49 protein-coding genes and 3 tRNA genes (2 of these 52 cut by a window edge) are annotated in these 56856 nt (G+C 73.5%); 29 read left to right on the top strand and 23 right to left on the bottom strand.

The features are described 5' to 3' along the window. The 4 genes from ABD234_RS05090 to valS form a co-directional block, all read left to right on the top strand. Nucleotides 1–527, top strand: the 3' portion of a protein-coding gene (locus ABD234_RS05090) for an ABC transporter permease (protein ID WP_344354414.1). The gene continues 268 nt to the left of window position 1, outside the view; only the last 527 of its 795 coding nucleotides appear in the window; its start codon lies off the left edge, out of view; its stop codon occupies nucleotides 525–527. Further along, nucleotides 520–1374, top strand: a complete 855-nt coding sequence (locus ABD234_RS05085) for an ABC transporter permease (protein ID WP_344354412.1) — start codon at nucleotides 520–522, stop codon at nucleotides 1372–1374. The genes ABD234_RS05090 and ABD234_RS05085 overlap by 8 nt, the downstream gene beginning before the upstream one ends. Before the next feature lie 70 nt (nucleotides 1375–1444). Further along, the gene (locus ABD234_RS05080; protein WP_344354410.1) at nucleotides 1445–2392 is read left to right on the top strand and encodes an ABC transporter ATP-binding protein; all 948 of its coding nucleotides are present in this window, start codon (nucleotides 1445–1447) and stop codon (nucleotides 2390–2392) included. A gap of 76 nt (nucleotides 2393–2468) precedes the next feature. Then, nucleotides 2469–5129 (top strand): valine--tRNA ligase, encoded by a 2661-nt coding sequence (gene valS / locus ABD234_RS05075; RefSeq protein ID WP_344354408.1) that lies wholly within the window; start codon nucleotides 2469–2471, stop codon nucleotides 5127–5129. A 113-nt stretch (nucleotides 5130–5242) separates the two neighbouring features. Here valS and ABD234_RS05070 read toward each other — a convergent pair whose 3' ends face one another. Further along, nucleotides 5243–6490 carry a hypothetical protein gene (locus tag ABD234_RS05070; protein ID WP_344354406.1) on the bottom strand — a complete coding sequence of 416 codons (1248 nt, stop codon included), beginning with the start codon at nucleotides 6488–6490 and terminating at the stop codon, nucleotides 5243–5245. 109 nt (nucleotides 6491–6599) lie between these two features. On the opposite strand from ABD234_RS05070, the gene ABD234_RS05065 reads away from it, so the two are divergent. Then, nucleotides 6600–7079 (top strand): hypothetical protein, encoded by a 480-nt coding sequence (locus tag ABD234_RS05065; protein ID WP_344354405.1) that lies wholly within the window; start codon nucleotides 6600–6602, stop codon nucleotides 7077–7079. A 67-nt stretch (nucleotides 7080–7146) separates the two neighbouring features. On the opposite strand, the gene selB is transcribed toward ABD234_RS05065, so the two are convergent. The 3 genes from selB to ABD234_RS05050 form a co-directional block, all read right to left on the bottom strand. Further along, nucleotides 7147–8967 carry a selenocysteine-specific translation elongation factor gene (gene selB, locus ABD234_RS05060; protein WP_344354403.1) on the bottom strand — a complete coding sequence of 607 codons (1821 nt, stop codon included), beginning with the start codon at nucleotides 8965–8967 and terminating at the stop codon, nucleotides 7147–7149. Next, on the bottom strand, nucleotides 8964–10295 hold the full coding sequence (gene selA, locus ABD234_RS05055) for an L-seryl-tRNA(Sec) selenium transferase (protein ID WP_344354401.1): 1332 nt from the start codon (nucleotides 10293–10295) through the stop codon (nucleotides 8964–8966). The genes selB and selA overlap by 4 nt, the downstream gene beginning before the upstream one ends. A gap of 53 nt (nucleotides 10296–10348) precedes the next feature. Beyond that, nucleotides 10349–10443, bottom strand: a tRNA-Sec gene (locus tag ABD234_RS05050). 134 nt (nucleotides 10444–10577) lie between these two features. On the opposite strand from ABD234_RS05050, the gene selD reads away from it, so the two are divergent. Further along, nucleotides 10578–11570 (top strand): selenide, water dikinase SelD, encoded by a 993-nt coding sequence (gene selD, locus ABD234_RS05045; RefSeq protein WP_038372385.1) that lies wholly within the window; start codon nucleotides 10578–10580, stop codon nucleotides 11568–11570. Nucleotides 11571–12042: 472 nt separating this feature from the next. Here selD and nrfD read toward each other — a convergent pair whose 3' ends face one another. The 7 genes from nrfD to ABD234_RS05010 all read right to left on the bottom strand — a co-directional run bounded on the left by nrfD (nucleotide 12043) and on the right by ABD234_RS05010 (nucleotide 20841). Further along, nucleotides 12043–13164, bottom strand: a complete 1122-nt coding sequence (nrfD, locus tag ABD234_RS05040; protein ID WP_344354399.1) for an NrfD/PsrC family molybdoenzyme membrane anchor subunit — start codon at nucleotides 13162–13164, stop codon at nucleotides 12043–12045. After that, nucleotides 13161–14210 carry a 4Fe-4S dicluster domain-containing protein gene (locus ABD234_RS05035; protein ID WP_344354397.1) on the bottom strand — a complete coding sequence of 350 codons (1050 nt, stop codon included), beginning with the start codon at nucleotides 14208–14210 and terminating at the stop codon, nucleotides 13161–13163. The genes nrfD and ABD234_RS05035 overlap by 4 nt, the downstream gene beginning before the upstream one ends. After that, nucleotides 14210–17545 (bottom strand): formate dehydrogenase, encoded by a 3336-nt coding sequence (gene fdh / locus ABD234_RS05030; RefSeq protein WP_344354395.1) that lies wholly within the window; start codon nucleotides 17543–17545, stop codon nucleotides 14210–14212. Before fdh ends, ABD234_RS05035 begins: the two co-directional genes overlap by 1 nt. Before the next feature lie 40 nt (nucleotides 17546–17585). Further along, entirely contained in the window at nucleotides 17586–17891 is a 306-nt protein-coding gene (locus ABD234_RS05025; protein WP_344354393.1) for a chorismate mutase, read from the bottom strand. Nucleotides 17892–17901: 10 nt separating this feature from the next. Beyond that, entirely contained in the window at nucleotides 17902–19254 is a 1353-nt protein-coding gene (gene clpX, locus ABD234_RS05020) for an ATP-dependent Clp protease ATP-binding subunit ClpX (protein ID WP_038372377.1), read from the bottom strand. A gap of 218 nt (nucleotides 19255–19472) precedes the next feature. Beyond that, entirely contained in the window at nucleotides 19473–20153 is a 681-nt protein-coding gene (locus ABD234_RS05015) for an ATP-dependent Clp protease proteolytic subunit (RefSeq protein WP_038372376.1), read from the bottom strand. 28 nt (nucleotides 20154–20181) lie between these two features. Then, a complete protein-coding gene (locus ABD234_RS05010; RefSeq protein ID WP_051486820.1) occupies nucleotides 20182–20841 on the bottom strand; it encodes an ATP-dependent Clp protease proteolytic subunit in 660 nt (219 codons plus the stop codon). A gap of 381 nt (nucleotides 20842–21222) precedes the next feature. On the opposite strand from ABD234_RS05010, the gene ABD234_RS05005 reads away from it, so the two are divergent. Next, nucleotides 21223–22032 (top strand): C40 family peptidase, encoded by an 810-nt coding sequence (locus ABD234_RS05005; RefSeq protein ID WP_344354390.1) that lies wholly within the window; start codon nucleotides 21223–21225, stop codon nucleotides 22030–22032. 325 nt (nucleotides 22033–22357) lie between these two features. Here the strand turns inward: ABD234_RS05005 and tig are convergent, their stop codons facing one another. Together tig and ABD234_RS04995 are read right to left on the bottom strand one after the other, a co-directional pair. Next, on the bottom strand, nucleotides 22358–23869 hold the full coding sequence (gene tig, locus ABD234_RS05000) for a trigger factor (protein WP_344354388.1): 1512 nt from the start codon (nucleotides 23867–23869) through the stop codon (nucleotides 22358–22360). Between the two features lie 82 nt (nucleotides 23870–23951). Beyond that, nucleotides 23952–24025, bottom strand: a tRNA-Pro gene (locus ABD234_RS04995). A 191-nt stretch (nucleotides 24026–24216) separates the two neighbouring features. Between ABD234_RS04995 and ABD234_RS04990 the strand changes: the two genes are divergently transcribed. The 6 genes from ABD234_RS04990 to ABD234_RS04965 all read left to right on the top strand — a co-directional run bounded on the left by ABD234_RS04990 (nucleotide 24217) and on the right by ABD234_RS04965 (nucleotide 30052). Next, nucleotides 24217–24287, top strand: a tRNA-Gly gene (locus ABD234_RS04990). Nucleotides 24288–24349: 62 nt separating this feature from the next. Next, nucleotides 24350–25672: a glycoside hydrolase family 125 protein gene (locus ABD234_RS04985; RefSeq protein ID WP_232226312.1), complete on the top strand. Its 1323-nt coding sequence runs from the start codon at nucleotides 24350–24352 to the stop codon at nucleotides 25670–25672. Between the two features lie 99 nt (nucleotides 25673–25771). Continuing rightward, entirely contained in the window at nucleotides 25772–27331 is a 1560-nt protein-coding gene (locus ABD234_RS04980; RefSeq protein ID WP_232226311.1) for an AlkA N-terminal domain-containing protein, read from the top strand. Beyond that, nucleotides 27328–27864, top strand: coding sequence for a methylated-DNA--[protein]-cysteine S-methyltransferase (locus ABD234_RS04975; RefSeq protein WP_038372370.1), 537 nt, complete (start codon nucleotides 27328–27330; stop codon nucleotides 27862–27864). The genes ABD234_RS04980 and ABD234_RS04975 overlap by 4 nt, the downstream gene beginning before the upstream one ends. Nucleotides 27865–27989: 125 nt before the next feature. Next, nucleotides 27990–29192 (top strand): aminotransferase-like domain-containing protein, encoded by a 1203-nt coding sequence (locus ABD234_RS04970; RefSeq protein WP_038372369.1) that lies wholly within the window; start codon nucleotides 27990–27992, stop codon nucleotides 29190–29192. Nucleotides 29193–29248: 56 nt separating this feature from the next. After that, nucleotides 29249–30052: an inositol monophosphatase family protein gene (locus ABD234_RS04965; protein ID WP_051486819.1), complete on the top strand. Its 804-nt coding sequence runs from the start codon at nucleotides 29249–29251 to the stop codon at nucleotides 30050–30052. 13 nt (nucleotides 30053–30065) lie between these two features. Here ABD234_RS04965 and ABD234_RS04960 read toward each other — a convergent pair whose 3' ends face one another. Continuing rightward, the gene (locus tag ABD234_RS04960; RefSeq protein WP_038372368.1) at nucleotides 30066–30710 is read right to left on the bottom strand and encodes an HAD-IA family hydrolase; all 645 of its coding nucleotides are present in this window, start codon (nucleotides 30708–30710) and stop codon (nucleotides 30066–30068) included. Between the two features lie 104 nt (nucleotides 30711–30814). On the opposite strand from ABD234_RS04960, the gene ABD234_RS04955 reads away from it, so the two are divergent. Beyond that, entirely contained in the window at nucleotides 30815–31906 is a 1092-nt protein-coding gene (locus ABD234_RS04955) for an NUDIX hydrolase (RefSeq protein ID WP_051486818.1), read from the top strand. A gap of 11 nt (nucleotides 31907–31917) precedes the next feature. Here the strand turns inward: ABD234_RS04955 and ABD234_RS04950 are convergent, their stop codons facing one another. From ABD234_RS04950 to ABD234_RS04930, 5 genes are all read right to left on the bottom strand, one after another. Further along, nucleotides 31918–32640: a class I SAM-dependent methyltransferase gene (locus ABD234_RS04950; protein ID WP_051486817.1), complete on the bottom strand. Its 723-nt coding sequence runs from the start codon at nucleotides 32638–32640 to the stop codon at nucleotides 31918–31920. Beyond that, nucleotides 32637–34253 carry a hypothetical protein gene (locus ABD234_RS04945; RefSeq protein WP_051486816.1) on the bottom strand — a complete coding sequence of 539 codons (1617 nt, stop codon included), beginning with the start codon at nucleotides 34251–34253 and terminating at the stop codon, nucleotides 32637–32639. Before ABD234_RS04945 ends, ABD234_RS04950 begins: the two co-directional genes overlap by 4 nt. Further along, nucleotides 34250–34903, bottom strand: coding sequence for an ABC transporter ATP-binding protein (locus ABD234_RS04940; RefSeq protein WP_038372367.1), 654 nt, complete (start codon nucleotides 34901–34903; stop codon nucleotides 34250–34252). Before ABD234_RS04940 ends, ABD234_RS04945 begins: the two co-directional genes overlap by 4 nt. Before the next feature lie 75 nt (nucleotides 34904–34978). After that, a complete protein-coding gene (locus ABD234_RS04935; protein WP_038372366.1) occupies nucleotides 34979–35431 on the bottom strand; it encodes a VOC family protein in 453 nt (150 codons plus the stop codon). A 105-nt stretch (nucleotides 35432–35536) separates the two neighbouring features. Further along, nucleotides 35537–36886, bottom strand: a complete 1350-nt coding sequence (locus ABD234_RS04930) for an MFS transporter (protein ID WP_232226310.1) — start codon at nucleotides 36884–36886, stop codon at nucleotides 35537–35539. A gap of 65 nt (nucleotides 36887–36951) precedes the next feature. Here ABD234_RS04930 and ABD234_RS04925 point away from each other — a divergent pair, with 65 nt between their 5' ends. Together ABD234_RS04925 and ABD234_RS04920 are read left to right on the top strand one after the other, a co-directional pair. Continuing rightward, complete coding sequence (locus ABD234_RS04925; protein ID WP_084148444.1) at nucleotides 36952–37623, top strand: NAD(P)-dependent oxidoreductase; 672 nt, start codon at nucleotides 36952–36954, stop codon at nucleotides 37621–37623. Nucleotides 37624–37677: 54 nt separating this feature from the next. Continuing rightward, a complete protein-coding gene (locus ABD234_RS04920) occupies nucleotides 37678–41103 on the top strand; it encodes an SNF2-related protein (protein ID WP_344354379.1) in 3426 nt (1141 codons plus the stop codon). 22 nt (nucleotides 41104–41125) lie between these two features. Here the strand turns inward: ABD234_RS04920 and ABD234_RS04915 are convergent, their stop codons facing one another. Continuing rightward, nucleotides 41126–41794 (bottom strand): SRPBCC domain-containing protein, encoded by a 669-nt coding sequence (locus ABD234_RS04915; RefSeq protein ID WP_038372364.1) that lies wholly within the window; start codon nucleotides 41792–41794, stop codon nucleotides 41126–41128. A gap of 205 nt (nucleotides 41795–41999) precedes the next feature. On the opposite strand from ABD234_RS04915, the gene ABD234_RS04910 reads away from it, so the two are divergent. Genes ABD234_RS04910 through ABD234_RS04875 form a run of 8 tightly spaced genes read left to right on the top strand, consistent with a single transcriptional unit; the run spans nucleotide 42000 to nucleotide 49869 of the window. After that, on the top strand, nucleotides 42000–42827 hold the full coding sequence (locus ABD234_RS04910) for an HAD-IA family hydrolase (RefSeq protein WP_344354817.1): 828 nt from the start codon (nucleotides 42000–42002) through the stop codon (nucleotides 42825–42827). Then, nucleotides 42824–45376: a glycoside hydrolase family 65 protein gene (locus ABD234_RS04905; protein WP_038372363.1), complete on the top strand. Its 2553-nt coding sequence runs from the start codon at nucleotides 42824–42826 to the stop codon at nucleotides 45374–45376. Before ABD234_RS04910 ends, ABD234_RS04905 begins: the two co-directional genes overlap by 4 nt. Nucleotides 45377–45418: 42 nt before the next feature. Then, on the top strand, nucleotides 45419–46570 hold the full coding sequence (locus ABD234_RS04900; RefSeq protein ID WP_344354377.1) for a YihY/virulence factor BrkB family protein: 1152 nt from the start codon (nucleotides 45419–45421) through the stop codon (nucleotides 46568–46570). Next, the gene (gene def, locus ABD234_RS04895) at nucleotides 46567–47133 is read left to right on the top strand and encodes a peptide deformylase (protein WP_344354375.1); all 567 of its coding nucleotides are present in this window, start codon (nucleotides 46567–46569) and stop codon (nucleotides 47131–47133) included. Before ABD234_RS04900 ends, def begins: the two co-directional genes overlap by 4 nt. Nucleotides 47134–47182: 49 nt before the next feature. Further along, nucleotides 47183–47608, top strand: coding sequence for a QcrA and Rieske domain-containing protein (locus ABD234_RS04890; RefSeq protein WP_344354373.1), 426 nt, complete (start codon nucleotides 47183–47185; stop codon nucleotides 47606–47608). Next, the gene (gene trmB, locus ABD234_RS04885) at nucleotides 47601–48428 is read left to right on the top strand and encodes a tRNA (guanosine(46)-N7)-methyltransferase TrmB (RefSeq protein WP_344354372.1); all 828 of its coding nucleotides are present in this window, start codon (nucleotides 47601–47603) and stop codon (nucleotides 48426–48428) included. The genes ABD234_RS04890 and trmB overlap by 8 nt, the downstream gene beginning before the upstream one ends. Then, on the top strand, nucleotides 48425–49462 hold the full coding sequence (locus ABD234_RS04880) for an LCP family protein (protein ID WP_344354371.1): 1038 nt from the start codon (nucleotides 48425–48427) through the stop codon (nucleotides 49460–49462). Before trmB ends, ABD234_RS04880 begins: the two co-directional genes overlap by 4 nt. Nucleotides 49463–49503: 41 nt before the next feature. Then, nucleotides 49504–49869 carry a DUF4235 domain-containing protein gene (locus tag ABD234_RS04875; RefSeq protein WP_038372360.1) on the top strand — a complete coding sequence of 122 codons (366 nt, stop codon included), beginning with the start codon at nucleotides 49504–49506 and terminating at the stop codon, nucleotides 49867–49869. Between the two features lie 200 nt (nucleotides 49870–50069). Here the strand turns inward: ABD234_RS04875 and phoU are convergent, their stop codons facing one another. Beyond that, nucleotides 50070–50744: a phosphate signaling complex protein PhoU gene (gene phoU / locus ABD234_RS04870; RefSeq protein ID WP_038372359.1), complete on the bottom strand. Its 675-nt coding sequence runs from the start codon at nucleotides 50742–50744 to the stop codon at nucleotides 50070–50072. 156 nt (nucleotides 50745–50900) lie between these two features. Here phoU and ABD234_RS04865 point away from each other — a divergent pair, with 156 nt between their 5' ends. Both ABD234_RS04865 and ABD234_RS04860 read left to right on the top strand, forming a co-directional pair. Continuing rightward, nucleotides 50901–52112 (top strand): sensor histidine kinase, encoded by a 1212-nt coding sequence (locus ABD234_RS04865; protein ID WP_038372358.1) that lies wholly within the window; start codon nucleotides 50901–50903, stop codon nucleotides 52110–52112. A 4-nt stretch (nucleotides 52113–52116) separates the two neighbouring features. Next, nucleotides 52117–52809, top strand: a complete 693-nt coding sequence (locus ABD234_RS04860) for a response regulator transcription factor (RefSeq protein ID WP_038372357.1) — start codon at nucleotides 52117–52119, stop codon at nucleotides 52807–52809. Between the two features lie 143 nt (nucleotides 52810–52952). On the opposite strand, the gene ABD234_RS04855 is transcribed toward ABD234_RS04860, so the two are convergent. Then, a complete protein-coding gene (locus tag ABD234_RS04855) occupies nucleotides 52953–53456 on the bottom strand; it encodes a hypothetical protein (RefSeq protein WP_232226309.1) in 504 nt (167 codons plus the stop codon). 290 nt (nucleotides 53457–53746) lie between these two features. On the opposite strand from ABD234_RS04855, the gene ABD234_RS04850 reads away from it, so the two are divergent. The 3 genes from ABD234_RS04850 (at nucleotide 53747) to ilvA (ending at nucleotide 56077) form a co-directional block, all read left to right on the top strand. Then, a complete protein-coding gene (locus ABD234_RS04850; RefSeq protein WP_038372356.1) occupies nucleotides 53747–54229 on the top strand; it encodes a CarD family transcriptional regulator in 483 nt (160 codons plus the stop codon). Nucleotides 54230–54464: 235 nt separating this feature from the next. Beyond that, nucleotides 54465–54761, top strand: a complete 297-nt coding sequence (locus ABD234_RS04845) for a PTS sugar transporter subunit IIB (RefSeq protein WP_038372355.1) — start codon at nucleotides 54465–54467, stop codon at nucleotides 54759–54761. A 47-nt stretch (nucleotides 54762–54808) separates the two neighbouring features. Then, entirely contained in the window at nucleotides 54809–56077 is a 1269-nt protein-coding gene (gene ilvA / locus ABD234_RS04840) for a threonine ammonia-lyase IlvA (RefSeq protein ID WP_038372353.1), read from the top strand. A gap of 42 nt (nucleotides 56078–56119) precedes the next feature. Here ilvA and galE read toward each other — a convergent pair whose 3' ends face one another. Next, a protein-coding gene (galE, locus tag ABD234_RS04835; protein WP_344354370.1) for a UDP-glucose 4-epimerase GalE crosses the window boundary here: on the bottom strand, nucleotides 56120–56856 show its 3' portion. 244 nt of this gene lie beyond the right edge of the window; 737 of the gene's 981 nt are visible here — the last part of the coding sequence; its start codon lies beyond the right edge, outside the window — the gene reads right to left on this strand; the stop codon is at nucleotides 56120–56122.

The following is a 56856-nucleotide window of genomic DNA, read 5'->3' as shown; positions in this document are numbered from 1 at the left end:
TCGCCGTGGACCTGCTGCGCCCCGCTCCCCTGCTGGCGGTGCACCTGGCCCAGAAGGTGGGGCGCGCCGGCTTCCTGCTGCTCGGGCGGGGGCTGCCGCCGCTGCTGGTGGGCGCGCTCGTGACCGGGCTGGCCCTGCCGGAGTCGCCGTGGTCCTACCCGCTGGGGATCCTCTCGGTGGCGCTGGCGATCCTGGTGTCCTTCCTGGCCGATGCGATCGTGAACCTCTCCGCCTTCTGGCTGGTCGAGATGCGCGGCTTCCAGACCCTCTACATGGTCGTGATGAACCTGCTGTCGGGCTTCCTCATCCCCATCACCTGGTTCCCGTCCTGGCTCGAGTCCCTGGCCCGCATCACCCCGTTCCCCTCGATGGTGCAGACGCCGATCGACGCGCTCTCAGGGCGCATCACCCCGGCCGCGGCCCTGGTCGGGATCGGCCTGCAGGTCCTGTGGGTCGGGATCCTCGCCCTCGTCGCGCAGGCCATGGTCCGGGCCGGCACCCGTTCGCTGGAGGTGCAGGGTGGCTGATCCGCGTCCGGCTCCCCCCGTCCCCGCGGCCGCCGACGACCTCCGGCCGAGCACCCTGGCGATGGTCCGCACCCTCTACGGCTCGCGGATCCGCGCCCAGCTCTCCTACCGCGCGAGCTTCACGGCCGATGCCGGCAGCCAGGCGCTCCTGTCGATCATCGAGTTCCTCGAGCTGTGGGTGATCCTCGGGCACGTGGACACCTTCGGCGGGCTCACCCTGGTGCAGGTGATGGTGGTCTTCGGGCTGGCCTCCGCCGCGTTCGCCATCGCGGACCTGGCCTTCGGGGAGATCGACGGCCTCTCGACCTACATCCGCTCCGGGAAGCTGGAGACGCTGCTGGTGCGCCCGGTGCCGCTGCTGCTGCAGATCTCCAGCCTGGACCTGTCCCTGCGCCGCCTGGGCCGCTTCGTGGTCGGCATCGCCATGTACATCACGGCGCTGGTCCTGGCGGGGTTCGACCCGACCCCCGCGACGATGGTGCTCGCGATCCTCGCGCCGGTGATCGGCGGCGGGATCTTCTCCGCCCTGTTCGTGATGGCCGGGGCGCTGCAGTTCTGGCTGATCGACGGCCGGGAGTTCGCCAACGCCTTCACCTACGGCGGCAACTACGTCGCCCAGAACCCCGCCGCCGTGTTCGCGCTGCCGATGCGGGCGCTGTTCACCTTCGTCATCCCCGCCTCCCTGGTCGCCTACGCCCCGACCCTGGTCCTGCTGGACCTGCCGGGTCCGATGCTCGTGCCGACGTGGGCCGGCTGGCTGGGGCTGCCGGTCGCGCTGCTGGCCTGGATGCTCGCGCTGCTGCTGTGGCGCGCGGGCGTGCGCCGCTACACGGGGGCCGGCGGATGAGCGCCCTCCCCGGTCCCCCGCGCCGCCCCCGACCCCCGCACCCGCTCCCCCTCCCGAGAGGACATCGGCCATGACCTGGGCGATCGACCTGCAGAACATCACCCGCGAGTTCACGGTGCGCCGGCCGCGCCGGGTGGTGCGCGCCGTGGACGACCTGACCCTGCAGGTCGCCGACGGCGAGGCGGTCGGCTTCGTGGGCGCCAACGGCGCGGGGAAGTCGACCACCATCAAGATGCTCACCGGGATCCTCATGCCGACCCGCGGCACGGTGCGGGTGCTGGGCCGGCGCCCCGTGCCCGAGCGCCGCCACCTGGCCCGGGAGATCGGGGTCGTGTTCGGCCAGCGCTCCCAGCTGTGGTGGGACCTGCCGCTGCGGGACTCCTTCGCGATCCTCGGGTCGATGCACCGCCTGGCCCCCTCGGCGCAGGCGGCACGGCTCGCGCGCCTGGTCGAGGGCCTGGACCTCGCACCCTTCCTGGACCAGCCGGTGCGGCAGCTGTCGCTGGGCCAGCGGATGCGCGGCGAGGTCGCCGCGGCGCTGCTGCACTCCCCGCGCCTGGTCGTGCTGGACGAGCCGACCATCGGCCTGGACATGATCTCCAAGGAGGGGCTGCGCCGCTTCCTCCTCGAGGACCGTGCCGAGCGCGGCACCACGCTGCTGCTGACAACCCACGACATGGCCGATGTCGAGCGGCTGTGCGAGCGGATCGTCGTGGTCAGCGACGGCCGCACCGCCTATGACGGCACCCTCGCGGGGCTGCGGGACAGCCTGCGCACCCCCCGCGAGCTCGTGGTCGACCTCGCTGCGCCCCTCGGCGTGCTCGAGCTGCCCGAGGGCGCACAGACGGTCGCGGTCGAGGCCGGCGGGATCCGCCACCGGATCCGCTTCCACGCCGCCGAGCATTCTGCCGCCGCGCTGCTGGCCCGGATCACCGCCCAGGCCGAGGTCGCGGACCTGTCCATGGCAGAACCGGCCATCGAGGACCTCGTCCGCGAGATCTTCGCCCGCCGCCCGTGAGGCGGGGGCGCGGGTATGCCCACCATCACGGGGACGGATTGGGCACCGTCGTGCCGCGCCTGGAACAATGGCGGCCATGACCGATACCTCTGCGCGCCCCGATGCAGGCTCCACCATCCCCGACCGCCCCACCCTCGAGGGCCTCGAGGCCCGGTGGGATCGCGTATGGAGCGATGCCCAGGTATACGCCTTCGACGCGGACACCACCCGCGAGGAGGTCTTCAGCGTGGACACCCCGCCGCCGACGGCCTCGGGGTCCCTGCACATCGGCCATGTGTTCGGATACTCGCAGGCCGACATGATCGTGCGCTACCAGCGCATGCGCGGAAAGAACGTGTTCTACCCGCTGGGCTGGGACGACAACGGCCTGCCCACCGAGCGCCGGGTGCAGAACTACTTCGGCGTGCGCTGCGATCCCTCGCTGCCCTACGACCCGGACTTCACGCCCCCGCAGGAGGGCGGCGACAACAAGTCCGCCAAGGCCGCGAACCAGCTGCCGATCTCGCGCCGCAACTTCATCGAGCTGTGCGAGCGCCTCACCGAGATCGACGAGAAGTCCTTCGAGGAGGTCTTCCGCACCCTGGGCCTGTCCGTCGACTGGAACCACAGCTACCAGACCATCAACGCGCGCTCGCGCGCGACCAGCCAGCGCGCGTTCCTGGAGAACCTCGCCGCCGGCCAGGCCTACCAGGCCGAGGCCCCCACCATGTGGGACGTCACCTATCGCACGGCGGTCGCGCAGGCCGAGCAGGAGGACCGCGAGCGGGACGGCGCGTACCACCGTCTGGGCTTCACCCGCGCCGACGGCTCCGGCGAGAAGGTCTACATCGAGACCACCCGCCCCGAGCTGCTGCCCGCCTGCGTGGCCCTCGTCGCCCACCCCGACGACCCGCGCTACCAGGGCCTGTTCGGCACCACCGTGATCTCGCCCCTGTTCGGCGTCGAGGTCCCCGTGCACCCGCACCCCCTGGCCCAGGCCGACAAGGGCGCGGGCATCGCCATGATCTGCACCTTCGGCGACGCCAACGACGTCACCTGGTGGCGCGAGCTGGAGCTGCCCACCCGCAGCGTGATCGGCCGCGACGGCCGCTTCGTGGCCGACGCCCCCTGGATCACCTCCCCCGAGGGCCAGGAGCGCTACGCGAAGCTCGCGGGCCTGACCGTGTTCAGCGCGCAGAAGACGGTCGTGGAGATGGCCGCCGAGACCGGTGACCTCGTCGGCGAGCCGAAGCGGATCACCCACCCGGTGAAGTTCTACGAGAACGGCGACAAGCCGCTGGAGTTCGTCACCTCCCGCCAGTGGTACCTCACCAACGGCGGCCGCGACCAGTCCGAGGACGGCCTGCGACGCGAGCTCATCGAGCGCGGCCGCCAGGTCACCTGGCACCCCGCCTACATGGAGTCGCGCTACCGCAACTGGGTCGAGGGCCTCACCGGCGACTGGCTGATTTCCCGCCAGCGCTTCTTCGGCGTGCCCTTCCCCGTCTGGTACGCCGTCGGCGAGGACGGCGAGGTCGCCTACGACCAGGTCCTCACCCCCGAGATCGCCGACCTGCCCATCGACCCGACCATCGACGTCCCCGCCGGCTACACCGAGGAGCAGCGCGGCCGGGCCGGCGGCTTCGTCGCCGACCCCGACATCCTGGACACCTGGGCCACCAGCTCCCTGACCCCGCAGCTGGCGGGCGGCTGGAACGAGGACCCGGAGCTGTTCTCCAAGGTCTACCCGATGGACCTGCGCCCCCAGGGCCACGACATCATCCGCACCTGGCTGTTCGCGACGATCGTCCGCTCCCACCTGCAGCAGGACTCGCTGCCGTGGAAGCATGCCTCGATCAACGGCTGGATCCTGGACCCGGACCGCAAGAAGATGTCCAAGTCCAAGGGCAACGTGGTCACCCCCATCGGCCTGCTGCACCAGCACGGCTCCGACGGCGTGCGCTACTGGGCCGGCCGCGCCCGCCAGGGCGTGGACACCGCCTTCGACGAGGGGCAGATGAAGATCGGCCGCCGCCTGGCGATCAAGATCCTCAACGCCTCCAAGTTCGCGCTCGGATTCGGCCAGGCCCCCGCCGATCCCGCGGGCCGTCTCGCCGCGGACCCGGCGGCCGTCACCGAGGCCCTGGACCGGGCCCTGCTGGCATCCCTGGCCCGGGTCGTCGACGCGGCGACCGCCGCGATGGACGAGATGGACTACGCCCGCGCCCTCGAGGTGACCGAGCCGTTCTTCTGGACCTTCTGCGACGACTACATCGAGCTGATCAAGGACCGTGCCCACGGCAGCGCCGGCGAGGCCGGGGCCGCGTCGGCACGGGCGGCGCTCGCCATCGCCCTGGACGTGCTGCTGCGCCTGTTCGCCCCCGTGATCGTCTTCGCGACCGAGGAGGTCTGGTCGTGGTGGCGCGAGGGCAGCGTGCACACCCAGCCCTGGCCCGAGGCCGCGCCGCTGCGCGAGGCCGCCGCCGGGGAGGACGCCTCCGTGCTGGAGACGCTCTCCGACCTGGTCATCGTGGTGCGACGGATCAAGTCCGACGCCAAGGTCTCGCAGAAGACCCCGATCCTCTCCCTGACCCTGACGGTCCCGGCCGCGCGCGCCGCGCAGGCCGAGGCCGGCCGCGCCGACCTGATGGCGCTGGGCCGCATCGAGGCTCTCGAGATCATCGGCGGCGAGGTCGAGGACGCGGCCGCGAGCGCGGTCGAGCTGGGCGAGCCGCCCGTCAAGCAGCCGCGCGGCTGAGGCCGCGAGCTGCGGGCCGACAGGACCCCGGGCGCGCACTCTCGCGCGCCCGGGGTTTTGTCTGCCTCGCGGCGGCTCCGGGGCCGGCGGGCTCGCGGACCCGGTCCTCCACGTCAGTCGAAGGGGTTGACGGCGCTGAAGGCGTCGCCGGCCACGTCCTTCGCCCCCTCGAAGGCGCCGGACGCATCGGAGATCGCATCGTCGATGTCGTAGTCCCCCGGGGTGAAGGTGTTGACGATGTTGTTGGGGCTCACCGCGAAGGACACGTCGGCGTTGATCCCGAGCTCGGCGGCGATGTCGCCGCCGAGGCTGAAGCCCACCTGGTCCGTGGAGAGGACGGCGCCCGCCCCGCCGCCGATGCCCACTCCGGCGTCCCCGCCGAACGAGGCGGAGCTGGTGAACCAGCCGCCCGGTGACGTGGAGGAGAAGTTGACGTTCCCCTTGGCTCCGGCGAAGGCCCCCGCATCGAAGCCGGCGCTCCACCCGTTGATGGTGCCGTCCTCGTTGCGCGTGGCGTGGGAGTACACGTTCGCGTGGGCCTCGGCCCCGGCGTAGCCGCTCAGGCCCACCATGTTGCTCGACCCGAACGGCCCTGTCGCGGTGGCGCTGATGTCCCCGTAGACGCCGGCGCCCGCCGAGGTGCCCGCGCTGAAGCCGTCCCCGTACGTGACGCCCGCCTCGGCATACGCCTCCGCTCCGACGCGCCCCTGGGAGGACAGCGCGCCCCCGAAGGGCAGGTTCAGCTGCTCGGTGTAGCCGATCTCCGCACCGGCGCGGGCTCCGGCCGTATGCGTGGTGTTCCCGTAGGCGTCGACGGTCGTGGTGACGCCGGCGCTCGCGCGGGTGTTCGCGTAGCCGTCGATGTAGCCGCGCTCGTTCTCGATCTCGCGCCCGTCCCAGTGCGAGCCTCCCGCCTCATGGGAGCCGACGGCCCGCGGGTCCTTCGCCGCGTTCCCCGTGCCGTAGCCGGAGTCGCCGTAGAAGAAAGGCATCCCCGGCGTCCCGGGGCTGCCGCCCGCCCCCAACGGCCCCGGCATCGGGAACGGCAGCGGGAAGGGGAACGGCATCGGCAGGCCGAAAGGGCCGTCCCCGTCGCCCGCGGAGGTCGCGTCCTGGTCGTCGGCCTGGGCGATGAGCTCGTCCGCCCAGGCGCGCAGGTCCTCGGCCCGCGCGGAGAGGCGGGGCGACACCTCGGACTGCCAGCGGTCGCGGAAGGCGTCCGCGTCCGGGCCGATCCACTCCACGGACGCGACCATCGCCGAGGTGGCGCCGATCAGGTCGCGCAGCTGCCCGGACCCGCGCTGGCAGGCCTCCGCCTGCGCGCGCAGCTGATCCGTGTCCGCACCGTAGAAGCCCGCCATGGTGCCACCGTCCTGTCCCGTCCTCGACCTGCCCGACCTGTCCTGCATCCGACGGTAGGGCGCTCGGGCCGATGCGGCCATGGGGACAAGTCCCCATAGGATGGCGGGCATGGACACGACCTTCCGATCTGCCGGGTCCCGTATCAACCAGATCGTGGGGCCGATGGTCATGCTCATCGGCGTCGCCGCGGCCGTCGCCGCCGTGGTGCTGACGTTCGCCCTCGGGCACGCGGGATTCCTCGGCCTGCTCGTCCCGGCCGTGCTCGCCCTCGGCGGCGGGGCCCTCGTGTTCCGCGGGGCGCTCCGCTCCCGTCTGCGCATCGATGCGCAGGGCTTCCGCTGGGCGGGCTTCTTCGGACCCGAGCGGTCCGTGCCGTGGGAGAGGCTGCTGCGGATCGCCCCGCCCTCCCCCGGCGACCCCCGGCTGGTCGCGCTCGCCCAGCTGCACGACGGGACGACCGTGCCCGTGCGCGCCGTCTGGGAGCCGGCGACGCTGGCGTCCTCCCTGAGCAGCGGCGGTCCCGATCACACCGCCGTGCAGAACGCCCTGATCGCCGCGCATCGGCAGTGGCTCGCGGGGCGCCGCTGAACCGCGTCCTCCAGGACAGGCGCCGCTGACCCGCGTCCTCCGAGGCAGGCGCCGCGGAGAGACCTGCTCAGCGCACCACCTCGCGCAGGCTCCCGTCCACCCGCCGCGTCCAGCCGCGGGCATCGAGGTGCTCGAGCAGTGGCACAGCGACCCGCCGGGTGGTGCCGAGGGCCTGACGCGCCGCACTGAGGGTGAAGGGCTGGTCCAGGGCGGCGAGCTCGCGCATGGCGAGCGCCGGGGCGGAGGGCAGCAGGACCACCCCGCCGTCCAGGCGCAGCAGCCTCCCCTGGCGCACGGCCGCGGCGATCTGCGGGTCGTGCAGGCCCGCGGCGGAGAGCTCCTCCGCCTCAGGTGCCCGGAAGGGCTCGCGCCCCAGCCGCAGCTCGAGAGCGGCGACGGCCGGCTCCGCCGGTCCCAGTCCCTCCTCGCCGCGGCGGATCCTGCCGCCCTCTGTGCGCAGCTGCGGGTCGCGGCGCCGGGCCTCGTCGAGGACGGCCGGCAGCAGGGCGGCGTCCGGCAGCCCCAGCAGGTCCTCGGCGGCCTTCGGGCTCATCCCCTCCCACAGCGGGTCCTGCCGGTGGCCCGCCATCACGGACTCGAGCACCCGGGCCGCCCAGGCGTCGAGGGCGGCCGCGTCCACGAGCCACCCGCGGTGGCCTCGCAGCGGCTCCGGCAGCGCCGCGGGAACCGTGAGACCGAGCCGGCGCAGGTGCGCCTCCTGCACCGCGCGGCGCCGGAGGACCTCCGCGAGCAGGTCCCCCTCCGCCGGGGCGGCCGCGAGGGCCCGGGCCCGGCGCGCGCCGTCCCCGCGGCGGGACAGCGCGGGCGGATCGGCGTCGAGGACCTGAGCCCCGGCGAGGACGGCGCGGCCGCCGGCGCGCAGCACGATCCGGTCGGCCACGCGCAGCGGCAGCGGCCGGTCCAGCTGCAGGCGCGCATGGTCGGCGTCGAAGATCCGCAGCCGGCCGGGGACGGCGGCGGTGCCGACATGCGCGGTCACCTCCCGCGGCGCCTCGTCGAAGGACGCTCCGGAGCATCGGCGCACGTCGACGTGACGTGGGAGGTGCCAGCTGCCAGGTGCGGCGAGGGCGTCCCCCCGGCGCACCGCGTCGGCGGGGATGCCGCGCAGGTTCACCGCGACGCGGCTGACCGGGCCCATCCGCTCCTGCGACGCGCCGTGGCCCTGGACGCCGCGGACCTGCACCTCGCGGGGGCCGTCGGCCGTGTGCAGGGTGAGGCGGTCCCCGCGGCCGATGCTCCCGGCGCCCAGCGTCCCGGTCGCCACCGTCCCGGCCCCGGAGATGCTGAAGGCACGGTCGATCCACAGCCGCAGCGGGACCGGCTCCTGGCCGGTGCCAGGGTCGGTGTCGGAGGCCTCGGCCTCGGCCAGCACGCGGTCCAGCACCTGGGCGAGCTCCTCCAGGCCGGTGCCGTCCACGGCGCTGGTGACCACCGCCGGGGCCTCGCCGAGCCCCGTGCCCGCGAGCTCGCGCCGCGCCTGCGCGATCACCGCCTCGGTGCCGCCCAGGGCGAGGTCGGCGCGGGTGATCACGAGCAGCCCGCGGTCGATGCCGAGCGCCGCGATCGCGTCCCGATGGTCGGAGGACTGCGGCTGCCAGCCGGCATCGGCCGCGACGACGAAGCAGACCACCGGCGCCGGCCCGAGACCGGCGAGCATGTTCCCGAGGAACCGCTCATGGCCGGGGACGTCGACGAAGGAGACCGCGCGGCCGCTGGGCAGGGTCGTCCAGGCGAAGCCGAGGTCGATGGTCAGGCCGCGGCGACGCTCCTCCTCCCAGCGGTCCGGTTCGATGCCGGTCAGGGCCCGCACCAGCGCGGACTTGCCGTGGTCGACGTGCCCCGCGGTCGCGACGACATGCGATCTCACCGGCGGACCGCCGTCAGGGCGTCGAGGAGCAGCGGATCGGACTCCTCGGGCACGCAGCGCAGGTCCAGCAGGCAGGCGCCGTCGCGGACGGTGCCCACGATGGCGGGGTCCCCCTCGCGCAGGGGCGCGGCCCACGCCTCCGGCAGGCGCAGCGCCCATCCGGGCAGGGGCACCTCGGCACCCCCTCCCCCGCCGACGCGCCCGTCGTGCGGGACGACGCCCGCCTCGATGCCCTCGGCGCGCAGCGCCTGCGCGAGGGCCTCGGTGCGCCCGCGCAGCTGCTCGGGATCGAGCCGCAGGGCGGCGAGGACCGGCGGGACGGGGCCGGTGAGGGTGGCCTCGAGCGCGGCGAGGGCGAGCTTGTCGGCCCGCACCGCGCGGGCCATGGGGTGGCGGGCCAGTCGGGCGATGATCGGTGCCCGCCCCAGGATGATCCCGGCCTGGGGGCCGCCGAGGAGCTTGTCGCCGCTGGTGATGACGACGTCGGCGCCGGCCTCGAGGGCACCGGTCGCATCGGGCTCCTCCGGCAGCGAGGGTTCGGGGACCAGCAGCCCGCTGCCGAGGTCCGCGACCAGCGGCAGGGCGTGCTCGTGGGCGAGATCGGCGAGCTCGGCGATGCCGACGGCGGAGGTGAACCCGCGGATGCGGTAGTTGCTGGGGTGGACGCTGAGCAGCGCCCCCGTCGCGGGGCCGATGGCGGCGGCGTAGTCCTCGCGGTGGGTGCGATTGGTGGCGCCGACCTCGCGGATGCTCGCCCCGGCGGAGGCGATGAGCTCGGCCAGGCGGAACCCGGCGCCGATCTCGATCATCTCCCCGCGCGAGAGGATCACCTCGCGGCCGCCGGCCAGCGCCGTCGCCGCCAGCAGCAGGGCGGCGGCGCCGTTGTTGACCACGAGCGCGTCCAGGTCCTCTCCGGAGGGGAGCCGGGCCGGGCAGGCGGCGAGCAGCGCGGCGCGGGCCCCGGCGCCGCGCCGCGAGCGCGCGCCCGTGGCCAGATCGAACTCGACATCGGCGTAGCCGGAGGCCCGCTCGAGCGCGGTCCGGGCCGCCGCGGACAGCGGCGCCCGTCCGAGGTTGGTGTGGACGATCACCCCGGTGGCGTTCAGGACGGGGCGCAGGGACCCCGGCCGGCGGCTCGCGAGGGCCTCCACCAGCTGGGGCTCGACCTGCTCGGGGGCGATCTCGCCGCGGCGGGCGCGGTCCTGGACGGCGCGGGCGAGGTCCCTCACCACGCGCGTTCCCACGGCCGCGGCGGCCGCGCGCACGGACGGCAGCTCGAGCAGGCGGTCGGTGCGCGGGATCCGGCGGCGGGGGTCCTGCACGCTCACGTCCTCCTCGTCGGGTGCGGCGGCCTCATCGGGTGAGGCGGCCCCATCGGGTGTGGCGGAGGCGGACGGGAATCGAACCCGCCAAGCCGAGATGCTCGGCTTCACCGGTTTTGAAGACCGGGGGGCCCACCAGGACCCGGACGCCTCCATGCACCGCTGAGGCTACCGCGCCCCGCGCTGACCTGGCGACCCGGGCCAGGGCGCTGGCCTAGACTCGCGGCCATGGCCCCGGAATCCACGTCGCCCTCCTCCCCCTCGGCTCCCGTCCCGCCCTCGGACCCGATGCCCGGCGGCGCGCCGCCGGTGCGGCTGACGGGCATGGCCCACGGCGGCGGCTGCGCCTGCAAGATCCCGCCGGGCGAGCTCGAGGAGGCGGTCGCGGCGCTGTCCGGCCAGCGCTTCGACTCCGTGGTCGTCGGCCTGGAGGACGGGGACGACGCCGCGGCGGTGCGGGTGCGCGAGGACCTCGCCGTGCTGTCCACCGCCGACTTCTTCACCCCCGTGGTCGACGACCCCTTCGACTGGGGCCGCATCGCCGCGGCCAACGCTCTGTCCGACGTGTACGCGATGGGCGGGACCCCGGTGGTCGCGATCAACCTGGTCGGGTGGCCGCGCGACGTGCTCCCGTACGCGCTGCTGCAGGAGGTGCTGCGCGGCGGCCTCGCCGTCGCCCAGGAGGCCGGCGTCCCCGTCATCGGCGGGCACTCGGTGGACGATCCCGAGCCGAAGTACGGCATGGCCGTCACCGGCACCGCCCATCCGGACCGTCTGCTGCGCAACGACGCCGCGCGGCCGGGCCTGCCGCTGACCCTCACCAAGCCGATCGGCGTGGGCCTGCTGAACAACCGGCACAAGGCCACCGGCGAGGTCTTCCCCGCCGCGATCGCGACGATGACGGCGCTGAACCGCGATGCCGCGCAGGCGGCCCTCGCCGCCGGCGCCCGTGCCGCCACGGACGTCACCGGGTTCGGCCTGCTGGGGCACCTGCACAAGATGGCCCGCGCCTCCGGCGTCGGGGCGGTGATCGACCGCGCGGCCGTGCCTCTGGTCGACGGGGCGGCCGATGCCCTCGCGGCGGGCTACGTCTCCGGCGGCACCCGCCGGAACCTCGACTGGGTGCGGCCGCACCTGACGCCGGGGCCGGGCATCGACGACGACGATCTGCTGGTCCTGGCCGACGCCCAGACCTCCGGCGGCCTGCTCGTGGTCGGGGAGGTCCCCGGCTATCCGGTGATCGGCGAGATCGTCGCGGGCTCCGGGATCAGCATCCGCTGACTGCGCCGCCCGGCCCGGTCCTGGCCTCAGCCGAGGTTCGCGGCCGGGAAGCCTCTCAGGACGATGCGCGGTCGCCGTGCGGCGGAGCAGCGGATCGGGTGCGCTGGGACGCGTACAGCTGGTGCACCCCGACACCGATCAGGATGGGCAATCCCACCAGCAGACCGAGTGCCAGCTCCCCGAGCGCGGCTCGACCATCGATCATCGACCCCGTGACTGCGGCGATCGCCCCGAGGAGTGCGCAAGCCGCCGCGCCGGCTCTGCGGCCGTAGACGCCCATCGCCAGAGCGGACACTGCGACAAGGGCGATCCCCGTCCCGAAGAAAGCCACTGCTGTGCACCCCCGTCGTGGTCGCAGGCCGTCGATCATGCATCGGCGCCCGGGATCGATCCTCCAGGCCCGACCGTCGCCTCATCATAGACATCGCCTGCGCGTCCTCGGTCGGACCCGCCCGGCACCGACGCCCGGCGGTCAGCTCTCGGGGCCGGTGGTGATGGAGTCGTCGGTGATGCCCTCCGCGCGGCGCTTCTCGAGGCGCTCGCGCTGCGGGATCATGACGCGGCGCGGATCCTTGACCGATTCGATGCCGGCCTCGAGCACGCCGAAGCGGGTCAGGGCCGAGGCCGTCGCGAGGGCGGCGCCGCCGGCCGCGGCGATCCACCGGTTGCGGCCGCCCAGGAGGGTCGCGACGCCGCCGGCGACCGCCAGGCGCTCGGCCCAGCGCAGCTTCCGGCCCGCGGCGCCCGTCTCCAGCGGCTCCGCCTCCAGCGGGTGCATCGACTCCTTGGTCCTGTGCATGGCGACGACGTCTCCGGCGACCCCGAGGACCGCGAGCACGCGCGCCGGGCCCGCCTGCGCGACAGGGGTCGTGATCATCGCGATCCCGCTCGCGGCGAGGGCCGCGGAGGAGACGAACACGAAGGGCAGGCCTCGGCGGGCGCCCTGCCAGGTGGGCACGGCGGTGTCGCCCAGCAGCACGGCCGTGTACGCGGCCAGCGGCGCTCCGAGCACGGTGGAGACCGCTGCCGCGGGGCCCTCGGCGCGGCGCAGCACCGGGCGCAGGGGGCCCAGCGGCAGCCGCTCCCCCAGCAGACGATCGATCTCCGCGGCGGCCGCGACCCCGGCCCCGGAGGCGAACCCGGACAGGATCCAGGTGCCCAGGCTCATCGGCGAGGTCGGCTTGATCACCCGCAGCATGTGCAGGAAGCGCTCGGGACGCCCGAGGTCCTCGATGAGCGCGGGAGTGCCCACGGCGACGGCCGCCAGCGCCGTCAGGCGGGCGTTGCGGCGCAGCGCCGGGCGATCGGTGAGCGCCGCCCCGGCGCCCAGCAGGGCCGATGCCCCGGCGACGCCGCCGACGAACAGGTACAGCCCGATGGGCGCGCCCCACGGCGGGGCCTTGACGACGGGCCGGCCGTAGTAGGAGGAGAACTCGACGTCCTCGACCATCGGCATCTCGCGGCCGCCGTCGCCGGTGCCGAGGGCGCCGAGGCCGCGGCGGCGCGCCGGAGACCGGACGCCGTCGCGCCGGCGGCGGCGCCGGCCCCGCGGGGGCTCGGGCGGCCGGTAGCCGTCGAAGGCGGAGTGGGTCATCGGCGTCCTCCGAGGAAGGCGAGGGCGGTGGCGGCGATCATCCCGGCGGCGGCGATGCCCGCGGTGCGGAACATGGCCGGCAGCTGGGCGGTGGGGACCTGCGGGTCCGGCGGGAGGCCGTAGACCTCCGGCTCGTCCAGCAGCAGGAACACCGACCCGGTGCCGCCCACGCCGTCGTTCCCGTTGGCGCCGTACAGGCGGGCCTCGGTCATGCCGCGATCGTGCAGCTGGCGCACCCGCGATGCGGCCTCGTCGACCATGTCCGCGCGGTCTCCGAACCGGATGGACGTGGTGGGGCAGGTCTGCGCGCAGGCCGGGGTCTGCCCGTCCACGAGACGGTCGTAGCAGAGCGTGCACTTGTTGGCGGTGCCGTGGTGGGGGACGTCCTGCTCGACGCGGCCGCGGTCTCCCTTCGCGGAGATGGTGCCGTCGTCGCGCCGCTCGATCACGCCGAAGGGGCAGCCGCCCACGCAGGTCCCGCACCCGTTGCAGATGTCCGACTGCACCACCACGGTCCCGAACTCGGTGCGCATCAGCGCGCCGGTGGGGCAGACGTCCAGGCAGCCGGCGCGGGTGCAGTGCTTGCACACGTCCGAGGACATGAGCCAGCGGAACTCCGGGGTGTCCGGCGGGGTGCGGTCCGCCGCGCCCGGCTCGCCGTCGGCCCCGGGGCGGGAGCCGCAGCCGGACCCGCAGCCCCCTGCGCCGGCGGGGGCATCGGCCCCGGACCTCGGTCCGATGCCGGGCATGCCCAGGCCCACCAGACGGCGACCGGATTCGCGGGCCTGCTCGATGCGCTCCTGGTCCTGCTCGATGAAGGCCACGTGCCGCCAGGTGTTCGCGCCGAGGGAGCCGGTGTTGTCGTACGACGAGCCGAGGATCTCGAGGTCGCCGTCCTGGGGATTGCGGTTCCACTCCTTGCAGGCGACCTCGCAGGCCTTGCAGCCGATGCAGATCGACGTGTCGGTGAAGAAGCCCTTGCGCTCGTGGCTGTGGCCCCAGCCGGCGCCGGCTCCGGGGTCCTCGTGCTCGGAGGGCAGTCCCATCAGCGGTCCTCCTCCTCGGTGGGGTCTTCGGTGGGCGGCGCCGTGTCCTCCCCCGGCACGTGCACCCGTCGCTGCGCGGGCGGCGGGATGGTCACCTTCTCATCTCCGGTGTCCGCATCGATCCCGGCGCGCCGCTGGTGCTCGGCGACGAGCTCGGCGAGCGCCGGGCCGCGCGGACGGCGACCGGGGCGGATCGCGCACGCGGTGACCTTGGAGTTCTGGATCTGCGTGTTCGCGTCGAGGTTCAGGCCGATCAGGTCGTTGACGCTGTCCCCCTCGACCACGGCCTCGCTGCCGCGGGCCCAGTGGTAGGGCAGGCCGATCTGGTGGACCGTCCGCCCGGCGATCGGCAGCGGCCGCATGCGCCGGGTGACCAGCACCCTCGCCTCGATCGCCGAGCGCGGCGAGACGATGGTCGCCCAGCCGTAGGGCTCCAGGCCCACGATCTCGGCGAGCTCCGGCGAGACCTCGCAGAACAGCTCGGGCTGCAGCTCGGAGAGGTAGGGCAGGAAGCGGCTCATGCCTCCGGCGGTATGGTGCTCGGTCACGCGGTAGGTGGTGAACACGTACGGGTACACCTCCGCGGCCCCGCCCAGGCCGTCCACCCCCGGGGCGTTCATCGCGAGGTCGCTGCGGAAGGAGACGCGGGTGGGGTTGGCCTGCTGGTCGTAGAGCGGGTTCGGGATCGAGGACTCGACGGGCTCGTAGTGCGTGGGCAGCGGGCCGTCGACCAGGCCGGAGGGCGCGAACAGCCAGCCGCGGCCGTCGGACTGCATGATGAACGCGTCGCTGCCCGAGAGGCCCGCGGCGCCGCCCGCCTCGGGATCGCCCTCGTCGTGCGGCTCCTTCGTCACCGGGAAGTCGGGCACGTCGCGGCCGGTCCAGCGCCCCTGCTCCGCATCCCACCAGACGTACTTCTTGCGCTCGGACCAGGGCCTGCCGTCGGCATCGGCCGATGCCCGGTTGTAGAGGATCCGCCGGTTGGCGGGCCATGCCCACGCCCATTCGGCCGCGGTCTCGTCCTGCTCCTGCCCCGGCCGGCGCCGGGCGGCCTGGTTGACGCCGTCGGCGTACACGCCGGCGTAGATCCAGCATCCGCCGGCGGTCGAGCCGTCCGGGCGCATCTGCGCGAAGGAGCTCAGCGGCCGGCCGGCGTCGGGCCCGCTCACGTGGAAGCCGTTGATCTCGCGCAGCACCGACTCGGGGTCGGGCTCGCCGTGCTCGTCGGTCGGGTAGTCCCAGGTGAGATCCAGCAGCGGCCGATCCCGCGGATCGGTGGACCCGGCCAGGCGCTCGCGGATCCGATTCCCCAGCTCGACGAGGAACTGCAGCTCGCTGACCGCGTCCCCGGGCGGCGGCACCGCCTGGTGGCGCCATTGGACCAGGCGCTGCGTCTGCGTGAAGGAGCCGGCCTTCTCCGTGTGGTTGGCCGCGGGCAGGAAGAAGACCTCGGTGCCGATGTCCTCGGTGCGCAGCTCCCCGCTCTCGATCTCCGGCCCCTCCTTCCACCAGGTGGCCGACTCGATCATCGAGAAGTCGCGGACGACCATCCACTTCAGGTGGCTCATCGCGAGGCGCTGCAGGCGACCGTCGGCGGAGCCGACCGCCGGGTTCTGGCCCAGCAGGAAGAACCCGTCGACCTTCCCCTCGAGCATCGCCATCATCGTCTGATAGGTGCCGTGGGCGCCGGTCAGGCGCGGCAGGTAGTCGAAGGCCCAGTCGTTCTCCGGCGTGGCGGCATCGCCCCACCAGGCCTTCAGCAGGTTGACGGCGTAGGTCTCGGCATCGGCCCAGAAGCCTTTCTGGGTCTTCGTGCCGATGCTCTCCACGTAGTCCTCGAAGCGGTCGTGGGTGCCGGCCATCGGCATCGGCAGGTAGCCGGGCAGCAGGTTGAACAGGGTCGGGATGTCCGTGGATCCCTGGATGGTGGCGTGGCCGCGCAGCGCCATCACGCCCCCGCCGGGCCGGCCCATGTTGCCCATCAGCAGCTGCAGGATCGCGGCGGCGCGGATGAACTGCGCCCCTCCGGTGTGCTGGGTCCAGCCCACCGCGTAGGCGAAGCAGGTGGTGCGCTCGCGGCCGGAGTTCTCCACGATCGAGCGCGCCAGGTACGCGAAGTCCTCCCGGGAGATCCCGCAGGCCTCCTCGACCATCTCGGGGGTGTAGCGGGCGTAGTGGCGCCGCAGGATCTGCAGCACGCAGCGCGGATCCTGCAGGGTCTCGTCGCGCTGGACGGGCTCGCGCTCCAGCGGCGGTCCGCCGGCGCCGGCCGTCTCCCCGCGGGAGGCGTCGTCATGGGCGTGCGAGGGATCCGCAGGCCGGGCCGTGCGGTACGCCCAGGAGGCCGGGTCGTAGCGGCCGGTCTCCGGGTCGAAGCCGGAGAACAGCCCGTCCAGATCCTCCGGGTCCTGGTACCGCTCATCGATGATCGTCGAGGCGTTCGTGAACGCCTGGACGTACTCCCGGAACCACAGCTCCTCGGTCAGCACATGGTTGATCAGCGCGCCCAGCAGCACCACGTCGCTGCCGGCGCGGATGGGCACGTGCTTGTCCGCATTGGCGGTGGTGCGGGTGAAGCGCGGGTCCACATGGATGATCCGTGCACCGCGCGCCTTCGCCTCCATCACCCACTGGAAGCCCACGGGGTGCGCCTCGGCCATGTTCGAGCCCTGGATGATGATGCAATCGGCATTGGCCATGTCCTGGAGGGACTGGGTGGCGCCGCCGCGTCCGAACGAGGCTCCCAGACTGGGAACCGTGGCGGAGTGTCATATGCGGGCCTGGTTCTCCATCTGGATCGCGCCCGCGGCGGTGAACAGCTTCTTGGCGAGGTAGTTCTCCTCGTTGTCGATGGTCGCCCCGCCGAGGCTGGCGATGCCCATCGTCCGCCGCAGCGGGTGGCCCTTCTCGTCGAGATCCTCCCAGTGGGCGCGGCGCGCCTCCAGGAAGCGGTCGGCGATCATGTCCAGCGCGGTGTCGAGGTCGAGGTCCTGCCAGTCCGTCGCGTGGGGCGCGCGGTAGCGCACCGTCGTCACGCGGTTCGGGAAGTTCACGAGCTGCTCGCTGGCGGCGCCCTTCGGGCAGAGCCGGCCGCGGGAGATCGGCGAGTCCGGGTCCCCCTCGATCTGGACGACCTTGTCGTCCTTGACGAAGATGCGCTGGCCGCAGCCCACCGCGCAGTACGGGCAGATGCTGCGCACGACCCGATCCGCGGTGGCGGTGCGCGGCGTGGTCGCGCGGGTCCTCGCCGAGGTCACCGCGGAGCCGCGTCCCAGCGGATCCGCGCCGCGCAGCTGGCGCAGCACGGGCCACTCGAGGGGGCTGAAGCGGGACATGCCCTGATCCTACGCGCCGGGACCGGCCGCGCGCAGGCGCTCAGGCCCCGTCGTCGCGGCGCAGCTGCTCATGATGGCGGATCACCTCGGTGACGATGAAGCGCAGGAAGGCCTCCGCGAAGACCGGGTCCAGGCCCGACTCCTTCGCGAGCGCCTTCAGCCGCGCCACCTGGTCCTGCTCGCGGGCGGGATCCGCCGGGGGCAGCCCGTGCTCCGCCTTCAGCCGACCCACCCGCTGGGTGTGCCGGAAGCGCTCGGCGAGGAGGTTCACCAGGGCCGCATCGATGTTGTCGATGCTCTGGCGCTCCTCGGCGAGGATCTGCCGCGCGCGCTCCACGTCGCCCATCGTCCCGGCCTCAGGCGCTCTGCTCGCGGCGCCCCGCGGACGGGGACTCGCGGGTGACCATCAGCGGGGCCCGGCCCTCGCGCACCACACCCTCGGTGATGACGACCTTGGCGATGTCCTCGCGCGAGGGGACCTCGAACATGACCGGCTGCAGGGTGTCCTCGAGGATGGCCCGCAGCCCGCGCGCGCCGGTGCCGCGATCGATCGCGCGGTCGGCGATCGCCTCGAGGGCGCTGCGCTCGAAGTCGAGCTCGACGCCGTCCAGCGCGAACATCTTCTGGTACTGCTTGACCAGCGCGTTGCGCGGCTCGGTGAGGATCTGGATGAGCGCGGGGCGGTCGAGGTTCACGACGTTGGTCAGCACGGGGAGGCGGCCGATGAACTCGGGGATCAGCCCGAACTTGAGCAGGTCCTCGGGGACCAGCTCGGAGTAGATCTCGGCCTGCTCGAGGGGGGTGTGCAGCTCCGCGCCGAAGCCGATGCCGCGCTTGCCGATCCGCGAGCCGATGATGTCCTCGATGCCCGCGAAGGCGCCGGCCACGATGAACAGGACGTTCGTCGTGTCGATCTGGATGAACTCCTGGTGCGGATGCTTGCGCCCGCCCTGCGGAGGGACCGCGGCGACCGTCCCCTCGAGGATCTTCAGCAGCGCCTGCTGCACGCCCTCGCCGGAGACGTCGCGGGTGATCGACGGGTTCTCCGCCTTGCGGCCGATCTTGTCGACCTCGTCGATGTAGATGATGCCGCGCTCGGCCTTCTTGACGTCGTAGTCCGCGGCCTGCAGCAGCTTGAGCAGGATGTTCTCGACGTCCTCGCCGACATACCCGGCCTCGGTCAGGGCGGTGGCATCGGCCATGGCGAAGGGCACGTCCAGCAGGCGGGCCAGGGTCTGGGCGAGGTAGGTCTTGCCGCAGCCGGTGGGCCCCACGATCATCACGTTGGACTTGGAGACCTCGACGTCCTCCACGGAGGCGACGGCCTCCGCGACCTCGGCGGAGCGGGACGCCGAGGAGCCGCGGGAGGCGGGGGCGGCGGCGACGGGGCCGCGCTCGGCCTCCTCGCGCGCCCGCACGCGCTTGTAATGGTTGTAGACGGCCACCGAGAGCGCCCGCTTGGCGGCGTCCTGACCGATCACGTACTGCTCGAGGTGCTCGTAGATCTCCTGCGGGCGGGGCAGCTCGACCTGCTCGTCCTCCGTGGACTGGGCCGCCTGGTTCTCCTCCGCGATGATCTCGTTGCACAGCTCGATGCATTCCTCGCAGATGAACACACCGGGGCCGGAGATCAGCCGTTCGACCTGCTTCTGCGACTTGCCGCAGAAGGAGCACTTGAACACGTCGGAACCGTCGTTCGTGCGCGCCATGACCATCCTTCGTCGTCGTGCGGGTGCGGGCCGGGCGACCGGCGGCCGCACCGTTCACGGTACCCCGAGCCGGTCCGCCGATGGGGGACCCTCGCCGTGGTCCGGACCGGAACCGGGCCTGCGCCGGACCGATGAGCATCGGCCGCGGCGCAGGCCCGTCCCGGCAGGAGCGCAGGGCGGCGGCGGCCCGGGGTCCCGGACCGCCGCCGACCGGCGGATCAGCCGTTCAGCTGGGGACGGACGCCCTTGCGGGAATCGAGCACCTGGTCGACCAGCCCGTAGTCCAGCGCGGCGCTCGCGGTGAGGATCTTGTCGCGCTCGATGTCGCGGCTGATCTCCTCCTTGCTGCGGCTGGTGTGGAAGGCGAGCGTGCTCTCGAGCCAGTCGCGCATGCGCATGATCTCGTTGGCCTGGATCTCGATGTCCGAGGCCTGGCCGCCGCCCTGGCCGCCCATGGCGGGCTGGTGGATGAGGATGCGGGCGTTGGGCAGCGCCAGGCGCTTGCCCGGGGTGCCGGCCGCGAGCAGCACGGCGGCGGCGGAGGCCGCCTGGCCCAGGCACACCGTGGTGATGTCCGGCTTGATGTACTGCATCGTGTCGTAGATGGCGGTCAGCGCCGTGAAGGAGCCGCCGGGGCTGTTGATGTACAGCGTGATGTCGCGGTCGGGGTCCTGGGACTCGAGCACGAGCAGCTGGGCCATCACATCGTCGGCCGAGGCGTCGTCCACCTGGACGCCCAGGAAGATGATGCGGTCCTCGAACAGCTTGGTGTAGGGGTCCTGGCGCTTGAAGCCGTAGGCGGTGCGCTCCTCGTACTGCGGGAGCACGTAGCGGGCCGACGGGGCGATGGCGCGGTCGGCCATGCCGTATCCGGCGGCGAAGCGGGGGTCGAAGGTCATGGAAGGTCTCCTCAGGTCTGCTTCGTGCTCAGTTGCCGGATGCGTCGTCGCCGGACCCGGCGCTGCCGGACGGCCCGTCCTCGGTGCCGCCGCCGCCGGTGACGTCGTGGGCGGTGTCGACGATCTTGTCGATGAAGCCGTACTCGAGGGCCTCCTGCGCGGTGAACCAGTTGTCGCGGTCCGAGTCCGCGGTGATCTGCTCGACGCTCTTGCCCGTCTGCTCCGCGATCAGGCTCGCCAGCTGGCGCTTCATGGAGAGGATCAGGTCCGCCTGGATCTTGATCTCGCTGGCGGTGCCGCCCAGGCCGCCCAGCGGCTGGTGCATGAGCACCCGCGCGTTGGCGGTGGCGTAGCGCTTGCCCTTGGTGCCCGAGGACAGCAGGAACTGGCCCATCGAGGCGGCCATGCCCATCGCCACGGTCACGACGTCCGGCTGGATGTACTGCATCGTGTCGTAGATGGCCATGCCTGCGGTGATGGAGCCGCCGGGGCTGTTGATGTAGAGGTAGATGTCCTTCTCGGGGTCCTCGGCCGCGAGCAGCAGCATCTTCGCGCAGATGGCGTTGGCGTTGTCGTCGCGGACCTCCGACCCGAGCCAGATGATGCGCTCCTTGAGCAGGCGCTGGTAGACGTTGTCGTCGAGGCCCATCGGCGTGTCGCCGGAGGCGCTGCGAGGCTGCGAGGTCATGGATCACTCCTCAGTGAAGGTGTCTCGATGCCTCGACTCTAGGGGGTCGGCGCACCGCACCGGTGCCCTGTTCGCCGCAGGCGCACACCGCGGCGCCCCCATCGGCGGGCCTGGGGCGTGACCCAGGTCACCCGAAAGGGTCGAGGTGACGTGAAGCCTCTCCGCCGTTGGGTAAGGGATTGCCCGACGCGGTCAAGACAGGGTCAAGATCCCTGCCGTCTCTGTTCAGGACCATTGGCCGTCCCCACCCCTCCCCCTAGCGTTGTCGAGCGTAAGCCGGTGCCGCACAGGACCAGATGGCCGCGCCGCAGACCCCCTGGACACAGATCGTGAAGAGGTGCCGCCGTTCGTCTCGGCGGACGGTATGGAAGGAATCCGAACATGGCCAAGCACAACTCCCACCGCGCTCCCGGTCGGCCCGTGAACGGGGCCGCGCGCCTCGCCTACAAGGGCATCGGCGGCGCGGCGATGCTGGGCACCGTGGTCGTCGGCTCCGCCTTCGCCGCGCAGGGCGCCTCCGCCGCCCCGGCGGCCCCCGCCGCTCCCGCGGACGTCACCGCCGTGACCCCGGCCGCCCCCGTGACCCCGGTCGCGACGGCCTCCCTCTCCTCCGGCAGCACCCTGTACCAGGGCTCGCGCGGCGAGCGCGTCGAGGACCTGCAGCAGCTGCTCAACGACCACGGCGCCGGCCTCGCGGTCGACGGCAAGTTCGGCCCCCGCACCCACGCCGCCGTCGTCGACTACCAGCGCGACAACGGCCTGCAGGTCGACGGCCGGGTCGGCCCCCAGACCCGCGCCTCCCTCAACGGCGGCTCCTCGGACTCCGGCTCCACCTCGAGCTCCAGCTCCTCCTCGAGCACCTCCGGCTCCTCGATCGTGAACATCGCCCGCCAGTACATCGGCGTGGACTACAGCTACGCCGGCAGCTCCCCCAGCGGCTTCGACTGCTCGGGCCTGACCAGCTACGTCTACTCCAAGGTCGGCATCGACCTGCCGCGCACCTCCAGCGCCCAGGCCGCGGGCGGCACCCGCATCTCGAAGTCCGAGGCGCGCCCCGGCGACCTCGTGGTGTGGTCCGGGCACGTGGGCATCTACGCCGGCGACAACAAGGTCGTCGACGCGGGCTCCTCCAAGGGCTCCGTCTCCGAGCGCACCATCTGGGGCAGCCCCTCCTTCGTGACCTACCGCTGATCGGTCGCCGCCCCGGCGCAGCACCGCCAGCACGACGCGCAGGGCGTCCCTCCTCCGGGAGGGGCGCCCTTCGTGCGTCCCGCCCTCGGAGCCCCGCACACCGCCGAGGCGGCCGCCCATGGTGCGGCCCGCCGTGCCCCGGCCGCCCGCGCTCCCGCACCCGTGCTCCCGCACCTGCGGTCCCGCACCCGTGCTCTCGCACCTGCGGTCCCGCGTTCCCGCGCTCCCGACCCGGCCGACCATGCAGAACGGCGCGGCGACCCGGGGGTCGCCGCGCCGTCGCGCGGAGGGTTCTCGGGGCGAGGCCCGGGAACGGCTCGAGGGATCAGGCCTCGGGGGTCTCCTCGGCCGGGGCGTCCTCGGACGCCGCAGCCGTCTTCTTGGCCGCTGCCTTCTTGGCGGGGGCCTTCTTCGCCGGAGCCTTCTTGGCGGGCGACTTCTTGGCCGGAGCCTTCTTGGCGGCCGGCTTCTCCTCGGCGACCTCGGCGGTCTCCGCCTCGGCCTCGGGGGCCTCATCGGCCGAGGGAGCCTCGGACGCGGCGTCCTCGTCCTCGGACTCCTCGGACGCGGTCGTCAGGCCGAGGTCGAGGACCTCGCCGTCGGTGTTCTTGACGGTGACGTCGGCGAGCGCGACCTCGAGGGCCTTGGAGCGCTGCACCTCGCCGAAGATCTGCTCGATCTGGCCGGACTGCGCGAGCATCTGGATGAACTGGTTGGGCTCGACGCCGTACTGCGCGGAGAGCTGGCTCAGGTAGCTCATGAGGTCGTCCTGGCCGACCTGGACCTCGCGGGTCTCGTTCAGGGCGTCGAGCACGAACTGCGCGCGGATCGCCTTGGTGGTGTCCTCGCGGATCTCCTCGCCGTGGGGATCGCCGGGCTCCTTGCCCTCGTTCTCCAGGTGGGAGTTGACCTCGTCCTCGATGAGGGACTCGGGCACCGGCACGTCGAGCTCCTCGAGGAGCTTCTCGAGCAGGGCGTTGCGGGCGAGGGAGACGCGGTTGCCCGCGGCGTCCTTCTCGGCCTGGGCGCGCAGATCGGCCTTGAGCTCGTCGATGGTGTCGAACTCGGAGGCGAGCTCGGCGAACTCGTCGTCGGCCTCGGGCAGCTCGCGGACCTTCACGGACTGCGGCGTGACGGTGACGTCGGCCTCCTCGCCCTGGTGCTCGCCGCCGGCGAGCTTCGAGACGAAGGTGGTGGTCTCGCCGGCGGAGAGGCCGATGAGCGCCTCGTCGAGGCCCTCGAGCATGTTGCCCTCGCCGATGCGGTAGGAGACGCCCTCGACGGACTCGATCTCCTCCTCGCCGATGACGGCCTTCATGTCCAGGGACACGAAGTCGCCGTCCTCGGCCGGACGGTCCACGCCCACGAGGGTGCCGAAGCGCTCGCGGAGCTGGTCGAGACGGACCTGCACGGCGTCGTCGTCGACCGCGGGCTCCTCGATCTCGACGGTGTAGTCGGTGAAATCGGGGAGGCTGATCTTGGGGCGCACGTCCTGCTCGACGACGAAGACGAGGTTGCCGTCCTCGGAGCCGTCCAGGCCGGGAACCTCGGTGACCTCGACCTCGGGGCGGCCGGCGGGCTTGATCTCGGCCTCGGCGGCGGCCTGCTGGTAGAAGGTCGGCAGCGAGTCGTTGACCGCCTCCTGCAGGATCGCCGGGCGGCCGAAGCGCTGCTCGACGACAGCGGCGGGGATCTTGCCCTTGCGGAAGCCCGGGATCTGCACCTGGCCTGCGATCTTCTTGGTGGCAGCCTCGATGGCCGGCTTCAGCTCGTCGAAGGGGACCTCGACGTTGAGCTTGACGCGGGTCGGGCTGAGCTTCTCGACAGCGGTCTTCACTGGCAAGTCTCCTGAGTGACGTTGATTGTCGGATGGTCAGTTGTCGCGAGGGGGGAGACGGGCACGCGGTCCCGGTCGCGAGTCGGGGTGACAGGATTTGAACCTGCGACTTCCCGCTCCCAAAGCGGGTGCTCTACCAAACTGAGCTACACCCCGTAGGGCAACCCACCAGAGCTTACCCGCACCGGCTCGGGGGCACGCAGGACAGTCCGCCCCGTGTGACAGGCACCATGTCCATCGGCGCCGCGCGGAGGTGCCTTCCCGCCGATGATCTGGTTGAATGGTCGCTGGCGTCCTCGCCGCGAGAAGTCCCGCCCGTGGGGCATCGACCGGTCCGAAGCGCCCGCGCGGATGTAGCTCAATGGTAGAGCCTCAGTCTTCCAAACTGATTACGCGGGTTCGATTCCCGTCATCCGCTCTGCGAACGCCCTGGTCACAGGGCGTTTTTCGCATCCAGCCCCGACTTCCAGGATGTCTTCCGTGACCTCGCAGAGCACCGCCGCCCCGCGCACCCCGTATTCCGTCGATCCGCAGATCCTCGAGGTGGTCCGCGAGGCCGCCGCGCAGGTCCGGGAGGTGAGCGGGCAGCGGATCGGCGACATGGTCGAGCGCGCCCTGCTGCGCACCCTCACCGACACCATCACCCTCGGCGAGGACGGCAGCGCCTTCGTGATCACCGGTGACATCCCGGCGATGTGGCTGCGCGACTCGACCACCCAGCTCACCCCGTACCTGCGCCTGCTGGAGGGCTGCGCGCCGCTGGCCGACCTGGTCGCCGCGGTGGTGCGCCGCCAGTTCGCGTGCCTGTCCCACGACACCTACGCGAACGCCTTCAACGACGGGCCCACCGGCGGGCACCACGAGCCGCGGGACCTGTGCACCGACCCGCACGTGTGGGAGCAGAAGTACGAGATCGACTCCCTCGCCTACCCGGTGGTCCTGGCCCATGGGATCTGGCGCGCCACGGGCCGCACCGACGTGCTCGAGGGCCCCGTGCACGAGGTGCTGGCCCGGATCGTCGCGCAGCTGCGCCGGGAGCAGCGGCACGAGGACTCCTCCTACCGCTTCGTGCGCCCCTCCCCGCTGCCCACCGAGTCCCTCACCCGCGAGGGCCGGGGCACGCCGACGGCCTTCACCGGCATGACCTGGAGCGGCTTCCGGCCCTCGGACGACGCCTGCACCTTCCACTACAACATCCCCGGCAACCTCCTGGCCGCGCAGGCGCTGCGCGGGATCGCGGAGATCGCCGAGGAGGCCCTGGCCGATGCCGCCCTGGCGGCCGATGCCCGCGCCCTCTCGCAGGAGCTGGTCGACGGCGTCGCGCAGCACGGCGTGGTCGGGGGCCCGGCCGGGGAGCGGATCTACGCCTACGAGGTCGACGGCCTGGGCGGCACGCTGCTGATGGACGACGCCAACACGCCCTCGCTGCTGGCGCTGCCCCTGTTCGCGCCCGACGTGATGGATGCACCGGTGTGGGAGGCCACGCGCCGCTTCATCCTCAGCCCGGCGAACCCGTTCTACGTCGAGGGCACCGTCGCCTCGGGCGTCGGCAGCCCGCACACCCTGCCCGGCTACGTCTGGCCGATCGCCCTGGCGATCGAGGCGCTCACCGGGGCGCCCGAGGAGCGGCCGCGCACGCTCGAGCTGATCGCCGCGACCGATGCCGGCACCGGCAACATCCACGAGTCCTTCCACGCCTCGGACCCCACGAAGTTCTCCCGCCCCTGGTTCTCGTGGGCGGACTCGATGTTCTGCGAGCTCGCGCTGCAGGTCGTCGAGGACGCGCAGGCCGCCCGCCGCTGATCCGCGCCCCGGTCGCCCGTATCGAGGGTGACCGGCCACCCTGTCCGAATCCCGCTGGTGCCGGAGGCCGCAGCGGGGTTCACTGGTGCCATGCACCCGATGACCGATGACGAACGCTACGCCGCGATCCGCAGCCGCGACACGCGGTTCGACGGCATGTTCTTCACCTGCGTCCGGTCGACGGGGATCTTCTGCCGCCCCTCCTGTCCTGCGCGCACCCCGCAGCGCACCGGGGTGGAGTTCGCGCCCTCCGCCGCGGCCGCGGTCGCGGCCGGCTATCGCGCCTGCAAGCGGTGCGGGCCGATGGCCCCGCCCGGCAGCCCCGACGACGACCCCGCCGGGAGCCTCGCCGAGCGCGCCCTGCGCCTCATCGACGAGGGGGCGCTGGACGACGGGGGCAGCGTCCCCGCCCTCGCCGCGCGCCTGGCGGTCTCGGAGCGGACCCTGCACCGCGCCCTGGTGCGCCGCACCGGCGCCGGAGCCCTGGCCCACGCCCGGATCCGACGGGCGCGCCGCGCCCACGACCTGGTCGCCGGCTCGCAGCTCCCGCTCGCGCAGATCGCCCATGCCGCGGGGTTCGGCAGCGAACGGCAGTTCCACGAGACGTTCACGCAGATCTTCGGGCACGCCCCGTCGGTGGTGCGCGAGCGCGCCGTCCCCCGGCGCCGCGGCGCCGGTCGCCCCGGGGCCGCCCCCGAGGGGGCCGGGCCGGCAGCCGCCGGCCCCGAGGACGCCGGCCATGGCGCCGACGGGAGCGCCGCCGTGCTCACCGCGCGCCTGGCGGTGCGGCGCCCCTTCGACGGCGCCGGACTCGCGGCGTGGTTCGCGGTGCGCGCCGTGCCGGGGGTCGAGGAGGTCGTCGGCACCGTCTGGACCCGCGCGGTCCGCCTGGCCCACGGCCCGGGCGTGCTCCAGGTCGACCTCGGCGCCGAGGACGGGCCGCTGACGCTGGTGCTGCGCCTGGCGGACCTGCGCGACTACTCCGCGGCCATCGGCCTGGTGCGCCGCCTGCTGGACCTGGACGCGGATCCGCACGGGATCGATGCCGGTCTCGTGGCCGCCCAGCCCGTGCTCGCCGACCTGGTGGCCCGCCGCCCGGGCCTGCGGATCCCGGGCACCCCGAGCCTGTCCGAGGCGCTGCTGTGGGCGATCGTCGGCCAGCAGATCACCACCGTGCAGGCCCGCGACCAGATCACCCGCGCCACCGACCTCCGCGAGGAGCCGCTGCCGGAGCATCTGCGCACCGGCGGCGTGCACCGCCTGCCCCTGCGCCCGCGCGAGGCCGCCGCGACGGCGGAGCAGTGGTACCGCGGCCCCGGCGCCCGGCGTGCCGCCCTCATCGGCGCGCTGCAGGCGGACCTCGATCCCGCGGCGGAGGTGAGCGCGGTGCGCGCGCAGCTCCTGGCGCTGCGCGGCGTCGGCCCGTGGACCGCGGACTACGCGCTGCTGCGCGGGGTGCGGGCGATCGATGTCGCTCCCGCCCGCGACGTCGCCCTGCTCGCCGCGGCCCGCGATCTGGGCCTGGCCGAGGACCACCCCTCCCTCACCGCGCTCCTGGACGCCGCCTCCCCCTGGCGGTCCTACGCGACCCTGCACCTGTGGCACCACCAGGCCGGGCTCCCCGCCCGGTCGCCCCGACGGAAGGACACCGCATCATGAGCCCCCACACCCACCCCGCGACGCCCGTCGCCCCCGGGACGGGCCCCGCCCGGCACCTGCGGGTCCCGACGGCCCTGGGCACCTACCTCATCGCCGCGGAGGGCGATGCCGTCACCGGCGTGTGGCGCGAAGAGCAGGCGCACTTCCCGGCGGCCCCGCGCCTGGGCTCCCCCGCGGCGCCCGAGGACGCGCTCCTGTGCCGGGCCCGCGACCAGCTGCTGGCCTACGTCGCCGGCGAGCGCGAGCGCTTCGACCTGCCCATGGCGCCCCGCGGCACCGCCTTCCAGCACCTGGTGTGGGAGCAGCTGCGCGCCATCGAGCGCGGCAGCACCACCACCTACGGCACCATCGCCCGCGCCATCGGCCGCCCGCGCGCGGCGCAGGCGGTGGGCCGGGCGGTGGGCACCAACCCGATCTCGATCATGGTGCCGTGCCATCGGGTGCTCGCCTCGGACGGATCCCTGACCGGCTATGCGGGCGGCGTGGAGACCAAGCGCGCGCTGCTGGCCCTGGAGGGCGTGCTCCCGCAGTGACGGGGCGCCCCGTCCCCGGGGCGGCGGCGCCCGCACGCGGATCCGCGGCGTGATCCTGGCCGCGACCGGCCGCTGCGGCCTCGGCCTGACCGTGCACGGCGGGCCGTGCGTGCCACCATATGGGGATGACCGCGCCCGAGCCGTTCCGCTTCCCCGTCGCCGCCCGCTACGCCGGGATGGAGTCCTCCCCGCTCAAGGACATCTTCGCGCTCGCCGCACGGCCCGATGTGGTGTCCTTCGCGGGCGGGATCCCGGATCCGGCGCTGTTCGAGCTCGAGGACGTCCGCGCCGCCTACGACTGGGTGCTCACCCATCAGGGCGCACGCTCCCTCCAGTACGGCGTGAGCGAGGGCGAGCCGGAGCTGCGCGAGCAGGCGGCCCGCCGGGTCTCGCGGCACCTGCCGACCTCGGCCGGGCAGATCCGCATCACCTCCGGCTCGCAGGAGGGGCTGTTCGTCGCCGCGCAGGCGATGCTCGAGCCCGGTGACGTCGTCCTCGTCGAATCGCCGACGTACCTCGCGGCCGTGCAGGCCTTCGCGGTGCACGGCGCGCGCATGATCGGGGTAGAGACCGACGACCACGGGGTGATCCCCGAGGCCCTGGAGCGATCGATCCGCGAGCATCACCCGAAGTTCGTCTACCTCATCCCCACCTTCCAGAACCCGACCGGCCGGACGATGGGGACGGACCGTCGCCGCGAGGTCGCCGAGGTGCTGCTGCGCACCGGCACGGCGCTCGTGGAGGACGACCCGTACGGCGAGCTCAGCTTCACCGGCACCACCTTCCCGCCGATCGCGTCCCTGCCGGGCATGTCCGAGCGGACCCTGCTCATGAACTCGATGAGCAAGCTGATGAGCCCGGGGGTCCGCATCGGCTGGATCCGCGCGGAGGGCCGCGTGCTGGACACCCTCGCCGTGGCGAAGGCTGCGATCTCCATGCAGTCCTCCGTGGTGGACCAGCTCACCGTGGCCCGGTACCTCGAGGTGTGCGACCTCGACGCGCACGTCGCGCGGGTCAGCGCCGTGTACCGCACCCGGCGCGACGCCCTGTCCGCGGCGCTGACCCCGCTGCTGCCCCCGGGCGCGCACGTCACCCTGCCCGACGGCGGCATGTTCCTGTGGGCCGCCCTGGGCGAGGGCTACGACGCCCAGGCCATGCTGGCCGACGCCGTGGCGGCCGGGGTCGCCTACCTGCCCGGCTGGTCCTTCTACGCCGACAACCCCGACCGCTCCACCATGCGGCTGAGCTTCGTGACGCACGCCCCCGAGGTGATCGGGAGCGCCGTCGCCCGGCTCGGCGAGGTCATCGCCGCCCACGGCGCCCGCTGACCCCCGCCGCGGCGCGGCGCGGCCGGCTCCGGGCCGCCGTCTCCTACTCTCGGACGATGGACCTCCGCAGCGCCGCCGACCTCGCCATCTCCCTCGCCCGCCGCGCCGGGGACCTCGCCGTCGCCGAGCGGGAGACGGCCCGCGTGCGCAGCAAGGGGGACGGGGCGGACCTGGTCACCCACGTCGACCATGCGGCAGAGCGCCTGATCGCCGCCGGCATCGCCGAGCGCTATCCCGAGCACGGGATCCTCGGCGAGGAGGAGGGCGAGCAGGGCGCGGGCGCCGATGCGCCGCTGCGCTGGCTCATCGACCCGCTGGACGGCACCAACAACTACGTGCTGGGGCTGGACGTGTACGGCGTGTGCATCACCCTGTGCGACCGGGAGGGGCCGCTGGTCGCGGTGGTGCACGACTCGCCGCGCCGCCGCACGTGCTGGGCGATCCGCGGCGAGGGCGCCTACCTGTCCGTCGGCGCATCGGGCCCGCGGCGTCTGCGCCTGGACGCGGCGGATCCCCTCGCGCACACCACGGTCTCCTTCACGCAGGGCTACGCGGTCGGCCACGACGACGCCCGCCGCAACGCGATCTTCGGGGCCCTGGAGCGCTCGGCCAAGCGGGTCCTGCGCACGTGGGCGCCGTCGGCGGACTGGGTCCTGCTGGCCACCGGCCGGCTCGGCGCGCTGCTGGCCTACCGCAACGAGATCTGGGACCTCCTGGGCGGCATCCTCATCGCCGAGGAGGCGGGGGCCGATGTCCTGCGCGATCGCACCGGCGAGCTGGTCCTGGTGGGGCACCCGGGCACGGTGCAGGAGCTGCGCGGGCTCGTCGGCCCGGACGGGCTCATCGGCCTGGACGGCTGAGACGCCCGGGGCATCAGCCGAGGTGGTGGAAGGCCCGCCAGCCGAAGACCCCGGCGGCGGCGACGTTGCGGGGCGAGTCGTCGAGGAAGGCGACCTCGGCCGGGGCGAGGCGGGCCCCGGCGAGCTCCTCGAGCCGCCGATGCGCGGCGGCGTAGGCCTCCGGCTCGGGCTTGGCGTGACCGGTCTCGTGGGAGCTGAGCAGGTGGCGGCCGTCCTCGGAGACGACATCGGCCAGCCCCAGGGCGCCCACCTCCTCGCGCACCCGGTCGGTCCCGTTGGTCAGCACCATCACCGTCGCCCCGGCGGATCGGGCCTCGCGCAGGAGGCGGCGCACCGACGGATCGACGACGGCGGGAGCATCGGCCCATCGCGCCACGGCCGCGGCGGCGGCGCCGGGCTCCGCGCCCGCCGTGCGGAGATCGTCCCGGGCCCGCTCGCGCCACTGCGCATGCGTGGCCCGGCCGCGCACCACCTCGTGCAGGACGGGGCTGCCGAGGATCGCGCCGAAGGCGGTGCCGGGCGGGGTGCCCAGGCGGGCGTCGAGCTCGTCCCACAGCTGCGGGTCGAACACGCGCAGCACCCCGTCGAGGTCGCTGACCACCGCGCGGACGGTCCCGGAGCGGAGGAGGGCGGAGATGGCGGCGAGGGAGGAGGTCACCTGTGCGAGGGTAGGCGGCGAGCCTGCACGCCGCCCGGGCGCGGCACGGCCGGCAGGGCCACCCGGTCGCGGCACGGGCCGCCAGGCGACAGCGGAAGGACATCATGGACACCACGACGGCGATCCGGACCTGGCGCAGCGCCGGCGAGAGCGGCGACCATCGGGCGGCGCTGGCCGTGCTCGCGAAGGACGTCGAGCTGATCTCCCCGATCACCGAGCGCTTCGCCTTCCGCGGCCGCGACCAGGTCGAGGTCGTGCTGGCCTCCGTGTTCTCCGTGGTCAGCGGCTTCCGCTATGTCACCGAGATCTCCGAGGGCCGCGAGACGCTGCTCATCGCGAGGGCTCGCGTGCGCGGCGTGGACCTGCAGGAGTTCCAGCATCTCGAGCTGGACGAGGACGGCCTGATCCACAGGATCACCCTGGCCATGCGCCCCCTGAGGGCGATCACGGCCCTCGCCCGCGAGCTCGGCCCGGTGCTGGCCCGCGCCGAGGGCCGCCCGGGCGGGGCCCGGCGCCTGCAGCTCGCCGGCGCCCTCCTCGACCGGATCACCGCGACCGGCGACCGGCGCCTGATCCCGCTGGCCGCCCCGGCCCCGGCCTCCTCCCCGGCTCCGGCCCCCGGCTCGCACCTGATCCCCGGCCCGCACCCGGCCTCCGCGCCGCGCCCGGCCGAGGACCTCGACGAGATCTGGGACCTGGTGGACCGCGCCGGAGCGTCGCTGGGCCGGACGCACCGTCGCGGGGATCCGCTCCCGGCCGGGAGCTTCCACCAGGTGGCCTGCGTCGTCGCAGCCCGGGCGGACGGGACCGTGCTGCTCACCCGTCGCTCCGCCGCGAAGGAGGGCTGGCCCTCGATGTGGGAGCTTCCCGGCGGCAGCGTCCTGGCCGGGGAGACGGCCGTGCAGGGCGCGCGCCGGGAGCTGTCCGAGGAGACCGGCCTGGAGGTCGGGACCGGGCAGCTGGAGCTGATCGGCCGGCACACCGAGCAGAACGCGCACGTGGACCTGTTCCTCGCCCGCGTCGCCGCGGATGCGGACGTGAGGATCGATCCGGTCGAGGTCGCCGAGGCCGCCTGGGCGAGCCCGGACCGCGTGCGCGAGCTGCTGGAGGCCGGCAAGATGGCCGGTCCGTGGACGGGGCGCCTCGCCCGGCTGTGGCCGGCGGTGCTCGCCGCCCTCCCCCGCCCGAACCGCTGACGGGGACGCGCTCAGCGTCCCTCGGCGGGCGGCGCCTCCCAGAACAGGGTCACGCGGAAGCCCTCCCGGCGACGGACCCGCGCCCCGGGGAGGATGCGGCGCGCCGTGCGGCGCAGCTCGGTGATCCCCGTGGCGGGATCCCGCACCGGCATCTGCGGGTCCCCGCCCCCGCCGCGGGCCGGACGGGGATGCTTGATCAGGCCGATCACCGGGTTGCTCAGCGCCCCGGCCACGTCCCAGGCGTGGTCCGCCGCGGTCTCGGGGCGCACCAGCGCGGCCACGAGCAGGCGCCCGCCGGGCCGCAGCAGGGCGCGCACCTGCGTCAGCGCCTCCTCCAGGTCCATGTGGTGCAGGCTCGCGACCATCGTGACGACGTCGTAGCGCTCCCGGGAGGGGTCGAGCTCGTCCAGCCGCAGCGACCGGATCCGCACCCGGCCGATGGGCGCGAAGCGCTCCGCGGCCGCGGCCGCCATCGTCGGATCCGGGTCGATCCCGTCGACCTCGGGGACGCGTCCGCGCAGCGCCGCCACGAGGTCCCCGCGCCCGCAGCCGACGTCCAGGGCGCGCTGGGCCCGGGGCGGGAGGCTGCGCAGGATCCAGCCGTGGAAGTGGTGGTTGTGGTCCCAGGGATGGCGAGCGTTCAGGGCCCCCAGGGCGCGCCCTGCCGTGCGGATCAGCGGGTTCGGGGTGGTCCGCAGGTCGAAGGGCTCCGCAGCGCCGGCGGGCGTGGTCATGGGGTGGCCTCCCTGATCCGATGGGCGAGCTCGAGCGTCAGCAGCACGAGGACGGCGAGCGCGGCGAGCACGCTCCCCCAGGGTGCCACGGTGTTCGCGAGGACGACCAGCACCGCCGCCCCGAGGGCCCGCAGCAGCGCGTCGCCCTGCCACAGCAGCATCGGGATCACCGAGGCGTCGCCCATCGCGGTGGGCATCGGCGCCGCGAGGCGCAGCGGCATCGGCCCCTTGGCGGCGTCCCGCGCACGGCCGAGGACCGTCACCGCCGTCAGCAGCAGGACCGGGAGCAGGCCTCCCGCATCGGCCCCGGCCAGGATCGCCGCCCCGCCGCCGGCGGCGCCCGCCAGCAGCAGGGCCAGCAGCGGCGCCGTCAGGTGCAGCGCGAGCTGCGCCCGCACGCCCTGGCCCAGCAGCGGCGGGGCGCCGAGCGTGGCGACCGCATGCCGGAGCCCGTCGGTGACCGCGCTCGAGGCGGCCCAGGCGAGCGCCGCGGCGGTCAGCACGCCCAGCCATCCCCGCACGCCCGGCAGCGCGGCCGAGGCGAGCAGCAGCGCGGCGGCGGCCGTGCTCGTGAGCATCCCGGTGACCAGGCGGGCGGGCGTGCGCAGCAGGGCCACGAGATCGCGGCGCAGGTAGAGCAGCACGAGGGTCAGGGGTCCGGCGGGGACCGGCTCGACGGCGCGCAGCCGCCGCCCCGCCCGCGGCGGCATCCGGAACGCTCCGCTGCCGGCCGCCAGGTCCCCGGTCAGGGCGCTGGTGGTGGCGGCGCTCCAGCGCGCGGCCTGCTCGGCGAGGACCCGTCCGTGCAGCTGGTCCAGCGCCGTCAGGCACAGCACCACCGTGGATGCGCCCGCGAGCACCAGCGCGAAGGCCCAGGCGGCGGCCTCCGGCGCCGTGGTGGCCGGGTCCAGGACCGCACCGATCCCCCAGGGGGTCGCGGTCGCCGCGGCGCAGCCGGCGGCGGCCGCGAACGCCGCCGCCAGCTGCGGGCCGCCGAGGATCCGCCGGCGCGGCCTGCCGGGCTCGGGGACGGCGGGGGCGAGGACCTCGCCGAGCATCCACGGGCCGATGACCACGAGGCCCGCGCCCAGGCAGGCGAGGGACAGCAGCAGCGCGTCCCCGGCCGAGCCGATCCCGGCGACCGCCCGGGCGCCGCCGATCACCGCCCCCGCCGTCGCGCCGGTCCCGGCGAGCAGGGCCGCGCAGCGCAGCAGCGGCCATCGCAGCGCGATGTGCCGGGGCATGGCCGAGGCGGCGATCGTCGCGGTGAAGAACGGGCTGAGCACCACCGGACCGCGCAGCCCGCCGGCGAGCGCGGCGCCCGCGCAGGCCAGCAGCCAGAGCGTCGTGAGCAGCTGCGGGGCGCGCGGTGCGGCGATCAGCGGCAGCAGCTCGGGCCCGGCCAGCGCCTGCATCACGGCGCGCGCGGGCACGTACCCGAGGATCAGCACGCTCATCACCACGAGGTAGACGAGGTAGGCCTTCTCGCCCGCGCCCCGGGTGCCGCGGCGGGCTCCCCAGGCCTCCTGCACGGCGGCCAGGGTGCTGCGGCCGTCGGCCCGCTCCCACAGGTCGGCGTGCGCGCCCGGACCCGAGGACCGGGGAGCGCTCACGCCGCGGCCTCGAGGTGCACGCGCTCCTGGGCGAGGGCGTCGACGAGGACGGGGCTGTGGCTGGCCAGCACGATCGCGGCGCCCTCCTCGCGCCGGGCGGCGAGCACATCGATCACGAGGCCGAGGCGCTCGGGGTCCAGGCGCTGCTCCGGCTCGTCCAGCAGGAGCACGTCGAAGGGGCGCGAGAGCGTCATCGCGATCCCCACCAGCTGCGCCTGCCCGCTCGAGAGCTCGTGCGGGTACCTCCGGGCCAGGGGCTCCAGCGCCAGCGACGCCAGCAGCGCCCGGCCGTGCGCCCGTGCCGCGTCCGCGCGGGCGCCCCAGGTGGCGGCGACGAACCGCAGGTTCTCCTCCACCGTGAGGTCCCGCGCCGTCTGCGGCGGGCCGATCAGCGCCGCCAGGCTGCGCCGGAAGCGCCGGTCGCGGTCATCGGGGACCCGCCCCATCACCGAGACGCTGCCGACGGTCGGCGCGACCATCCCCGCGAGCACCCGCAGGAGCGTCGTCTTCCCGGCGCCGTTGCGTCCGGTCAGCGCGAGGGCGCGGCCCGGCGCCACGCCGCCGCTGGCCCCGTCGAGCATGAGCACGTCGTCCCGCAGCACGGCGACATCGGCGAAGGACACGGCGGGGGCGGCAGGACGCGGGGGCACCCGAGGATTCCATCGGACCGCGCAGGGGCGGCGCAAGCGACCTCCGTCGGATCCTGCCCCGACGACCGGGGACGGTCAGGAGCGCGCGGACGGTTCCGTCTCGTCCCCGACCTCGCTCACGTCGACCATCCAGGACACCCCGAAGCGGTCGACGACGGCGCCGTAGTGGTCCCCCCACATCTGCTTCTCCAGCTCCGTGGTGACCGTGCCGCCCTCGGCCAGCTTCTCGAAGGCCACGGTGAGCTCCTCGAGGGCGTCGACGCCCCGGCCCATGAACGCGAGGCTCACGCTGTCGCCGTAGCGGACCGGGGCCATCCCCTCGACCTCGTCGGAGGCGAACAGCGAGAAGCGCTGGGTGATCAGCGAGGCGTGCATGATCCTGTCCGCGGCATCGGACCCCTCCGGCACGGCGCGGTAGTCGCCGAAGGTCGTGAACGTCAGCTCGCCGCCGAAGATGCTGCGATAGAACTCGAGCGCCTCACGGGCGGTGCCGGGAAAGCTGACATAGGCGTGCAGGGCGTAGGACATGGGAGTCTCCCTCCGACGGTGCGAGCGCGGCGCGCCCGGTCCACGGCGCCATCGTAGGGGCCGGGGCGCGGGACCGGCAGGCCGTCGGGACCATCGGCCGGGGCCTCAGCGCCGGCGGGTCCCGCCGGCCGGCGTGATCGTCGGCAGGACCCTCGCCAGCCAGCCCGCGCCGGCCAGGCACAGCACGCCGCTGGCGGCGCCCGCCGCGGCGACCGGCGCGACCAGGGTGATGGCCGTGACCATCAGCGGCGCCACCAGGCGTCCCGCCCCAAGCAGGGTGTTCCACCAGGCCAGGTAGCGGGTGCGGCCGTGCACCGGGGAGGTGTCGATGCCCAGGGTCATCACGATCCCCGAGCCCAGGCCGTTGCCGACGGCGATGAGGATGCTGGGCAGCAGCAGGGCCAGCATCGCCGAGCCCCTGCCCGCGTCCCCGATCGTCACCGCGAGGACCGACAGCAGCACGAAGCCCAGCCCCATGAGCACGGAGCACGGCACCGCCACCGCGACCCGGCCGAAGCGGTCCATGAGCACGCCGGCCGGGACGACCAGGGCGATCTCGATCACCGCCGTCGCCCCGAAGATCACGGAGATCGTCGTCGCGTCCAGGTGCAGGGCCGCGCCGATCAGGGGGACGATCACCGGCCGGTTGACGCGGCCCATCATCACCGGGGCGATGCCGATCCCGACCATCACCATGCGTCGCAGCACGGCCCGGTCCAGGCGGGTCCGGGCCGGGGTCCGGTCCCGGCGCGGCAGGTCCCCGGTGCGCGAGAGCGCGGCCGCGCGGTCCTCCCCGGGGATCATGAACACGGCCACCGACGCGGTGGCCAGCGCGGTCATCACCGCGAACAGCCCGAACACCCAGCTCTCGTGCCCGACGGCCATGACCAGCGCGCCCAGCAGCGGCCCGACGACCTGGCCGATGCGCAGCATGCCGCCGTACAGGGTCATCCCGCGGGCGCGCATCGACACCGGCAGCGCGGTGCCGAGGTACGACTGCCGGCCCAGCGCCCACACCTGCCCGGCCCCCGCCATCACCACGAGCAGGACGATCAGGGCGGCCCGATGCACCGGTCCCGGCTCCCCCGACATGCCGGCGCCGATGACGACCAGGGCCATGAGGTTGGCCAGGACCAGCAGGATCCCGGCGAGGACGATGGCCCGCCGCCCGCCCACGCGGCCCATCAGGCGGCCTGCGGGGATCGGGCCGAGCACCGAGGCGAGGCCGAAGATCACCGTGAGGGCCGCCGCCTGCGACACGTCGAAGCCGAGCTGGAGCGCGATCAGCGGCACGACCGGGAGGAGGGCGGTCTCCCCCGCGGACTCGAGGACGGTGGGGATGTACACCGAGGGGGCCAGGCCCCGCAGGACCTGCGCCGTGCTGCGCCCGCCGGAGGCACCGGAGGGCGTGCTCCCCGGTCCGCGCTCCGGGGGCTCGGACGGGGGTGTGGTCACTCCCGGCAGTCTTCCACCGCCCCGGCGCGGGGGCAAAGCGGTCCGCATCCCGGTAGCGTTCAGCCATGACCTCTGTGCGACGCGCTCCTTCGACGCGACTGGCCGTGATCGGCGCCGACGATCCGCTGGGCGAGGCGGTGGTCCGCGAGGCGCTGGTGCGCGGCATCGCCGTGACGGCCACCGCCCCGGATCCCTCGCGGGTGGCCCGGGTGACCGCGGACCTCGCGATCCGCCCCGCCCGGGAGCGCTCGGAGGAGGACCTGCGGGAGGCGGTCTCCGGGGCCGATGCGGTCGTGCTCGGCATCGGCACCCGCCTGTCCTCGCCGCCGACGATGATCCGGACCGACACGGCCGTCGCGCTGGTGCGGGCGATGCGCGCCCTGGGCCTGCCGCGCCTGGTCGCCGCCTCCCACGTGGACCTGGCCGGCCCCGCCCGGGCGCCGCGGGCGGTGCGCACCGCCCTCGCTCCCCTGCGCACGGCCCTGCACCAGGGCTCGATGGCGGACATGCGCCGGATGGAGCACCTGCTGGACTCCAGCGGCCTGGCCACCACGGTGCTGCGCGCCGGCCGCCTCACCGACCTGCTCGGCTCCAAGGCCTACCGCCTCGTCGCGCCCGAGGAGGCGGTCGCCGCCCCGCTGCCGCTCGAGGACCTCGCCCGGGCGCTGGTCGACCAGGCCCTCGAGGCCTCCTCGGCCCGGCCGGTCTACGCCGTCGTGCCCGCCCGCCCGGACTGAGAGGCGCGGGGCCCGGCCCCTCTGCGCGAGCCCGGCAGGCGTTACGCTGGAGGGATGCCTCATGACTCCCGCGTGCCGCGCCTGCCCGAGCACCAGATCGCCGGTCTCACCGGCGTGGAGGCGGCGCAGAGCGGGCGGATCCACCTGCGCGAGGGCGACGTCCACGACCTCACCTGGGACCTCGCCTCCGGCGTGCTGTCCGGGTCGGTGAGCTCGGGCCCCCGGCCCGGCGACGCCGCGCACGTGCAGGTCCAGCTCGAGCTGCTCTCCCCCGAGGATCCCGCCGACCGCGGCCCCGAGGGCGAGCTGTGGATCCCCGTGGCCTCCCGCTGCGACTGCAGCTCCGGCACCTCCTGCGAGCACGCCGCCGCCGTGCTGTACGCCGTCTCGCGGATCCGCGCCGGCGGCGAGCTGGCCGAGGCGACCGTCGGCCGCCCCGCCTGGCGCGAGCTGCTGGACCCCCTGATGGTCGAGACCCCGCAGGACGCCCCGCGCCTCCCGCTGGCGATCGGCGTGGAGCTGCAGGCCGAGCCGCTCCAGCGCACCCACTACGCCTGGGGCAACGAGCCGGCCACCCCCGGGCACATCCACGCCGGACGCCCCCTGCACCTGGGCATCCGGCCGCTGCGCGCCGGGAAGCGCGGGAACTGGATCAAGTCCGGCCTGTCCTGGAGGACCTTCGAGTTCCGCGGCATGAACCAGGAGTACGTCTCCGCGCACGCCGACGCCCTCACCCAGCTGTTCACCGTCGCCGAGTCCGAGCGCAGCTACACCCGCGGACCGGTCGAGCACCTGTGGCTGGAGACGATCCGCACCCCGCTGATCTGGGAGTTCCTCTCCGCCGCCCGGGATGCGGGCGTCGAGCTGATCCCCCAGGGGAACCTCGGCTCGGTCGAGCTCGCCGGCCAGGCGCGGGTCTCCTTGGACCTCGAGGCCGTCGGCGAGGCGGCCGGCGACGAGCCCGGGGCCGAGGACGGCACCGACCTCGAGCTGCGCGTGGCCGTGAGCATCGACGGCACGCGCGCCCTGCTGCCCCGTCCCATCGGCGAGAGCGCCGTGATGGACGTGCGCCTGCCGCGCGGCCCGCGCTCCGGTCGCAGCCCGAACGAGCGGATCGACCTGGTGCTCGCCCCCGCCGAGATCCCGCTGCCCAAGCAGATCCGCTCGCTGCTGGACCGCGGCGCCCCGCTGCTGGTCCCCCGGGCCGACGCCCCCGAGTTCTTCCGCGAGGCCTACCCCCGCCTGCGCCGGCACATCACCGTCACCAGCACCGACGCCTCGGTCCCTCTGCCCTCGATCCCCCCGCCCTCCCTGCACCTGGACGCCGTCTACTCCCCCGACGACACCGTCGAGCTGCACTGGTCCTGGCGCTACCACGACCCCGAGCGCACCGTCGCGGTGGACCGCCGCAGCGGCGGGCACCGCGACCTCGACCACGAGGACGCGGTGCTGGCCGAGGTCCGCACCTCCTGGCCCACCGCCGCGCATGATCCCCTCGAGGTCCTCCACGGCGTGGACACGGCCCTGTTCACCGAGCAGGTCCTGGACGCGCTGCGCTCCCTGCGCCATGTGCAGGTCGAGGTGAGCGGGCAGCGCCACCGCTACCGCGAGCTGCTGGACGCCCCGCAGGTGCGGGTCACCCAGCAGGAGAGCGCCGGCAAGCACGACTGGTTCGACCTCGCCTTCGAGGTGACCATCGAGGGACGCACCATCCCCTTCCCGGAGCTGTTCCGGGCCCTCGCCGAGGGCCGCTCGAAGCTGCTGCTGCCGGACCGCACCTACTTCTCCCTCGAGCACGAGAGCCTCGACGGGCTGCGCCGGCTGATCGCCGAGGGCGAGGCCCTGGCCGAATGGGAGCCGGACCACCAGCGCATCTCCCGGGTGCACCTGGACTTCTGGGAGGACATCGCCGCCCTCGCCGACGAGGCCCGCGAGGCCGCGTCCTTCACCCGCGGCGTCGGCGCGCTGCGCTCCCTGCAGGACGTCCCGGCCCCGCAGCCGCCCGAGAGCTTCCGGGCGCAGCTGCGGCCCTACCAGCTCGACGGGCTGACCTGGCTGCACTTCCTGCACGGCCAGGGCCTGGGCGGGATCCTGGCCGACGACATGGGCCTGGGCAAGACCCTGCAGACCCTCGCCCTCATCGCCACCGTCCGCGCCGAGCAGGACGCCGCCGGGCCCGGGCCGCGCCATCCCTTCCTGGTCGTCGCCCCCAGCTCGGTGCTCGGCGTGTGGGAGGCGGAGGCCGCCCGCTTCGCCCCCGACCTGGACCTGCGCGTGGTGGACCGCACCTCCCGGGCGCGCGGGCGCGTGCTGCGCGGAGCCGTCGAGGACGCGGACATCGTGGTGACGAGCTACACCCTGCTGCGCATCGACAGCGAGGAGTTCATCGCCCAGGAGTGGGACGGCGTCATCCTCGACGAGGCGCAGTTCGTGAAGAACCGGGCGACCGCGGCGCACCGCACCGCCCGGAAGCTGCGCGCCCCCTTCCGCCTGGCGGTCACGGGCACGCCGCTGGAGAACTCCCTCACCGACCTGTGGTCGCTGCTCGCGCTCACCGTCCCGGGACTGTTCCCCTCCGCCTCGCGCTTCACCCGCGAGTTCGTCCGGCCGATCGAGTCCGGGGAGGACCCGGCGCGGATGGCGCGGCTGCGCCGACGGATCCGCCCCTTCGTGCTGCGCCGCACCAAGGAGCTGGTGGCATCGGACCTTCCGGCCAAGCAGGAGCAGGTCGCCCGGATCCCGCTGGAGCCGGAGCACCGCGAGCTGTACGACTCGGTGCTCCAGCGCGAGCGCAAGAAGGTGCTGGGGCTGATCGACGACATGGACCGCAACCGGTTCATCGTCTTCCGGTCCCTCACCCTGCTGCGGATGCTGGCGCTGGATCCGCGGATCGTCGAGGGCGAGTGGGGCGAGGTGCCCTCCTCGAAGATGAACGCCCTGATGGGCAAGCTCGACGAGGTCCTCGCCGAGGGGCACCGGGTGCTGATCTTCAGCCAGTTCACCTCGTTCCTGCGCCGCGTCGGCGACGAGCTGCTCTCCCGGGACGTGCCCTTCTCCTACCTCGACGGCTCGACCCGGAACCGCGCGCAGGTGATCGACGGCTTCCGCGGAGGGGACGACCCGGTCTTCCTCATCTCGCTCAAGGCCGGCGGGTTCGGCCTCACCCTCACCGAGGCGGACTACGTCTTCCTGCTGGATCCGTGGTGGAACCCGGCCGCCGAGGCCCAGGCCATCGACCGCACCCACCGCATCGGCCAGACCAGCAACGTGATGGTCTACCGCCTGGTCGCGGAGGGGACGATCGAGGAGAAGGTGCTCGCGCTGCAGGAGAAGAAGGCGGCCCTGTTCGACGCCCTCACCGACGGCGGCGACGCCTTCAGCAAGCACCTCACCGCGACCGACATCCGCGATCTCTTCGGCGCGGAGGATCCTGCGGCCGAGGCGACGCCCGAGGACCAGGACGCCCCGGAGAGCTCCTGACCGCGCCCTGCGGCGCGGACCGTCAGGCGACGGGGGCGTCCACGGGGCCGGCGCCGTAGGCGGTGGCCGTCGCGAGCTCGCCCCGACGGGCGATCTCCTCGTCGGTGCCCGCGGCCACGGAGGCCGCGGCCCAGCGGATCGACCAGGCGCGGACGAAGCGCGAGCCGTCGGGCCCGGCCAGCCACAGCGGCCCCGGCTGCGGGACCTCGTCCTGGCAGCTCCGGGCCCAGCCGCCGGTGTAGGAGGCCAGGCCCAGCAGGGCGATCTCCCAGCCGAGGGCCGAGGCGCCGGGGCCGTACTGCTCGAAGATCTCGCGGGGCAGCTCGCTGGTGTGGACGAGGGACAGCTCGGTGGTGCCGTCGTCCTCCGGGTCCAGGCGGATCAGCAGGCCGTCGACGTTCGTCCCGTACTCCCAGGTGAGGGAGAGCTTGTGCGGCGCGGCCACCTCGAGGATGCTGCCTCCGGCGCCGCCGGCGGCGGCGTAGCGGCCGCCCTCGCGCAGGTCCCCGGTGACGGGCCCGTACCAGCGCGAGAGCTCCGCGGGATCCGTCAGGCGCGGCCAGAGCTGCGCCGGGGCCTCGGCGAGGTTGCTGGTGAGCTCCGTGCGGAGGTGGACCGTCTCGCCGTCGGCCTCGATGTCGACGCTGCGGCGCACCGCGTCCATCGCCGGGATGGACCCGTCCATCGTCATCCGTTCTCCTCGATCCCAGGAACCGTCGGGGTCACAGGCACAGTACTGGCCGCCTGCGCACGGTGTCACCCCGGTCCTGCCCCGGGGCGGGCGGGATCACGGCACGGTGACCATCCCCCGGGTCCCGGCGCGTTCGCGGACCGGCCCGTAGCATGGGCCCGTGAGCGATTCCGGATCCCCCCGCCCCACGTCCCGGACCCCGGCTCTGCCCGAGTCCCCGCCCGCCGCCCCGCCCTCGCCCCAGCCCGCGTCGTTCCCGGTGCACCTCTTCGACCTCGACGGCGTGATCACGCCGACCGCCATCGTGCACATGCGCGCGTGGACGGCGATGTTCAGCGCCTTCCTCGCCTCGCGCGGCGTGCAGGAGCCGTACACCGACGCGGACTACTTCGCCTACGTCGACGGCAAGCCCCGCTACGACGGGGTCGCCTCCTTCCTCGGCTCCCGCGGCATCGAGCTGCCCTACGGGGAGCCGGGCGATCCGGCCGACCAGGAGCCCGGCGAGGAGACCGTCTGCGGCCTGGGGAACCGGAAGAACGACGAGGTCATGACGATGATCCGGGAGGACGGCGTGGACCCCTACCCGGGCACGGTCGCCTTCCTCGACTCCCTGCCCGCCGGCGCGCGGCTCGGCGTGGTCTCCAGCTCCCGCAACGCGGAGGAGGTGCTCGCCGGCGCCGGGCTGCGCGACCGCTTCGAGGTGGTGGTGGACGGGAACGTCGCCGCCGCCGAGGGGCTCCCCGGCAAGCCCGCCCCCGACACCTTCGTCCATGCCGCACGGCTGCTGGACGCCGAGCCCGCGCAGGCGGTGGTCTACGAGGACGCCGTCGCCGGGGTCAGCGCCGGGGCGGCCGGAGCGTTCGGCCTCGTGATCGGCGTGGACCGCGGCGTGGGGCATGAGACATTGGCAGGGGCCGGGGCGAGCCTCGTCGTCTCCGACCTCGACGAGCTCCTGGCCCCGGGCCGGAGCGCGAGCCCCGACCCGGACCCGAGCACGGACACGACCTCGCACGACCCGGAGGACCAGGCATGACCCGACTGCGCAACATCCCGTTGGACCCGGTGGATCGCCAGCACCTGCCCGTGGACGAGTGGCGGCTGGTCGAGTCCCGCCCCGGCGCGGACCTGGGGCTGCTCGAGACGCTGTTCGCCACGGCGAACGGCTTCATGGGCATGCGCGGCACGCCGCCGGAGGGCCGCGACGCCCAGGACCACGGCACCTTCCTCAACGGCTTCCACGAGACCTGGCGCATCCAGCACGCCGAGAACGCCTACGGCCTCGCCGAGACCGGGCAGACCATCATCAACGTCCCCGACTCGACGGTGATGAAGCTGTACGTGGACGACGAGCCGCTGCTGCTGTCGATCGCCGACCTCGAGGAGTACGGCCGCACCCTCGACTTCCGCGACGGGGTGCAGCGCCGCGAGCTGATCTGGCGCACCCCCGCCGGCAAGCGGGTGCGGGTGATCAGCTCCCGCATGGTCTCCTTCACGGACCGCCACCTGGCGCTGATGACGCTCAGCGTCGAGATGCTCTCCGGCTCCGCGCCGGTGGTGATCAGCTCCCAGATCATCAACCGCCAGGATGCCAAGGACGACTTCGGCCACGGCGTCGGCCCGGACACCAACAAGGACGATCCGCGGCGCACCACCGCCTTCGCGCACCGCGTGCTGCGGCCGCTGCAGAACTGGCACAGCGAGCGCCGCATGCTGCTGGGCTACCGGGTCGCGACCTCGGGCATGACCCTCGCCGTCGGCGCCGACCACGCCGTCTCCAGCGACGTGCACGTCGAGCAGCTCATCAGCACCGACGACGACCTGGGCCGCCACGTCTCCCGCGCGCATCTCGAGCCCGGGCAGACCCTGACGGTGACCAAGTCCGTCTCCTACCACTCCTCCCGCTCGGTGCCGCATCGCGAGCTGTTCGACCGCTGCCGCCGCACCCTGGACCGGGTCCGGGACCTGGGCTTCGCCCACTTCGAGCAGGAGCAGCGCCAGTACCTCGAGGACTTCTGGGAGCGCAGCGACGTCGAGCTGCCGGGCCTCCCGGCGGAGCAGCAGGCGACCCGCTGGTGCCTGTTCCAGCTGGCGCAGGCCGCGGCCCGGTCGGACCAGTGGGGCATCCCCGCCAAGGGCCTGACCGGCTCCGGCTACGAGGGGCACTACTTCTGGGACACCGAGGTGTACGTCCTGCCGTTCCTCACGTTCACCTCGCCGGCCTGGGCGCGCAACGCCCTGCGCTTCCGGGTGAACCTGCTGCCCAAGGCCCGCGAGCGCGCCCGGGAGATGAACCAGCGCGGGGCGCTGTTCCCGTGGCGGACCATCAACGGCGACGAGGCCTCGGCGTACTACGCGGCGGGCACGGCGCAGTACCACATCGACGCGGACGTCGCCCATGCCTTCGCGACCTACCGCGACATCGCCGGCGACCAGCAGTTCTTCGACCGCGACGGCGTCGAGGTGATGGTCGAGACCGCGCGCCTGTGGGCGGACCTCGGCTTCTGGCGGGTGCACGGGGAGGGCGAGCGGCACTTCCACATCCACGCGGTGACCGGCCCCGACGAGTACACGACCGTCGTGAACAACAACCTGTACACGAACGTCATGGCCCGCTACAACCTGCGCCGCGCCGCCCAGGCGGTGCGCGACCTCGCCGCCCGCGACCGCGCCGCCTACGAACGGCTCGTGGCCGATCTCGAGCTCACCCCGGACGAGCCGGAGGAGTGGGAGGACTGCGCCCAGGGGATGCTCATCCCCAAGGACGACGCGCTGGGCATCCACCTGCAGGAGGACCGCTTCCTCGAGCGGGAGGTCTGGGACCTCGCCCGCACGCCCGACGAGGCCTTCCCCCTGCTGCTGCACTTCCACCCGCTGGTGATCTACCGCTTCCAGGTGCTCAAGCAGGCCGATGTGGTGCTGGCCCTGTTCCTGCGCAGCTCGGACTTCACCCCCGAGGAGAAGCTCGCCGACTTCCGCTACTACGATCCGCTGACCACCGGGGACTCCTCGCTGTCGGCCGTGGTGCAGTCGATCATCGCGGCGGAGGTGGGCCACCAGGGCATCGCGCTGGACTACTTCCGCTCGGGCCTGTTCGTGGACCTCGCGGACCTGCACCACAACACCTCCGACGGCGTGCACATCGCCTCCGCCGGCGGGGTGTGGGCGAGCCTGGTGCACGGCTTCGGCGGCATGCGCTACGAGGAGGGCGAGATCAGCTTCGACCCGCGGCTGCCGCGGCAGTGGCCGGAGCTGGTGTTCCCGCTGACGGTGCGCGGCTCCCGCTTCCGCGTGCGGATCGTGCGCGAGGCGATCACCCTCGTCCTGGAGACGGGCCCGGAGCTCGAGGTCTCCGTGCGCGGGCAGCGGGTGCGGATCACCGCCGAGGGCGTCACCGTGCCGCTGGCCGATCAGGGCCCGCTGCTCGACGACGCCGTGCTCGGCGCCCCGCAGGGCGTGGGCGACGAGCGGGCCGACGGCTCCATCATCACCTCGTCGATCCCGCAGATCCCCGACGCCCCGTGGGAGTTCCCCGTCGCCGATCCCTCCTCGGAGTCCGCTCCCGCACCGGCTCCCGGCTCCTGAGGCCGGCGCCGCGCACCGCCCCGACCCCGACGCTCCCCGACCATGAACCCTGTCCGCCGTCGCCGTCCTCCGCCGGAGGTCGAGATCGCGCATCCGCGCCTGAGCGTCCTGCACGTGCTCAACCGCGTCCGGATCCGACTGATCGACATCCAGGTGTGGGACGTCGCCGGCACCATGACCTTCTACCTGCTGCTGTCGGTGTTCCCGGCGGCGGTGGCGATGGTCTCCATGGTGTCCCTGCTGGGCATCGAGGAGCGGACCGTGCAGACCTTCTCCGGTCTGGTCACGGAGATCTTCCCGGCGGTGGACCCGGGCCCTTACGCGTCCGCGATCCTCGCGGCCGCCGGGACGCGCGGCGGCGTCCTGGGCCTGGCGCTGGGCACGCTGGGGGCGCTCGTCTCCGCCTCCAACGGGGTGGCGGCGTTCCATCGGGCGATGCACCGGGTCTACGACACCCGCGAGGGCCGTCCCTTCCTGTGGTTCCGCACCATCGTGCTCGGGGAGACGACGGTGATCGTCTCCATCGTGCTGCTGGCTATCTTCATGGTGATCCTCGGCGGCGAGGCCTCGCAGCGCCTGGGCGAGCTGATCGGGATCCCCCGGATCGCCTTCGAGGCGTGGAACCTCGTGAAATGGCCGATCCTCCTGGCGATCCTCATCATCGGCGTCTCGCTCGCCTACTTCCTCTTCCCCAACGTGCGCCTCCCCCGCTACCGGGTGATGACGCTGGGATCGGTCGTGTCGGTGCTGGTGCTGTTCGGCTCCGCGCTGGCCGTCGGGCGCCTCGCGAGCTACGCGACGCGCTTCTCGGAGCTGATCACGACGCTGAACGGCCTGATCGGCCTGCTGCTCCTGCTGTGGCTGGCGAACATCGTGATCGTGGCCGGGGCGGCGCTGGACGCGGAGTTCCTGCGTGCCCGGCAGATCGCCCTGGGCCTGCCGGCGTGGAACCACATCGACCTCACCCCGCAGTCGACGCACTCGCTGGACTTCCTGGCCTCCGATGCGGAGCGCACCGAGGAGATCAGCCGGGTGGTGGCCGAGGCGGCGCGCACCGGACGGCCGGTCCGTCACCGGCGGTCCGTGATGATCGTCGACGCCCGCAATCCCCTGGCCGTCAACCCCTCCCGCCGCTCCGTCGGCTCCCCCGGCCCCGACACCCCGCCCCCGTCCGACGAAGGAGCTGCTCCGTGAGCATCCGCCCCATCACGATGATCGGCCACCGTGCCCTCGAGCAGCGCACCCGGAAGGTGCGCGAGGTGACCCCGGAGCTGCGCACCCTGGTCGCCGACATGTTCGAGACCAACGACGCGGCCGATGGGGCGGGCCTGGCCGCACCGCAGGTCGGTTCCCGCTGGCGCCTGTTCGTCTACTCGTGCCCCGACGCCGCGGGGGTGCTGCGCCGCGGCGTCGTCATCAACCCCCGCCTGGAGCGCTTCGGCGGACTCGAGCTCGACGAGGAGACTCTCGAGGGATGCCTCTCCGTGCCCGGGGAGGGCTTCCCGACCGCCCGGTTCCGGGGCGCCCGGGTGCGGGGCACCGACCTCGAGGGCGCCGAGGTCCTCGTCGAGGACGACGGGGGCGTGCTCGCCCGGGCCCTGCAGCACGAGGTCGACCATCTCGACGGCATGCTGTACATCGACCGGCTCTCCCCGGCCCTGCGCCGCGAGGCCCTCGACGCGGTGACCGCCCGCGGCTGGCGCGCCGAGGGGCTGCTGAGCTGGGATCCCGGGGCGACCACGCAGGAGGAGGTGTGAGCCGGGCCGGCGCGGGCTCGCGGCCAGGGAGCGCGTCTATCCTGTGGGGGTGATTCCCCCCTGCCTCTCCCGTCGTCATGCCCTCGGCCTGCTCTCCGTCTCCGCGGCCGGGGTCGGCACCCTCGCCGCCTGCGGCCCGGAGGACCAGGGCTTCGGCACCGCCGCGCCCCTGCCCGCCGAGGACGGCGCGATCGCCCTCGAGGACCTCCCCGAGAACGCCACCACCCTGGTGAACTTCGGCGGCCAGCGGCCCTTCGTCGCGATCGTCCGCGGCACCGGCGATGAGCTCACCGCGTTCAGCGGCTACTGCACCCACCACGGGTGCGCCGTGCAGCTCGCCGAGACCGAGCTGGACTGCCCCTGCCACGGCTCGCGGTTCGACGCCGCCACCGGCGACGTGCTCAGCGGACCGGCCACCGAGAACCTCCCCGACGTCGAGATCGTCGTCGAGGACGGGGTCGTCCGCCGTGCCTGAGCCGAGCGACGCCTCCCGGCCGCAGCGCGAGATCGTCTCCTTCGTGCGCCGCGGGTCCCGGCTCAGCCGCAGCCGGCAGGACGCCTGGGACCGCCTGGCCCGCCGCTACGTGCTGGACCTCCCGCGCGGCGAGCGCGACACGGTCCCGGACCCTGCCGCCCGCATCGACCCTGCCGCCGTCTTCGGCCGCACCGCCCCGCTGGTCGTGGAGATCGGCAGCGGCCAGGGCGAGAACATCGCCGCCGCCGCGGCGGCCCACCCCGAGCGCGACTACCTCGCCTTCGAGGTGTACATCCCCGGCATCGCCCAGACGCTGGACCGCATCGAGCGGGCTGGCAGCCCCGACAACGTGCGCCTGGTCCCGCTGGATGCCCTGCACTCGCTGGCGATCCTCCTGCCCGAGCGGTCGATCCACGAGCTGTGGATCTACTTCCCCGATCCCTGGCACAAGTCCCGCCACCACAAGCGCCGCCTGGTGAACCCGCCGCTGCTGGAGGTCGTGCTGCCGCTCCTGGCCCCCGGCGGGGTGCTGCGCCTGGCCACGGACTGGGCGGAGTACGCCGGGCACATGCGGTCCGTGCTGGACGCCGAGCCGCGCCTGCAGAATCTTCACAACGACTCCCCACGCCCCGCGGGCACGACGACGGACCAGGTCCCGGAGGATCTTCCCGAGCTCGGCTGGGCGCCGCGGTACGAGGGACGGGTGCTGACCAGCTTCGAGCGGAAGGCCGGCGATGCCGGCCGACTAGTATGGGATATTGCGTTCCGGGGGGCCGCAGCGTCCGTGGCCCCCTCCCCGGATGAGAGTGAACACCCATGACGACTTCCGACTCCATCGATCTGCCCGGCGAGATCGACCCCGACGAGCCGCCGCGCCGGCGACGGGGATTCAAGATCGCCCTCGTCGGGCTGATCGTCCTCGCCGCCATCGTCGCGGCCGCCGGCGTGATCGCGGCGAAGTACATGTTCGACCTGCGCGATGCCTACGAGAAGCGCACGGTCGTGCAGGTGACCCGCGGCCCCTCCGACGGCGATCGTCCGGAGGACACCGAGGGCCAGAACTTCCTGCTGCTGGGGTCGGACAAGCGCAGCGAGGAGGAGGCGGCGGCCTCCGGCATCACGGGGCAGCGCTCCGACGTGATGATGCTGGTGCACGTCCCCGCCGACCGCTCGGGGGTGTACTTCATGTCCTTCCCCCGCGACCTGTACATCGACATCCCCGGGCACGGCAAGGGACGCATCAACGCGGCCCTGGCCTACGGCGGGATCCCGCTCGCGGTGACGACGGTGGAGAACTACACGGGCGTGCCGATCGACCATGTGGCGCTGATCGACTTCGACGGCGTCCAGGGCCTGGTGGACACGCTGGGCGGCGTCGACGTCGAGGTCCCGCAGGACTTCGAGATCGACGGCCACCAGTTCACCGAGGGCACCCAGCACGTCAACGGCGAGGAGGCGCTCGCCTTCGTGCGGGCCCGCAAGAACTTCGTCGACGGCGACTTCCAGCGCAACCGGAACCAGCAGGCGCTGCTGCGCGGGATCGCCAAGGAGCTCCTCAGCAGCAACACGCTCTCGAGCCCGGGCAGGATCACCGAGGCGGTCGAGTCCATCTCGCCCTATCTCACCACCGACGATGCGCTCACCCCGAACGCGATCGTCGACCTCGGGCTGTCCCTGCGGGACCTGCGCACATCCGACCTCCACTTCCTGGCGGTCCCCCACGGGGAGCCGTTCATGACCAGCGGAGGCGCCAGTGTCGTCGCGACGGACGAGGACGGAATGGACGTCCTGCGCGAGGCCCTGAAGAATGACTCCATGGGCACGTACTTCGCGGAGAACGCCGGGAAGTACTGATCGGCCCGGCCGAGAACCGCATCCCACCCAGGAGGATCCTCGTGGCAAACCCCCTCGTGAAGATCGCCGTCACCGGCGCCGGAATCGCCGCCGGAGTGATCGGCAACAAGCTCATCACCCGCGGCTGGGATGCCGCGTTCGGCGAGGACGCACCCACCGCCAAGGCCCTCAAGGCCAGCGCCAAGGCGACGAAGGCGGCCCGCAAGGAGGCGAAGAAGGCGGGGCTCTCCAAGGCCGAGATCCTCGACATCCGCGACCCGCAGCAGGACCAGCCCGTGTGGAAGGGCCTGCTGTGGATCCTCATCTCGGGCGTGGCCATCAAGGCCCTGCAGGAGCTCGCCAAGAAGGGCGCCCGCTCCGGCGCCGAGCGCCTCACCTCCCGGCGCCCCCGCGCGAACCGCGGCTGACCGCCCCGCGCAGGGGCCCCGCCCACCGGCGCCCTCGGGCAGGTCGGTCCCGCGCAGCGGGACCCGCACCGCATGCGACGAGCCGCGGCACAGATCACTGTGCCGCGGCTCGTCGCATGTCCCCGTCCTCGTGCGGCTCCCGCACCCGCGGCGCCCGGCGCCGAGGGCCCGGGCGCCGCGGATCAGACCTCAGGGACGTCTCAGACCTCCGGGACGTCCGTGACGGGGCTGTGGGCGTCGATCGCCTCGCCGGTCACCAGGAACGCCACACGGCGCACCAGGGAGACCGCGTGGTCGCCCAGGCGCTCGTAGTAGCGCCCCAGCAGGATCAGGTCCATGACCTGCTCGGTGCCGAGATCGTCCGCGCGGGTCACCGCGCGGTACAGCTCCGACTGGATCGCGTCGATGTCGGAGTCGCGGCGCTCGACCAGGCCGGCGAGGGCGAGGTCGCGCTCCTGGATGACGGTGGCGGCGTCGACGACTCCCTGGACGACGAGCTCGGCCATGGTGGCCAGCGCCTCGCGATGCTGCTCGGGGACCACGAGGTCCGGGTAGCGGCGGCGCGCGGAGAGCGCGACGTGCTCGGCGAGATCGCCCATGCGCTCGAGCGAGGAGCTCATGCGCAGCGCGGCGACCAGCAGACGCAGATCGGTCGCGACCGGCGACTGGCGGGCCAGCATCTCGACGATCTTCTCGTCGAGGTCGATCTGGCGCTGGTCGATGGTCATGTCGGCAGCGATGACGCGCTCCGCCAGCGCGAGATCGCCGGTGGCGAGCGCCGTGGACGCGTCTCGGATGGCGTTCTCGACGAGCGATGCCATGTGCACCAGGTCCTCGACCACATGTCGCAGATCGCTCTGGTAAGCCTCGCGCATTGCTGTCTCTCGCTTCCTCGGTATGGATGGATCGTCGACGATCCTTCCAACCGATCGTGAATGGATGTGGGAGTCCGGGTGAACTCCTGGGGTCCAGTGTCCCCTGAACACGCGAAGATTGCATGAGCGCCCTGCGGGACGGCCTAGAGTTGGACGGTGCCCACCACCGCCCTGCTCCTGCTCGCGGGGGCGATCGGCCTGGTCATCGGGTGCGCTGCAACACTCGCCCTGCACCGCTTCGACCAGCGCGCCGCGCCCTCCGCCGCCGCTGTCCCGCCGCCCGTCGTCCCCGAGGCCGCGGCCGAGGTCCTCGCGATCCTCTCGCAGGCCTATGTGGTCCTCGACTCCGCCGGCGACGTGCTGCGCGCCTCCCCGCTCGCGTACTCCTACGGCATCGTCCGCGCCCAGGGCAACGAGTACCCGCGTCTGGCGAGCCAGGAGCTCATGGAGATGGCCGGGGACGTGGCCCGCAACGGCGGCTACCGCGACCGGCGCATGACCCTGCGCCGCACCAGCAACGAGGAGTCCGATGCGGTCATCGACGTGCGGATGGGCGTCCTCGGCTCCCGCGGCGTGCTGCTCCTGGCCGATGACCTCTCGCGCGCCGTGCGGGTCGAGGAGACGCGGCGCGACTTCGTCGCGAACGTCTCCCACGAGCTGAAGACCCCGGTCGGGGCGATCACCCTGCTGGCCGAGACCATGCAGGACGCCGCCGAGGACCCGGACGCCGTGCGCCGCTTCGCCGACCGCATGCAGACGGAGTCCCGTCGGCTCTCGCACCTGGTGCAGGAGATCATCGAGCTCTCCCGCGTCCAGGGAGCCTCCGCCCTGCCCGATGCCGAGCCGGTCGAGATCGACGACGTCGTCGCCGAGGCCGTCGCCCTGAACCGCAACTTCGCCCTCGGCTCGCGGGTGGAGGTGCAGGTCGGCGGGGCCACGGGCCTGCACGTCTTCGGCTCCGAGGCGATGCTGACCACGGCGCTGTCCAATCTCATCTCCAACGCGATCTCCTACTCCGATCCCGAGACCCGGGTGGGGGTCTCCGTGCGACGGGAGGAGGGATTCGTCGAGCTCGCCGTCAAGGACGAGGGCATCGGCATCTCCAAGGAGAACCTGGAGCGGGTCTTCGAGCGGTTCTTCCGCGTGGACCGCGCCCGTTCGCGGGAGACCGGCGGCTCCGGACTGGGGCTCGCGATCGTCAAGCACATCGCCACCGATCACGGCGGCGAGGTGTCCGCCTGGTCCCTCGAGGGCCAGGGCTCCACCTTCACCCTGCGCATCCCGGAGATGGGGCGCACCGATGCGATCACCGTGCGGGGCTCCGACGCCCCGCCGGCGGACGACGAGACTGCACGAGGAAGAGGTTGATCCCATGGCCCGCATCCTGATCGTCGAGGACGAGGAGTCGTTCTCCGACCCCCTGTCGTACTCGCTGCGCAAGGAGGGGTACGAGGTGGCGGTCGCCGACAACGGCACCGACGGCCTGCGCATCTTCACCGCGCACGGCGCCGACCTGGTGCTGCTGGACCTGATGCTGCCCGGCATGAGCGGGACCGATGTGTGCCGCGAGATCCGGCGCACCTCGAGCGTTCCCGTCATCATGCTCACCGCCAAGGACGACGAGTTCGACAAGGTGCTCGGCCTCGAGCTGGGCGCCGACGACTACGTCACCAAGCCGTACTCCTCGCGCGAGCTGCTGGCCCGGATCAAGGCCGTGCTGCGCCGCGGCCAGGACTCGGCGGAGTCCACCGAGGACACGGTCCTCTCGGCGGGCCGGATCACCATGGACGTGGAGCGGCACGTCGTGTCCGTGCGCGGCGAGGAGGTCCCGCTGCCGCTGAAGGAGTTCGAGCTGCTGGAGATGCTGCTGCGCAACGTCGACCGGGTCCTCACCCGCGGCCAGCTCATCGACCGCGTGTGGGGCGCCAACTACGTCGGCGACACCAAGACCCTCGACGTCCACGTCAAACGCCTGCGCGCGAAGATCGAGGAGGATCCCCGCAATCCGGTGCATCTGGTGACCGTGCGGGGACTGGGCTACAAGTTCGAGTCCGCCGCCCGCTGAGCTCGCCGGGACGACGGCGAAGGCCCCGTCCGCGCCCTGAGGGGCTGCGGGACGGGGCCTTCGTGATGCCGAGGGAGCGCCGCGGGGGCGCGTGCCGGCGGCGGGTCCTCGGGACGGCCGCGGCCCTGGACCGGCGGAGCGGGTCAGGCGTCCCCGCCGCCGTCGCTGCGCTGGTAGTGCTCGAGGGAGACGCCCGTGGTCGGCAGGGAGATCTCCTCGGTGATGCCATCGGCGGTCACGGCGAGCGTGAGGATGTCGCCGGTGGAGATGTCCTGGGAGACCGAGACCGTCTGCGCCTCGTCGGGGCCGATCTTCACGGTGCTCTGCGCGGGCACGGTGACGGAGGTGGAGAACAGCACGCCGCTCTCGCCGGATCCCTCGAGGCGCACCTGCAGCGGCTCCGTCGTCGTGTTCACGGCCGTCGCGTACAGCACGCTGCTGCCCTCGGATTCCTCCACGAGGATCGCGTTGCGCACCCCGGCGAACTCCTTGCCGTCGCGCTCGAGCGTGGCGTTGGTGCCATCGGCCGCCTGGTAGAAGTCGTGCGTCTGCACCGGGTTCATGTAGCTGCAGCCCGTCGCGGCGAGGGCGAGGCCGAGGGAGGCGACCGCCAGGGCGAGTCGACGAGGACGGCGCACGGTGTTCACGAAGTCTCCTATTCGGTACCGCTCCGGGGACGAACCGGCGACGGCCATGCTGCGTGCTTCTGGGGTGCCGCGCACAGGTCGCGCAGGCCGGGCCAGCCTATCGCACGGGCGGAGCCCCCCGCATGCCGACGCACCTCGCCCGCGCGGCCCGCAGCGCTCCCCCGCGCCGGGCCCGCCGCCTGCCCGCGACCTGCTCACCCCGTGGGCACCCGAGCGCCCGCGCGGGCAGCCGCGTAGGATAGCACACAGGGGTGGTGATAGACTATAACGGCTGAAAGGGGAGCCCTCACATGAACTTTGCCATCGGCGAGACCGTCGTCTACCCGCATCACGGTGCAGCTCTTATCGAAGAGGTGAAGACGCGCACCATCAAGGGAGAGGATCGGACATACCTCAAGCTGAAGGTGGCGCAGGGCGACCTCACCATCGAGGTGCCTGCAGAGAACGTCGACCTGGTCGGCGTGCGCGACGTGGTCGACAAGGAAGGCCTCGAGGAGGTATTCGACGTCCTCCGCCAGCCGTACACGGAAGAGCCCACCAACTGGTCGCGTCGCTACAAGGCGAACGTCGAGAAGCTGGCCTCGGGCGATATGAAGAAGGTCGCCGAGGTCGTGCGCGACCTGTGGCGTCGCGACAAGGATCGCGGCCTCTCGGCCGGCGAGAAGCGGATGCTGGCCAAGGCGCGGCAGATCCTCGTCTCGGAGCTCGCCCTCGCGGAGAAGACCGATGAGACCTCCGCGGAGTCGATCCTCGACGAGGTCCTCGCCTCCTGACGTCGTCCGGCCCTCCGGGCCGCACGCCGCCGATGCCCGCCGGGCCCGTGCTCGGCGGGCATCGGCGCGTCCGGGGGTCGTCGGGGAGGTGACGCACCGCTCCCCCGGCGGCCCGGCGTGGCGTTTCCGCCCGGTCCGTGCCACAATCAGGCGCCGACGTGTCGCAGATCACTCTGCGGCGTGCCGGCCCCGGCCGGACCGACCACCCGGCCTCCGAAGAGGACCGAGGAGTCCGATGCGCACCATCGCCGTGATCACGTCCGTCGGCTCCACGACCTCGACCCTGATCGCCGCGCGCATCCGCGACCACTTCGCGGACCAGGGGCGGGACGTGCGGGTCGACCGGTATACCGTGATGGATCTGCTCTCCACGGACGTCTCCGCCGATGTGGCGGTCTCCACCCTCGAGCTGCCCACCTCCCTGGGGATGCCCGTGGTCTCGGGGATGCCGCTGGTCCTGGAGACCTCCCCGGATCGCACCCTCGAGGAGATCGCGCATCACCTGGACCAGCTCGATCCGAGCGACCGCTGACCCGGCCCTGTCCCGGGACGAGGACCCCCTGCCGTGAAGGAACCTGCATGACCGCGCCCAGACCGCTGTCCGCCGCCGATGTCGACCGCGCCGCCGAGCGGCTGGCGGGCATCGCCGCCCGCACCCCGGTGCATCGCAGCGCACGGCTCTCGGACATCGCCGGGGTCCCCGTGTGGGTCAAGCGCGAGGACCTCCAGCCGGTGCGCTCGTACAAGCTGCGGGGCGCCTCCCTGTTCCTGTCGGCCCTGACCGAGCCCGAGCGGGCCTCCGGGGTGGTGGCCGCGAGCGCCGGCAACCACGCCCAGGGCGTCGCCACGGCCTGCGCGACCCTCGGCATCCGAGGGCGCATCTACGTCCCGCGCACCACGCCCCGCCAGAAGCGGGAGCGGATCGTGGCCCTGGGCGGCGAGCATGTCACGCTGCTGCAGGTCGGGGACACCTTCGACGATGCCGCCGAGGCCGCCGCGAAGGACGCCGAGGACACCGGCGCGATCATCGTGCCGCCGTTCGACCATCCCCTGGTGATGGCGGGCCAGGGCACGGTGGTGCGCGAGGCGATCGAGCAGATCCGCACCGAGCACGGGCACGACGTGGGCACCGTGGTGCTCCCCGTCGGCGGCGGCGGGCTGCTGGCCGGCTGCGGCACCTGGCTGGCGGAGCACGAGCCGCAGATGCGCATCGTCGGCGTCGAGCCCGCCGGGGCCCGCTCCCTGGCCCGGGCCCTCGAGGAGGGCCGGCCGGTCGCTCTGCAGGAGATGGACCGATTCGTCGACGGGGCGGCGGTGCGCCGCATCGGCGACGGTCCCTTCGAGGCGATCCGGCGGTTCGATCCGACCGTGCTCGCCGTCGAGGAGGGCGCCATCTGCACCGAGATGCTGGCGCTCTACCAGACCGACGGGATCATCGCCGAGCCGGCCGGGGCGCTGGCCGCCACCGCGGTCGCCACCGCAGCGGTGGACGGCGGCGCCGGGGAGATCCTGATCGTCCTGTCCGGCGGCAACAACGACGTCTCCCGGTACACCGAGGTGGTCGAGCGCTCCCTCGTGCACGAGGGGCTGCGCCACTACTTCCTGGTCACGTTCCCGCAGGAGCCCGGGGCGCTGCGACGCTTCCTGGACTCGGTGCTGGGGCCCGAGGACGACATCGTCCTGTTCGACTACATCAAGCGCAACAACCGCGAGGAGGGCCCCGCCCTGGTGGGCCTCGAGATCGGCAGCCGCGCGAACCTCGCGCCGCTGCTGGGGAGGATGGCGACCTCCGGCATGCAGATCGAGCGCATCGACCCGCATGACCCGATGTACCGCTACCTCACCTGAGCGGGGCCGCCGCCGGTCCCCTGCGGGACCGGCAGCGGAGGATCACGCCTCGCGGGCGTCCAGCACCTCGCGGGCCTCGACCGCCGAGCGGACGATGTCGTCCAGCCCGTGCTCGGACTTCCAGCCCAGGTGCTGGGCGATCCGGTCGCCCGAGCAGATCAGGCGCGCCGGGTCCCCGGCCCGGCGCGGGCCGATCTCCGGGGTGATGTCGATGCCCTTGGCCCGGGCGATCGCGTCGATCACCTCGAGGACGCTCGAGCCCTCCCCCGTGCCCACGTTGAACACGCGGTGCGGGCGGTCCTCGCCGCGCAGGTAGTCCAGGGCGGCGATGTGCGCATGGGCGAGGTCCAGGACGTGGACGTAGTCGCGGATGCAGGTGCCGTCGGGGGTGTCGTAGTCGTCGCCGAAGACCACCGGGGACTGCCCTGCGGCCAGGGCGTCCAGCACGATCGGCACCAGGTTCATCACCGCGGTGTCGGCGAGCTCGGGCCAGCCGGCGCCGGCGACGTTGAAGTAGCGCAGGGCGACGGTGCGCATGTCGTGGGCGCGCTCGGCATCGGCCAGCATCCACTCGCCGACGTACTTGGTGGCGCCGTAGGGGTTGATGGGCTGCGGGGCGAGGTCCTCGGTGACGAGGTCGACGTCCGGCACGCCGTACACGGCGGCGGAGGAGGAGAAGACCACGTCCCGGACCCCGGCCTGGGCGCAGGCCGCGAGCACGTTCGCGAGGCCGCCGATGTTGTCGTGCCAGTACATCTCGGGCTTGGCGACCGACTCCC

The sequence above is a fragment of the Brachybacterium phenoliresistens genome, assembly GCF_039530785.1.
In the GTDB taxonomy this organism is placed as follows: domain Bacteria; phylum Actinomycetota; class Actinomycetes; order Actinomycetales; family Dermabacteraceae; genus Brachybacterium; species Brachybacterium phenoliresistens.
This window is presented reverse-complemented; position numbering and strand designations above follow the sequence as displayed.

What these genes read in the sequence shown, in the direction of transcription:
- ABD234_RS04925 (WP_084148444.1), top strand. Translation starts at nt 36,952, where the DNA reads ATGACCTCTGTGCGACGCGCTCCTTCGACGCGACTGGCCGTGATCGGC.
- ABD234_RS05015 (WP_038372376.1), bottom strand. Translation starts at nt 20,153, where the DNA reads ATGACCTTCGACCCCCGCTTCGCCGCCGGATACGGCATGGCCGACCGC.
- ABD234_RS05005 (WP_344354390.1), top strand. Translation starts at nt 21,223, where the DNA reads ATGGCCAAGCACAACTCCCACCGCGCTCCCGGTCGGCCCGTGAACGGG.
- ABD234_RS04965 (WP_051486819.1), top strand. Translation starts at nt 29,249, where the DNA reads ATGGACCTCCGCAGCGCCGCCGACCTCGCCATCTCCCTCGCCCGCCGC.
- ABD234_RS04880 (WP_344354371.1), top strand. Translation starts at nt 48,425, where the DNA reads ATGACGACTTCCGACTCCATCGATCTGCCCGGCGAGATCGACCCCGAC.
- ABD234_RS04845 (WP_038372355.1), top strand. Translation starts at nt 54,465, where the DNA reads ATGCGCACCATCGCCGTGATCACGTCCGTCGGCTCCACGACCTCGACC.
- ABD234_RS05070 (WP_344354406.1), bottom strand. Translation starts at nt 6,490, where the DNA reads ATGGCGGGCTTCTACGGTGCGGACACGGATCAGCTGCGCGCGCAGGCG.
- valS (WP_344354408.1), top strand. Translation starts at nt 2,469, where the DNA reads ATGACCGATACCTCTGCGCGCCCCGATGCAGGCTCCACCATCCCCGAC.
- ABD234_RS04955 (WP_051486818.1), top strand. Translation starts at nt 30,815, where the DNA reads ATGGACACCACGACGGCGATCCGGACCTGGCGCAGCGCCGGCGAGAGC.
- ABD234_RS04935 (WP_038372366.1), bottom strand. Translation starts at nt 35,431, where the DNA reads ATGTCCTACGCCCTGCACGCCTATGTCAGCTTTCCCGGCACCGCCCGT.
- clpX (WP_038372377.1), bottom strand. Translation starts at nt 19,254, where the DNA reads ATGGCGCGCACGAACGACGGTTCCGACGTGTTCAAGTGCTCCTTCTGC.
- ABD234_RS04970 (WP_038372369.1), top strand. Translation starts at nt 27,990, where the DNA reads ATGACCGCGCCCGAGCCGTTCCGCTTCCCCGTCGCCGCCCGCTACGCC.
- ABD234_RS04950 (WP_051486817.1), bottom strand. Translation starts at nt 32,640, where the DNA reads ATGACCACGCCCGCCGGCGCTGCGGAGCCCTTCGACCTGCGGACCACC.
- ABD234_RS05010 (WP_051486820.1), bottom strand. Translation starts at nt 20,841, where the DNA reads ATGACCTCGCAGCCTCGCAGCGCCTCCGGCGACACGCCGATGGGCCTC.
- ABD234_RS04900 (WP_344354377.1), top strand. Translation starts at nt 45,419, where the DNA reads ATGAACCCTGTCCGCCGTCGCCGTCCTCCGCCGGAGGTCGAGATCGCG.
- nrfD (WP_344354399.1), bottom strand. Translation starts at nt 13,164, where the DNA reads ATGACCCACTCCGCCTTCGACGGCTACCGGCCGCCCGAGCCCCCGCGG.
- ABD234_RS04915 (WP_038372364.1), bottom strand. Translation starts at nt 41,794, where the DNA reads ATGACGATGGACGGGTCCATCCCGGCGATGGACGCGGTGCGCCGCAGC.
- ABD234_RS04860 (WP_038372357.1), top strand. Translation starts at nt 52,117, where the DNA reads ATGGCCCGCATCCTGATCGTCGAGGACGAGGAGTCGTTCTCCGACCCC.
- ABD234_RS05025 (WP_344354393.1), bottom strand. Translation starts at nt 17,891, where the DNA reads ATGGGCGACGTGGAGCGCGCGCGGCAGATCCTCGCCGAGGAGCGCCAG.
- ABD234_RS05080 (WP_344354410.1), top strand. Translation starts at nt 1,445, where the DNA reads ATGACCTGGGCGATCGACCTGCAGAACATCACCCGCGAGTTCACGGTG.
- ABD234_RS05035 (WP_344354397.1), bottom strand. Translation starts at nt 14,210, where the DNA reads ATGGGACTGCCCTCCGAGCACGAGGACCCCGGAGCCGGCGCCGGCTGG.
- ABD234_RS04905 (WP_038372363.1), top strand. Translation starts at nt 42,824, where the DNA reads ATGACCCGACTGCGCAACATCCCGTTGGACCCGGTGGATCGCCAGCAC.
- ABD234_RS04920 (WP_344354379.1), top strand. Translation starts at nt 37,678, where the DNA reads ATGCCTCATGACTCCCGCGTGCCGCGCCTGCCCGAGCACCAGATCGCC.
- selD (WP_038372385.1), top strand. Translation starts at nt 10,578, where the DNA reads ATGCCCGGCGGCGCGCCGCCGGTGCGGCTGACGGGCATGGCCCACGGC.
- phoU (WP_038372359.1), bottom strand. Translation starts at nt 50,744, where the DNA reads ATGCGCGAGGCTTACCAGAGCGATCTGCGACATGTGGTCGAGGACCTG.
- ABD234_RS04980 (WP_232226311.1), top strand. Translation starts at nt 25,772, where the DNA reads ATGACCGATGACGAACGCTACGCCGCGATCCGCAGCCGCGACACGCGG.
- ABD234_RS04850 (WP_038372356.1), top strand. Translation starts at nt 53,747, where the DNA reads ATGAACTTTGCCATCGGCGAGACCGTCGTCTACCCGCATCACGGTGCA.
- ABD234_RS05065 (WP_344354405.1), top strand. Translation starts at nt 6,600, where the DNA reads ATGGACACGACCTTCCGATCTGCCGGGTCCCGTATCAACCAGATCGTG.
- ilvA (WP_038372353.1), top strand. Translation starts at nt 54,809, where the DNA reads ATGACCGCGCCCAGACCGCTGTCCGCCGCCGATGTCGACCGCGCCGCC.
- ABD234_RS04975 (WP_038372370.1), top strand. Translation starts at nt 27,328, where the DNA reads ATGAGCCCCCACACCCACCCCGCGACGCCCGTCGCCCCCGGGACGGGC.